Raw genomic sequence first — 56,278 nt, 5'->3', positions numbered from 1 at the left:
CGGATGGTCGCGGCGATCCGGGCGGGCGACGGCGAGGCCGCGGCCGCGGAGGCGGCAAGCTACCCGTTCATGTGCCTGCGGCGTCCCGCTGGGGCTGGTGGCTGACCCACACCGAGCTGATCTCCTTCCAGCAGCGGTCGGTGAGCTCGACGTACCCGGCGGGGGCGATGTCGACGGGCGCGCTGTCCACGTCGATGTCCCACCAGCGGGCGCACTCGATGTGCAGCTGGACGCGGTCGGTGGCGGGGTAGGGGTTGTGGCAGTAGGCGGTGGCCCGGGAGCCGTCGATGACCGTACGGCAGTCGGCTTCGAAGGCCTGCGGCTTGGGCTCGGGCTTCGGCTTGTCGCGGTGCTGCTGCGAGACGGCGAGCGGCGCCGTCCAGAGCGTGACCGTCACCGCGGCCAGTACGGAGGCATAACGCCAGGTCGGACGCACAAGCGGGACCTCCTCGGCCGTACTGCGGCCGGGTGGGCCGCGGCTGCACCACAAGGGGGATTGCCTCTCCAGCGTCGCCGCCCGCGCGCCGCGGCGCGCGCTTTGGCGGCCGAACGGGCGATGCCCCGTTCCCCGCGCGCTGCGGGGAACGGGGCATCGTTGACGTACGCCGCCTCGGGCCTTGGACACTGTCGCGGCCGCACCGGACTCGGCCCGGCCGCCTTACGGTGCCGACGCCGAAGGCGTCCTACGCACCCATCATGTGTACGCCGCCGTCGACGTGGACGATCTCGCCCGTGGTCCGCGGGAAGAAGTCCGAGAGCAGACCCACGACACCGCGGCCGGCCGGCTCCGGGTCGGCCAGGTCCCAGCCGATCGGGGCCCGGTGGTTCCAGACGTCCGCGAGCTCCTCGAAGCCCGGGATCGACTTCGCGGCAATCGACTTGATCGGGCCGGCCGCGATCAGGTTGCAGCGGATGTTCCTGGCGCCCAGGTCGCGGGCGAGGTAGCGGTTGGTGGACTCGAGCGCCGCCTTGGCCACGCCCATCCAGTCGTACTTCGGCCAAGCGATGGTGGCGTCGAAGGTGAGACCGACGACCGAGCCGCCCCGCTCCATCAGCGGCAGGCAGGCCATGGTCAGCGACTTGTAGGAGTACGCGGAGACCTGCACCGCGGTCGACACGTCCTCCCAGCCCGCCTCCAGGAAGTTGAAGGCGCCCTGCGGGCCGAAGGCGATCGAGTGCACGATGCCGTCGAGGCCCGAGTCGTCGCTGGAGTGCTCGCGGATCTTGTCCGCGAGGGAGTCCAGGTGCTCCTGGTTGGTGACATCGAGTTCGATGACCGGGGCGGGCTTGGGCAGCCGCTTGGCGATGCGCTCGACGAGGGTGAGCCGCCCGAAGCCGGTGAGGATGACCTCCGCGCCCTCCTCCTGCGCCACCTTGGCCGCGTGGAAGGCGATGGACCCCTCGGTGAGGACGCCCGTGACGAGAATGCGCTTGCCGGCGAGGATTCCACTCATGGTGATCAGTGACCCATGCCCAATCCGCCGTCAACGGGGATGACGGCTCCAGTGATGTACGAGGCGTCGTCGGAGGCGAGGAAGCGCACCGCTGCGGCAATCTCCTCCGGCTGCGCATAGCGGCCGAGCGGCACCTGCGAGACGATGCCCGCGCGCTGCTCGTCCGTGAGCGCCTGAGTCATGTCGGTGTCGACAAAGCCGGGTGCGACGACGTTGAACGTGATGTTCCGCGAGCCCAGCTCACGGGCGAGGGAGCGGGCGAAGCCCACGAGACCGGCCTTGGAGGCGGCGTAGTTGGCCTGCCCCGCCGAGCCCAGCAGCCCGACCACTGAGGAGATCAGCACGACACGGCCCTTCTTGGCGCGCAGCATGCCGCGGTTGGCGCGCTTGACGACCCGGAAGGTGCCGGTGAGGTTGGTGTCGATGACGGAGACGAAGTCCTCCTCGGACATCCGCATCAGCAGCTGGTCCTTGGTGACACCGGCGTTGGCCACCAGCACCTCCACCGGACCGTGCTTGTCCTCGATCTCCTTGTAGGCCTGCTCCACCTGCTCGGCGTCGGTGATGTCGCACTTGACGGCCAGGAAGCCGGCCGGCGGCTCGCCGGAGCGGTACGTGATCGCGACCTTGTCGCCGGCATCTGCGAACGCGCGGGCGATGGCGAGGCCGATGCCCCGGTTTCCTCCGGTGACGAGAACCGAGCGGCTCAACGGATCACCCTTTCGATAGCGGTCTGGTACCTCGGAAACCTATCGGTCCTGTCCCTCTCGCGGAGAATCGGGCCCTGACAGCGCCTTCATCCAGTCACTGTCGGGTCCCTACAGAATGGCGCTGGGCAACCAGCCCTCCGGCGCGACATGATCAGGGCGACCCGTCTCGACGACAGGAGACATCCGTGCCTCATTCCATCGACGAAGCCTTCACAGCGCTGCCGCTGCGGGCCCTCGCCGACGCGGCACTCGCCCGGGCGCGTGCGCTCGGCGCCGAGCATGCCGACTTCCGCTTCGAGCGCGTACGCAGCGCGGCATGGCGGCTGCGCGATGCCAAGCCCGCCGGTTCATCGGACACCACGGACCTCGGGTACGCGGTCCGGGTGGTGCACGGCGGCGCCTGGGGGTTCGCCTCCGGGGTCGACATGACCATGGACGCGGCGGCCAGGGTCGCGGGCCAGGCGATCGCGATGGCCAAGCTCTCGGCGAAGGTGATCGCCGCGGCGGGCTCCGACGAGCGGGTGGAGCTGGCGGACGAGCCGGTGCACGCCGACCGCACCTGGATCTCCTCGTACGAGATCAATCCGTTCGGGGTGCCGGACGAGGAGAAGACCGCGCTGCTGACGGAGTGGAGCGTGCGGCTGCTGCGGGCGGAGGGGGTGGCGCACGTGGACGCGGCGCTGCTCACCGTCCAGGAGAACAAGTTCTACGCGGACACCGCGGGCACCGTCACCACGCAGCAGCGGGTTCGGCTGCATCCCTCGCTCACGGCCGTCGCCGTCGACGAGACGACGGGCGAATTCGACTCGATGCGCACGATCGCGCCGCCGGTGGGGCGCGGCTGGGAGTATCTGACCGGCACGGGCTGGGACTGGGAGTCCGAGCTGGAGCAGATCCCGCCGCTGCTGGCCGAGAAGATGCGTGCGCCGAGCGTCGAGGCCGGGCGGTACGACCTGGTGGTCGACCCGTCGAATCTCTGGCTGACCATCCATGAGTCGATCGGCCACGCCACCGAACTGGACCGGGCGCTGGGGTACGAGGCGGCGTATGCCGGGACGTCCTTCGCGACCTTCGACAAGCTGGGGAAGCTGGCGTACGGCTCCTCGATCATGAATGTGACGGGCGACCGGACCGCCGAGCACGGGCTTGCCACGATCGGCTACGACGACGAGGGCGTCGCGGCGCAGTCGTGGGACCTCGTGAAGGACGGCACGCTGGTGGGCTACCAGCTGGACCGGCGGATCGCGAAGCTGACAGGCCTCGGCCGGTCCAACGGCTGCGCGTACGCGGATTCGCCCGGCCATGTGCCGGTGCAGCGGATGGCGAACGTATCGCTGCAGCCGGAACCCGGTGGTCTGTCGACGGAGGATCTGATCGGCGGGGTGGAGCGCGGGATCTATGTGGTCGGCGACCGCTCGTGGTCGATCGACATGCAGCGCTACAACTTCCAGTTCACCGGGCAGCGCTTCTTCCGCATCGAGAACGGCAGGCTGGCGGGTCAGCTGCGGGATGTGGCGTACCAGGCGACGACGACGGACTTCTGGGGCTCGATGGACAAGGTGGGCGGCCCGCAGACGTATGTGCTGGGCGGCGCGTTCAACTGCGGCAAGGCCCAGCCGGGCCAGGTCGCGGCGGTCTCGCACGGTTGCCCGTCCGCGCTGTTCCGCGGCGTGAACATTCTGAACACGACGCAGGAGGCGGGCCGGTGAGCGGGCACCACGCAATCTTCCGGGGGTCCGGGGGGCGCCCCCCGGGCAAGCACAGTCTCAACACGACGCAGGAGGCCGGTCGATGAGCCGCAACAGCAAGCCGCACGAGATCGTCGAGCGGGCCCTGGAGCTGTCCACCGCCGACGGTTGCGTCGTCGTCGCCGACGAGCACTCCTCCGCCAATCTGCGCTGGGCCGGCAACGCCCTGACCACCAACGGCGTCACCCGCGGCCGCACCCTCACCGTCATCGCGACCATCGACGGCGCCGAAGGCACCGCATCCGGTGTCGTGTCGCGCTCCGCCGTCACCGCGGACGACCTGGAGCCGCTGGTTCGGGCCGCGGAGGCCGCCGCCCGCGGGGCCGACCCCGCCGAGGACGCCCAGCCGCTTGTCGAGGGGGTCCCCTCCTCCCCCGACTTCACGGACGCGCCCGCCGAGACCTCCTCCGCCGTCTTCGCGGACTTCGCGCCCGCGCTGGGCGAGGCCTTCGCCCGCGCCCGGGCCGGTGAGCGCGAGCTGTACGGCTTCGCCAACCACGAGTTCACCTCCACCTATCTCGGTACGTCGACGGGGCTGCGGCTCCGTCATGACCAGCCCAACGGCACGCTGGAGCTCAACGCCAAGTCGCCGGACCGCTCGCGTTCCGCCTGGGCGGGCCGCGCCACGCGGGACTTCAAGGATGTCGACCCCGGCCTGCTCGACGCGGAGCTCGCACAGCGGCTCGGCTGGGCGGAACGCCGGATCGATCTGCCCGCGGGCCGGTACGAGACGCTGCTGCCGCCCACCGCGGTGGCGGATCTGCTGATCTACCAGATGTGGTCGTCAACGGCCCGGGACGCGGCCGAGGGCCGGACGGTGTTCTCCAAGCCGGGCGGCGGCACCCGCGTCGGCGAGACCCTTTCGCCGCTGCCGCTGACCCTGCGCAGCGACCCGAACGAGCCGGGACTGGAGTCCGCGCCGTTCGTGATCGCGCACTCCTCCGGCGACGACGCGTCGGTCTTCGACAACGGTCTGCCGCTGTCGGCGACGGACTGGGTGCGCGGCGGAAAGCTGGAGCACCTGATCACCACCCGGCACAGCGCCGGTCTGACCGGGCTGCCGGTCGCCCCCGGGATCGGCAATCTGATCCTGGACGGCGGCGGTGAGCGTTCACTGGACGAGATGGTCTCGGCGACCGCCCGCGGGCTGCTGCTGACCTGCCTCTGGTACATCCGCGAGGTCGACCCGGCGACGCTGCTGCTGACCGGGCTGACCCGGGACGGCGTCTACCTCGTGGAGAACGGCGAGGTGGTCGGCGAGGTGAACAACTTCCGCTTCAACGAGTCGCCCGTCGACCTGCTGTCCCGGGCCACGGAGGCCGGCCGCACCGAAAAGACGCTGCCGCGCGAGTGGGGCGACTGGTTCACGCGGGCCGCGATGCCCGCGCTCCGGGTCCCGGATTTCAATATGAGTTCGGTCAGCCAGGGCGTATAACCTCGTACACAGTCCATTGGCACAGCGAAGGAGACGCGAGAGACGTGACGGACATCGTCGACGAACTGCAGTGGCGGGGGCTGATCGCCCTCTCCACTGACGAGGACGCATTGCGCAAGGCGTTCGCGGACGGTCCCGTCACGTTCTATTGCGGCTTCGACCCGACGGCGCCCAGCCTGCACCTCGGCAATCTTGTCCAGATCCTGACCATGCGCCGGATCCAGCTGGCGGGCAATCGTCCGCTGGGCCTGGTCGGCGGCGCCACCGGTCTGATCGGCGACCCGAAGCCGAACTCCGAGCGCACGCTCAACGCGCCGGAGGTCGTCGCAGGCTGGGTGGACCGGCTGCGCGGCCAGATCGAGCGGTTCCTCGACTTCGAGGGTCCGCACGCCGCGATCATGGTCAACAACCTGGACTGGACGTCGGGTCTGTCGGCGATCGACTTCCTGCGCGACATCGGGAAGTACTTCCGGGTCAACAAGATGATCGCGAAGGAGGCGGTCTCCCGGCGGCTGAACTCCGACGCGGGCATCAGCTACACCGAGTTCAGCTACCAGATCCTGCAGGGCATGGACTTCTTGGAGCTGTACCGGCGGTACGGCTGCGTCCTGCAGACCGGCGGCAGCGACCAGTGGGGCAATCTCACCGCGGGCACCGACCTGATCCACCGGGTCGAGCCGGAGGCCGCGGTGCATGCGCTGGCCACCCCGCTGATCACCAAGGCCGACGGCACGAAGTTCGGCAAGACGGAGACCGGCACGGTCTGGCTGGACGCTGAGCGGACCACTCCGTACGCCTTCTACCAGTTCTGGCTGAACGCGGACGACCGGGACGTCTCCAAGTTCCTGCGGATCTTCAGCTTCAAGTCCCGCGAGGAGATCGCGGAGCTGGAGAGGCTCACCGAGGAGCGGCCGCAGGCGCGTGCCGCGCAGCGGGCGCTCGCGGAAGAGCTGACGACGCTCGTCCACGGCGCGGACCAGTGCGCGGCGGTCGTCGGCGCGTCGAAGGCGCTCTTCGGGCAGGGCGAGCTGGCCGAGCTCGACGAGCCGACGCTGCGCGCGGCACTCTCCGAACTGCCGCACGCCAGGGTCGCCGAGCCGGCTCCGGTCGTGGACCTGTTCGCCGAGGTGGGTCTGGTGGCCAGCAAGTCGGCGGCCCGCCGCACGGTGAAGGAGGGCGGGGCCTACGTGAACAACGTCAAGGTCACGGCCGAGGACGCGGTGGTGGCCCCGGAGGATCTGCTGCACGGCCGCTGGCTCGTACTGCGCCGGGGCAAGAAGAACCTCGCCGCGGTCGAGGTCACGGGTTAGGCAAAACAGCGCGGCGGCCGGGCGGGCATCGTGCCCGGCCGGCCGCCGCCGCTCTGCGCGCGGGCGCCCTCAGGCTCTGCTTCTGCGGCGGCGTGAGGAGTTGTAGACCTTGTCCCCGAAGAGGACGAGGAGGACAGCCGCACCGAGCTGAAGGGCATGACGGCCCCAGTCGATGCCCCTGGTCTCCTCGATGCCCAGCCCCGATGCCATCCAGTTGCCGAGCAAGGCCCCACCGATGCCCAAGATGGTGGTCAGCCAGAGGGGCAGGTGCTGCTTGCCCGGGATGAGCGCCTTGGCGATCAGCCCGAGTACGAATCCCACGATGATCGCCCACAACCAGCCCATGGCTGCCTCCTCGTACGGCTCTGCGTGAGCAGTTACGCCTCAGTCTCGGCTTGTCCGCCATACAGCGCATGTCGGGCGGCGCCATACGCGCGAAGACGCAGCCCGCGCCCGCAACCCGGGCCCGACCCCCTCTCGTAGGTGTCGGAGCTGCGGCGTACCGTGGAAGCCGTCAGGACCGGGGAGTGTCCGACATGGAAACCTGGTGGTGGAACGTGATGCGGAAGCACGGCAATGCGGAGGTCTTCCGGATCACGGGAGCCCGGCAGGGCCTCGCCGATGATGTGCGCGGCCGACAGCGCCGCTATGTGATCTCCATGTCGGTGCGGACCCTGTCGGTGATCCTCGCCGCTGTCCTGTGGAATGTGGAACGCCCTGTGGCGATCGTGGCGCTGGTGCTCGGCGGAATTCTCCCGTACATCGCCGTCGTGATCGCCAACGCGGGCCGGGAAAGCGCTCCTTCGCTGCCCTCGACGTTCGTCACCGTACCTACTCCGCCGATGATCGCCCCCGCCTCGACCGCCCCCGCCGCGGAACCCGAGCCGGAAGCCGACGCCGGCCGACAGGAGCGTCAGCAGCGGGAACAAAGCTGATTCCACCGCGCCTGGGAAGCTCAGGAAAAGCTCAGATCAATCATGAAGTTCCGGTGCACCGCACCCCGCATGCCGTGACATACTTCGAAGCGCGCTCCGCATCCCCCGTCGGAGCGACGGACCGACGCCGGGCAGCTCCCCCCGTGGCTGCTCGGCGTCGCCATGTGGTGGCCTTCTCCGTACGGACGTAAGAGTGAGTGACGAGACCCCCATCTGCTCCGCGAAGGGCTGCCGCGCCGACGCGGTCTGGGTGCTCGCGTGGAACAACCCGAAGCTGCACACCCCCGAGCGCCGCAAGACGTGGCTCGCCTGTGACGATCACCGCGAGCATCTCTCCAACTTCCTTGGCCTGCGCGGCTTTCTGAAGGATGTGGTGACGCTCGAGGAGTGGGAGCGGGGCCACGGCTCCGGCTCAGCCGCGGATCACTGACGCTGGTCCGATGACGGTCAGCCGCCGTACTGACGCTGGTCCGGCCGACGCTCAGCCGCCGATCGCCGACATCGGGCGGTCGGGCTGCAGGAACGACGGATCGTCGAGGCCCGAGCCCGCCTTCTTGCCCCACATCGCCAGCTTCCAGATACGGGCTATCTCCTCGTCCGGAGCCTCGGAGCGCAGCGCCGCGCGCAGATCCGTCTCCTCGCGGGCGAACAGACACGAACGCACCTGACCGTCGGCGGTGAGCCTGGTGCGGTCGCAGGCCGCGCAGAAGGGGCGGGTGACGGAGGCGATGACCCCGACGCGGTGCGGTCCGCCGTCCACGATCCAGCGCTCGGCCGGCGCGGAGCCGCGCTCCCCCTCGCCCTCGGCGGTGAGCGTGAAGCGCGTACGCAGCGAAGCGAGGATGTCGCCTGCGGTGATCATCCCGTCGCGCTTCCAGCCGTGCTGCGCGTCGAGCGGCATCTGCTCGATGAAGCGCAGCTCGTAGTCGTTGGCCACGGCCCAGGCAAGCAGCTCGGGGGCCTCGTCGTCATTGAGGCCGGGCATCAGGACCGTATTGACCTTGACCGGGGTGAGGCCCGCGGCGCGGGCGGCCTCCAGGCCGTCCAGCACATCGTGGTGGCGGTCGCGACGGGTCAGGGTCTTGAAGACGTCGGGCCGCAGGGTGTCCAGCGAGACATTGACCCGGTCCAGGCCGGCGGCCTGCAGGGCGCTCGCCGTGCGCTTCAGTCCGATGCCGTTGGTGGTCAGGGACATCCTGGGGCGGGGCTCGAGCGCGGCGCAGCGCTCGACGATTCCGACCAGGCCGGGGCGGAGCAGCGGCTCTCCGCCGGTGAAGCGGACCTCGGTGACACCGAGGTCGGTGACGGCTATGCGGATCAGCCGGACGATCTCGTCGTCACTGAGCAGATCGGGTTTGGCGAGCCACTGCAGGCCTTCCTCGGGCATGCAGTACGTACAGCGCAGATTGCACCGGTCGGTAAGCGAAACGCGCAGGTCAGTGGCCACACGGCCATAGGTGTCGATGAGCACAGTGGGCCCCCTCCCCGGTTCAGCGGATCTTATTGCCTCCGAGCCTACGCCAGAGGTCCGACAACGGAGGGGGCCGATTGTCACGAGGAGCGGCACGGCCGCGTCGTAGGACTCTACGACGCGGCCGTGCCAGGCATGCCTGCGATGCCCGGTCAGTGGGCGGTCGGATGCCCGGTCAGTGGGCTCCGATCCCGGTGAGGGACTTGACCTCGAGCTCCGCGTACTTGCCCTTGTCGGGCTCCTCCTTGGACAGCAGGGTGCCGAGCCAGCCCAGCAGGAAGCCCAGCGGGATCGAGATGATGCCCGGGTTCTCCAGCGGGAACCAGTAGAAGTCCGCCCCCTTGAACATGGAGGTGGGCTTGCCGGAGACGACCGGTGAGAAGAGCACCAGCACGACGGCCGCGGTCAGACCGCCGTAGATCGACCACAGAGCGCCCTGCGTGGTGAACCTCTTCCAGAACAGGCTGTAGAGGATCGTCGGCAGGTTCGCCGATGCGGCGACCGCGAAGGCCAGAGCGACCAGGCCGGCGACGTTCAGATCGCGGGCGAGCGCGCCGAGCCCGATGGATACGACGCCGATGGCGACGGTCGCCCAGCGGGCCGCGCGGACCTCTTCCTTCTCGGTGGCCTTGCCCCTGCGGATGACGTTCGCGTAGATGTCGTGGGCGAAGGAGGACGAGGAGGCCAGGGTCAGGCCCGCGACCACCGCGAGGATGGTGGCGAAGGCGACCGCTGAGATCACCGCCAGCAGAATGGAACCGCCGGTGGATCCCGAGCCTCCGCCGATCTCCAGGGCCGCCAGTGGCGCGGCCGTATTGCCCGCTTTGTTGGAGGCGATGATGTCGCCGGGCTTGAGCAGGGCCGCGGCTCCGAAGCCGAGCACGATCGTCATCAGATAGAAGGCGCCGATGATGCCGATCGCCCAGTTCACCGACTTACGGGCGGCCTTCGCGGTCGGCACGGTGTAGAAGCGGATCAGGATGTGCGGCAGGCCCGCGGTGCCGAGCACCAGCGCGATGCCGAGCGAGATGAAGTCCAGCTTCGATGTGCCGGTCTTGCCGTACTTGAGTCCCGGCTCCAGGAAGGACGCGCCCTTGCCGCTGTTCTCGGCCGCCTTGCCGAGCAGGTCGGAGAGGTTGAAGTTGAACTTCAGCAGGATCAGGAAGGTGATGAGCACGGTGCCCGCGATGAGCAGGACCGCCTTGACCATCTGCACCCAAGTGGTGCCCTTCATGCCACCGATGGTGACGTACACGATCATCAGTACGCCGACCAGGGCGACGATCGCGACCTTGCCCGCGTCGCTGGTGATGCCGAGCAGCAGCGAGACCAGCACGCCCGCGCCCGCCATCTGCGCCAGCAGATAGAAGATCGAGACGACGATGGTGGAGGTGCCTGCGGCGGTGCGGACCGGGCGCTGGCGCATGCGGTACGCAAGGACGTCACCCATCGTGTAGCGGCCGGAGTTGCGCAGCGGTTCGGCGACCAGCAGCAGCGCGACCAGCCAGGCGACCAGGAAGCCGATGGAGTAGAGGAAGCCGTCGTAGCCGAAGAGGGCGATGGCGCCGGCGATGCCGAGGAAGGACGCGGCGGACATGTAGTCGCCGGAGACCGCGAGCCCGTTCTGGAAGCCGGTGAACTGGCGGCCGCCCGCGTAGAAGTCGGCGGCGTTCCTGGTCTGGCGGCCGGCCCACACGGTGATGAACAGGGTGGCGACGACGAAACACGCGAAGAGCGTGATGATCAGCGGCCGGTGCTCGCTCGCCCCGTCGGCGGCCAGCTGGACGGTGGGATACGCGGCGTGCGCGGCGCTCATGCGTCGTCCTCCATGCGGGACTTGATCGCCTCGGCCTTCGGGTCGAGCTTCGCGGCTGCATGACGCGAGTAGAGCCAGGCGATGAGGAAGGTGGTGGCGAACTGGGCGAGTCCGAAGACGAGGGCGACGTTGATGTTGCCGAAAAGCTTGGTGCCCATGAAGCCGCCGGCGTAGTTGGACAGCAGGACGTAGAGCAGGTACCAGGCGATGAACGCGACGGTCAGGGGGAAGGCGAAGGAGCGGTATGTGCGGCGCAGTTCGCCGAATTCCGCACTCTCCTGCACCTCGATGAACTGCTCTGTCGTGGGCTGAGCTGCACTGGTGTCCGTACCGCCTGGGGGCGACGGTGCATCGGTAGCCACGGAATCTCCTCGCGACGCGGGTGCGGTGGGGGTGGACAAGGGGGCCTCACTGGGGGAGTGGTTTTGATGTTGCTCCACCCCCTGACAACGGCACGGAGAGCACACCGGACCGGTTCAACATCGGCCTTTTTCTTCCCGGTTTTCTTCGGGTTTCTTCTCGAACTGATTGATGGGCGGCCATGATCGGCGATAGCTTCGCTGGTCATGTACCCGCCCATTTCATAGGGGTCTGGGCGGGACACGGATGATGTGGAGAACCCATGGCTCATCTGGGATCCAGACGGCGGCGCGCACTCGCACTTCCCGCCGGTCTGGCGCTCACGGCCTCGCTCGGCTTCCTTCCCGCGGGAGCCGCCTCGGCAGCCCCGGCGGACGAAGTGCCCGCCGCGGTGGCGACCGACGGTCCGAAGCTGTCGTACGTGGTGAACGTCAAGGGCGGTCATGGCACCGCCAAGTCGGTGAAGAAGGCGATAGCCAAGGCCGGCGGTTCGGTGGTGATCGCGTATGACCAGATAGGCGTCATCGTCGTCCACTCGCAGAACCCCGACTTCGCCAAGACGATCCGTCAGGTCAGGGGCGTCCAGTCGGCCGGTGCGACGCGCACGGCGCCGATCGCTCCGGCGGCGGACACGGCGATCGGCTCCGAGCGCCCGCTGACCGCCCAGGAGGCGAAGACCGCGGCGGCGCAGGCCACCGCCGGCCAGGACCCGCTCGAGCCGCTTCAGTGGGACCTGCCCGCCATCAAGGCGGACAAGGCTCACGAGAAGACGCTGGGCAGCCGGAAGGTCACGGTCGCGGTCATCGACACGGGTGTTGACGACACCCACCCCGACCTCGCGCCCAACTTCGACGCCAAGGCGTCGGCCAACTGTGTGACCGGCAAGCCGGACACCACTCCCGGCTCCTGGCGGCCGGCCGCCAATGAGAGTGACCACGGCACGCATGTCGCGGGCACGATCGCCGCGGCCAAGAACGGCGTCGGCGTCACCGGTGTCGCCCCGGGCGTCAAGGTCTCCGGCATAAAGGTGGCGACCACGGACGGCTTCTTCTACACCGAGGCGGTCGTCTGCGGCTTCGTCTGGGCCGCCGAGCACGGCGTCGATGTGACCAACAACAGCTACTACACCGACCCGTGGCTGTTCAACTGCAAGAACGACCTCGACCAGGGGGCTCTGGTCGAGGCACACCGCCGGGCCATCGGGTACGCGGAGCGCAAGGGCGTCGTGAACGTCGCCGCGGCCGGCAACTCCAAGATGGACCTCGCCGCCGACGAACTCCCCGACGCGACGAGCCCGAACGACACCACCCCCGTCGAGCGGGTCATCAACCCCCGTGAGTGCCTGGACATTCCCACCCAGATTCCCGGGGTCGTCACCGTCTCCGCGCTGGGTGCGAAGAACCTGAAGTCCTCGTACTCCAACTACGGTCTCGGCGTCATCGACATCTCCGCCCCGGGCGGTGACTCGACCCTCTTCCAGCGGCCGGACGCGCCGGCCGTCGACGGCCGGATCCTGTCCACGCTGCCGGGCGGCAAGTACGGCTACAAGGCCGGCACGTCGATGGCCTCGCCGCATGTCGCGGGCGTCGTCGCGCTGATCAAGTCGAAGCACCCGCACGCCTCGGCGGCGCAGGTGAAGGCGCTGCTGTACGCGGAGGCGGACGACACGGCCTGCACCAACCCGTACGACATCGACGCCGACGGCAAGGTCGACGCGGTGTGCGAGGGCCCCAAGGGCAAGAACGCCTTCTACGGGACGGGTGTCGCGGACGCGCTGGACGCGGTTCGCCGGTAACAGCAGGCGGAACAGTGCTGTTCGGGGCCGGACGCGGCGTTTCGCGTCCGGCCCTGTGCTGGTTCTACGGCTTGATGAGGACCTTGAGCGCGGTGCGCTCGTCCATCGCCCGGTAGCCCGCGGGGACGCCGTCGAGGCCGACCGACAGGTCGAAGACGGGCGACGGGTCGATCGTGCCGTCCAGGACGTCGGGCAGCAGCTCCGGTATGTAAGCGCGCACGGGCGCGACGCCACCGCGCAGGGCGATGTTGCGGTCGAACATGACGGAGAGGTCCAGGCCGGTGCCGCTGCCGTGCGGCACGCCGACATAGCCGATCGCGCCGCCGTCGCGGGTGATCTCGACGGCCGTGCGCATCGACTGCTCGGTGCCGACGGCCTCGATCACGGCGTGTGCGCCCTGACCGCCGGTGAGCTCGCGGACGGCCGCGACGGCCGCGTCGCCGCGCTCGGCGACGACATCGGTGGCCCCGAAGGTCTTGGCGATGTCGGTACGCGCCTGGTGGCGGCCGAGCGCGATGATCCGCTCGGCGCCGAGCCGCTTGGCGGCCAGCACACCGCACAGCCCGACCGCGCCGTCACCGACGACCGCGACGGTGGAGCCCCGGGTGACGCCGGCGCCGATCGCCGCGTGGTGCCCGGTGCCCATGACGTCGGAGAGCGCGAGCAGCGCGGTCAGCAGCCGGTCGTCGGACACGGCTTCGGCCGGGAGCTTGACGAGGGTGCCGTCGGCGAAGGGCACGCGTACGGCCTCGCCCTGGCCGCCGTCGTAGCCGACCGAGCCCCAGAAGCCGCCTTGCGGGCAGGACGTCTGCAGGTCCTCCGAGCAGAAGTCGCAGGTCCCGTCGGACCAGACGAACGGCGCGACGACCAGGTCTCCGGGCCGGAAGCCGGTGACCTCGGAGCCCGCCTCCTCGACCACGCCGAGGAACTCGTGGCCGATGCGCTGGCCCGGCCGCCGGGCCGACTCGCCGCGGTACGCCCACAGGTCACTGCCGCAGATGCAGGCGCGCAGGACGCGCAGCACCGCATCGGTGGGTTGCTGGATCGCCGGGTCGGGCACCTCCTCCACGCGGATGTCGTGCGGAGCGTGGATGACGGTGGCGCGCATGCTGCGGGTCCTTGCTGATCAGACGGATGTGCAGCCCTCCACGGTACGCCTGTGGGGAAGCGGTCGGCACTCCGGTGGCCGGCAGCAGGGGCCGCGCAGCGGGTGAGCATGATCCAGAAGTCGGGCATGGGTTGCCCCGCCGCCGAGTCGGACCTCAGACGCCCGCCGCGCCGAGCAGCGAGCCCGCTCCGTAGGTCACCGCCATCGCCAGTGCTCCCCCGCCCACGTTCCGCAGCACCGCGGGCCTCAGCGCCGCGGCGCCCAGGCGGGCGCTCCACCAGCCCGTCAGGGCCAGCGCCGCGAGCACCGACAGGACCGTGACCAGCAGGCGCAGGGACGAGGGCGGCAGGACGATCGCCAGCAGTGGCAGCAGCGCCCCCACCGTGAAGGCCAGGAAGCTCGCGCCCGCCGCGTGCCACGGGTTGGCCAGCTGGTCCGGGTCGATGCCGAGCTCCACGCGCGCGTGGGCGCGCAGTGCGTCCCGTTCGGTGAGCTGTTGCGCCGCCTCGCGGGCCACTTCCCGGGACAGGCCGCGGTCCACCAACAGCCCGGTCAGCTCCGCCAGTTCCTCCTCCGGCTGCTCGCGGAGCTCGCGCCGCTCCAGCGCCAGGGCCGCCTTCTCGGAGTCCCGCTGGGTGGAGACGGAGACGTACTCACCGGCCGCCATGGACAGGGACCCGGCCAGCAGTCCGGCGAGACCGGCGGTGAGCAGAGCGGCGCGCGAATCGGTGGCGCCGGCGACGCCGACGACGAGGCCCGCGGTGGAGACGATGCCGTCGTTGGCGCCGAGGACCGCGGCCCGGAGCCAGTTGAGGCGCGTGCCGAGGGCCCCGTCGTGGGCCTCGTCGTGGCGGTCGTGGGCCTCGTCGTGCGTCGATGGCTCAGTCATCCCGGGAGGGTAACTCCCTCTGTCACCAGACGCGCACCGACCCGCCTTTGGCGAACGCAGGGCTCGTCGCCTCCGGCGGAACGTCCGTCAGCGGCTCGGCGATCTCCTCGACCGTCGGACCCACCCTCGCCGCGATCGGGTCGAGGAGGCCGAGGTCGAAACCGTAGACGCGGGCGGCGTTGCCGCCGGTCATCGCCGCGACCTCGTGCCTCGGCAGGCCCGCGTAGGCGATGCGGAGGCCTTCGCGGGAGTACGGGGTCGTGCCTTCGTCGTGCGGATAGTCGCTGCCCCACATGATCTTGTCGAGGCCGATCCGGTCGCGCAGCGGCACCTCGTGCGGGCGCATGAAGCTCGCGCCGACGAAGCAGTTGTCGCGCCAGACCTCACTGGGGCCGCTGCCCATCGAAGCGGCAAGCCCCGCACCGAACTTGGACTCCGCGGTGGCGGCCTCGGTCGCAGCGGCCACCAGCCGGGCATGGTAGTAGTCCAGCATGTCGAGCACGCCCGGGATCCAGCCCGAGCCCTGTTCGGTGAGGACCAGCTTCAGGTCCGGGTGGCGGCGGAAGGCGCCGCCGAAGATCAGATGCCACAGGGCCCGGTGCGAGAACCACGTCGTCTCCACCATGAACACCGCACGGGCCGCCGGTTCCTCGCCGAGCGGCGGGGACGCCGATCCACCGTGGTGGTTGACGGGTACGCCGAGTTCGTCGCAGACCGCCCAGATCGGGTCGTACGTCTGCGCGTACAGCTCGGGAAGGCCGGAGCCCGGTGGCGTACCGGGCAGCAGGATGCCGCCCGTCAGTCCCGCCGACGCCACCCGGCGGATCTCGCGAACCGCCTCGTCGACGTCGTTGAGCAGGATCTGCGCCACGCCTGCCCGACGCCCCGGTGCGGCGGCGCAGAAGTCGGCGAGCCAGCGGTTGTGGGCGCGCAGACCGGCCCAGCGCTGCTCGTACTCCTCCTTCGACGGCGCCGGGGCCATGAGTGAGGCGCTGGGGAAGAACGGCGGGATGGTGTTGGGGAAGACGACTTCGGCCACGATGCCGTCGGCCTCCAGCTCGGCAATGCGCCGGTCGGAGTTCCAGTTGCGGTCCGCCGTGTCGGCGAGGAGATCCTCGTACGGATTGACGTACGTGGCAGCCCAGGCGTCGAAGTCGTCGTGGTACGCCTTCTCCAAGTACGGCTTGTAGTCCAGGAGATCGGCCCCGGCGTGGCAGTCGGCGGAGATGACGGTGTAGCGGTCCGCTTGGTCGGTCATGACGCCCCCAGGACCGGGAAGTCGTGGTCCGTCAGCCAGTGCCGGCCCACCTCTCGCGACCTCGCCCAGGACGCCTCCACGGCCGACTGGTCCGCCGACTGGCCGAGTTCGGCCGGTGTCGGTCCGATGCGACGGGCGATCGGGGCCAGCTTGCGGGTGTCGAAGCCGAAGACCTCGGCCGCTGCCAGGCCCAGCATGCGGCGGGTCTCGGCGACCGGGATGTCATGGAAGGTTCTCGCCAGCCACGCGCGCGTGTCGGGCCAGGTGCCTTCAGGATGCGGGAAGTCGCTGCCCCAGAGGATGTTGTCGACCCCGATCTCGTACCGCTGGGCGAGTTCGCGCCGCTTGGTGTTGGTGGCGCAGATGAAGACCTGGCGGTCCAGATACTCGCTCGGCGGCCGTTTCAGCTCGGCGAACGGCGAGAGCTTCTTGCCGCCGTGCGCGCCGAAATAGAGCCGGTCCATGAACCAGAGCAGATTCGGCAGCCACCAGCACCCGGACTCGGCAACGCCGAACCTCAGACCGGGATGCCGCTCGAAGACACCGGACCATAGCAGGAACCACAGCGGGCGGGCCGGCCACCAGGTGACCTCGGAGACATAGATCCCCAGGTGGTCGCCGTACTCATGGCGCGGTGCCGCACCGGAGTGGGTGACCATGGGCATGCCGGTCTCGGCGGCCGCGGCCCAGATCGGGTCGTAACGCCGGTCGTGGTACGGCGCCTTGTCCACCCACATCGAGGGGATCATCAGCGCCCCGAGCCCGGACTCCTTGGCCCGGTGGATCTCGGCGACGACCCGCTCGACCTCGCCCGTGACGGGCAGCAGGGCCACCCCGCAGTGCCGTTCGGGGTTGGCCGAGACGAACTCGGCGAGCCAGCGGTTGTGCGCCTGTGCGCCCGCCATGCCGAGGTCGGGGTCCTGGTCGCCGGAGAGCCCGAGCCCCACGCCGAAGGGCGCGGCCGTCCGGCTGTCGACGGCGTCCGCGTCCGGGAAGACCACCTCGGCCGCCACTCCGTCGCCGTCGAGCTCCTTGAGCCGCTGGGCGGGGTCCCAACCGCCCTTCAGCCCTTCCTCGTTGTCGCTGAACCACTTGCCGGCGAAGGCCTCGTTGCGTACGCCGAGCCGGGTCATCTCCTCGCGGCGGCGGTCGCGCCCGGCGAGGAATTCGTCGAAGTCCCGGTGGAACCGGGCGTCCAGATAGGGCCGGTACTGCTCGGTCGGCAGTCCGGCGTGGCAGTCGGAGGAGATGATCAGGTACGGATCCCGCGGGTCCTGCTGTGCCGTCATCACATGTCCCTCATCAGTCCAGAATGAATTTCTCCAGGTACGACGGGTTGGCGCGGTCGAGCATCGACTGCGCCCGCGCGCGGATCTGCCGGTCGCTGTGCTCGCTCGCCGGCAGCAGCCAGAAGCGACCGGCGCGGATCCCGTCCACGACGAACGCGGCGACCTCCTCGACCGGTGTGAACGCCACCTCGTGCCCGGCGTCCTTCATCGCCGCCTCCCACTGGTCGAGGCTGCGGTAGGGAGTTCTGCGCGGCCGCTCCTTGGCGTACCGCTGCGGCCTGTTGCGGTGCGACTCCCACAGCCCGGTGCGCAGCATGTGCGGTCCGGGGAAGAGGACGGACGCGCCCACGCGCGCGTGTTCCGCCTTCAGATGCGCGTACAGCGACTCGGTCATCGTCACGACGGCGGCTTTGGTGACGGCGTACACCGATGCGGTGGGCAGCGGCGCGATCCCGCCGTCGCCCGACGAGGTGTTGACGACATGGCCGGGCTCACCGCTCGCGATCATGTGCGGCACAAAGGCCTGGATGCCGTGGAAGACACCCCAGACGTTGACGGCGAAGGCCCACTTCCAGTCGTTGGGCTCGTGCTCCCACATCCGGCCCTCGGCGCCGGAGCCGACCCCCGCGTTGTTGCACAGCACATGGACGGCGCCGAAGGTCTCGTACGCGGCGTCCGCGAGCTCCGACACGGAGTCGCGGTCGCCGACGTCGACGGTCTGCGCGAACACCCGGGCGCCGTCCTGGGCGAGCTGGTCCGCCGCCTTGTGCAGAGCCGCCTTCTCGACGTCCGCGAGGACGACTTTCAGCCCCTCGGCCGCGAACCGCCGCGCCATGGCGAGCCCGATGCCGCTCGCCGCGCCCGTGACGACGGCGACCTGTCCCTGGCTCAGCTGCATCACAGGCTCCCCGTGGGCGGTCCGTCGAAGATCTGCTGCGGGTCGTCGTAACGCTGGTGGATGTACGGCAGCAGCGCCTGCGCGCTCACCCGCTCGACCGCCTTCCCCCGCTGGTCGGTGGTCTTCTCGCCGATGGTGAGCTCGACGAGACGGCGTACGGGGAGGTCGGCTACGGGGTCGTAGGCCGACTCGCGCAGCACCACGTCGCCGCCGAGCTTCTCCAGCCTGCGGAACTTCTCGTTGCGGATGCAGTGCACGAGTACGGGGTCTGCGTCGAAGCCCCGACCGTCCACCGCGGGCAGGAACTTGAAGTAGAAGTCCAGCTTCTCGGCCGGCTCGGGCAGCGGCAGCGGTCCCTCCACCGCGCCGCGCACCTCGACGAAGGCGATGCCGTGCCGGGCGAGCACGGCCCGTACCAGCAGACCGTCGCGTTCGACAGCGACCTCGCCCAGCTTCTTCGGCTCGCCGAAGACTTCGCGTCCGCCGATCAGCGCGCGCTCATGGGTCATCGGCATGACGAGCGGGTACCAGCCCTCGCGCCCGTCGTGCAGCGCCGCGACGGCCACCGAGCCCGCGCCTGGGGGTACCTCCCGCGCCGAAGGCTGCGGGGGAGGACAGCCGGGCAGCTCGACCCTGCTGATGCCCGCTCGTACAAGGGGCCGCTCGGTGGGCTTGAGGGGTGGCGGGAGTACGGCCGCCACCGCGTCCGGGTCGCTCTCCCACACCGCCACGACGCCCGTGGACCAGATGTCGGGGAGCCGGGAACCGGCTGCGCGGGCCGCGGCGATCTCCGCCTCGCTGCGCGCGCCGTACCGTACACGTGCCATGACGTACCACCCTTCGCTTCGTCGGGTCGGTTCTGTAACACAGTTACACCGGCAGCGATGAAGGGTAAAGACCCGTGCAGGCAGATGAGTTGAGGAGCGAGATGCCACGCACCGCGCTGACCCGCGAAGAGGTGCTCCGGACGGCGGCGGCCCTCGTGAGGCAGCACGGACCCGAAGCGCTCACGATGCGCAAGCTCGCCGCCGAGCTCGGCACTGCGGTCACCTCGATCTACTGGCATGTCGGCAATCGCGAATCCCTGCTGGACGCACTGGTGGAGCGCACGGTCCAGGAGATGGGCGCGATCCGGCCGGTGGGGCGCACGCCCGCGCAGCGCGTCGTCTCGGTCGCCCGCCTGCTCCGCCGTGAGCTGCGCGAGCGGCCCCACCTGATTGCGATGGTCCACGAACGGGGGCTCACGGAACGGATGTTCCTGCCCGCGCAGCAGGCGCTCGTCCACGAGGTGCACGCCGCCGGGCTGCGCGGGGCGCGCGCCGCCGAGGCCGTGCGCGCCGTCCAGTTCCAGGTTGTCGGCTTCGTACTCGTCGAGCGCAACCGCGAGCGCTCACCGGTCCAGTCGCCCGGCGAGGGCGAGCTGTGGGACGCGAGGACGGCGGAACACGACCCGGCGCTGGCCCGCGCGCTGGCCAGGCCCGCGGACCCGGAGCGGCTCTTCACCGCGTCCGTACGGGCGTTGGTGAGCGCACTGCTGGGGGCGTGAAGGAGCATACGGACCAGGCGGATCCGGCGTTGTCAGTCCCGGCCCGTATTCTCTGTGACCATGCTCGACGACCGTACGACTGCAGCGACAGCGTGGCCGGCCGCGTATCCACAGGGGTACGCGGTCGTCGACGTGGAGACCACCGGACTCGCCCGTGACGACCGGATAATCTCCGCTGCCGTGTACCGACTCGACGCGCAGGGCGATGTCGAGGACCACTGGTACACCCTGGTCAACCCGGAGCGCGATCCTGGTCCGGTGTGGATCCACGGTCTGACGAGCGATGTGCTGGAGGGCGCACCGCTCTTCGGCGATATCGCCGCGGAGTTCTCACAGCGGCTGGACGGCCGCGTCCTCGTCGCGCACAACGCCATCTTCGACTGGTCGATGATCGCCCGGGAGTACGCACGCGCGCAGTGCACGGCCCCCACCCGGCAGCGGCTGTGCACCATCGCGCTCTCCAAGGAGCTCCGGCTGCCGCTGCCCAACCACAAGCTGGCGTCACTCGCCGCGCACTTCGGGGTGGTGCAGCAGCGGGCGCACCACGCGCTGGACGATGCGCGGGTGCTGGCGGAGGCGTTCCGGCCGAGTCTGCACACGGCGGCCCGCGACGGGGTGCGGCTGCCGCTGCACGAATGCCGCCCGCTGACCGAGTGGTCGGACTCCCCGGTGACCCCGCGCATCGGCTACCAGGCGTCGTACGGCCAGTCGTCCGGTCAGTCTTCGTCCGGGTCCTCCTACGGGCAGTCGGCCTACGGCCACGGCAGCTGGCGGCCCTCGCGCAAGCGCCCGCCCTGCCCCTACCCCAACCCCGGCCGGTACGAAGTGGGCAGAGCGCTTGTCCAGGGCATGCGGGTGGCCTTCTCCGGCGACACCTCCGTCGACCGGGAGCTGCTGGAGGACCGGGCGATCGAGGCGGGCCTGCATGTCGCGACCAGCGTCTCCCGGCTGACCAGCCTGCTGGTGACCAACGACCCCGACTCGTCCACCTCGAAGACCGTGAAGGCGAAGTCGTACGGCACACCGGTCATCGACGAGGCGGCCTTCACCCAGCTGTTGCGCGACGTGGCCCCTGCAGACGGGTGACGGCCGGGCGTGCCGCCCACACCTCGGGGACCGTGCCGCGCACCCTGTGGCGCATGGCACGTTGCGAGGTATGCGGAAACGACTACGGCATGTCCTTCGAGGTGCACGCGCAGGGCGCCGTGCACGTCTTCGACTGCTTCTCCTGCGCCATTCACCGCATGGCGCCCATCTGTGAGCACTGCCGGGTCCAGATCATCGGCCAGGGCGTCGAGGTCGACGGCCACTGGTACTGCGGCGGGCACTGCGCCCGCGCGGAGGGGAGGGCGGGCATCGTCGACAAGGTGTGACGGACGGGCGGGGCGCCCGGCCCGGACGGGACCCCCCGTCCGGGCCCGAGGCGGCAGCGGGTACGGTCGAAACCGTGTACCGCTTCCTGTTGTCCCGCCAGTGGGTGATCCTCACCCTCATCGGCCTCGTACTCATCCCCACGATGATCGAGCTGGGCTTCTGGCAGCTCCACCGGCACCAGCACCGCGTCGCGCAGAACACACTGATCGCCGAGAACCTGCGGGCGAAGCCCGTTCCGGTGACCGAGCTGACCTCCCCCGGGCACACCGTCCCACGCGCGGACTACTGGCGCCGGGTCACCGCGACGGGCACCTTCGACACCGCGCACGAAGTCGTCGTACGCCGCCGCACTTCCGCCGACGACCGGGTCGGCTTCCATGTGTTGACCCCGCTGGTCCTGGCCGACGGCCGCGCCGTCCTGATCAACCGCGGCTGGATCCCGACCGCCGCCGACCAGAAGGCCTTCCCCTCCGTGCCGCCCGCCCCCAAGGGCACGGTGACCGTGACCGGCCGGCTCAAGGCCGACGAGACGACCCGGGCCAGCGGCATCAAGGACCTGGCCGGTCTGCCGCCCCGCCAGGTCATGCTGATCAGCAGCGCACAGCAGGCCGAGTCGCTGGGCCGCACTGTGCTCGGCGGCTATCTGGAACAGACCGCTCCCGAGCCCGCGGGCAGCAGCCCGGAACTGATCCCGGACCCCGACCACGACTCCATCGGCCCCCATATGGCCTATGCCGTCCAGTGGTGGCTTTTCGCCGCGGGGGTACCCGTCGGCTGGGTGATTCTGGTACGCCGCGAGAAGCGCGATCGCGAGGCCGCCGCGGACCCCAGCACCCCGGAGCCCGCCCCCGCGAGCGTCTAGAGCCTGTCTTCCGGACTGCCGGGAGGGGCCCTGACCATCACCCTGCTTACGTCCGGCGGTCACCCGCAGGCCGGACCTCGACTGCTTAACCGCCGCACTGGGCGGGAACACGCCAAAGCGTGACGCTACGCATCGAGGACTACGCCCTCATCGGCGACCTGCAGACGGCCGGACTCGTCGGCAAAGACGGCTCCATCGACTGGCTGTGCCTGCCCCGCTTCGACTCGGCGGCCTGTTTCGCCGCGCTGCTCGGCAACAAGGAGAACGGCCACTGGACGATGGCTCCCAAGGGCGCGGGCCTGTGCACCCGGCGCGGCTATGTCGGCGAGTCGCTCGTCCTGGAGTCGGTGTGGGAGACCCGCACCGGCACGGTGAAGGTGACCGACTTCATGCCGCAGCGCGACGTGGCACCCGATGTCGTACGCATCGTGGAGGGCGTCAGCGGCTCGGTCGAGATGAGGGGCACGCTCCGGCTGCGCATGGACTACGGCTCCGTGGTGCCGTGGATGCGGCGGTCGGACGGGCATCGCGTTGCCGTTGCGGGCCCCGACTCCGTGTGGCTGCGCAGCGAGCCGGAGGTCAAGACATGGGGTCAGCAGTTCAGCACCGTCTCGTCGTTCACGGTCGGCCCCGGGGAGAAGGTGGCGTTCGTCCTCACCTGGCATCCCTCGCACCAGCCGCGGCCGACGCTCGTGGACCCGTACGAGGCGCTGGAGTGCAGCCTGGAGGACTGGACCGAGTGGTCCAGGAGCTGCTGCCGGACCGCGGGCCCCTATCAAGAGGCCGTCCTGCGCTCCCTGATCACGCTGAAAGCGCTCACGTACGCCCCGACCGGCGGAATCGTCGCCGCGCCCACCACGTCGCTGCCGGAGGAGCTCGGCGGGGTACGGAACTGGGACTACCGCTACTGCTGGCTGCGCGACTCCACCCTCACACTGGGCGCGCTGCTGGCGGCCGGCTATCACGAAGAGGCCGAGGCCTGGCGCGACTGGCTGCTGCGCGCGGTGGCCGGGGACCCGGCGGACCTCCAGATCATGTACGGGCTGGCGGGCGAGCGGCGGCTGCCCGAGATGGAGCTGCCGTGGCTGAGCGGCTACGCGGGCTCCGCGCCGGTCCGCACCGGCAACGAGGCCGTGACTCAGCTTCAGCTCGATGTGTACGGAGAGGTCATCGACTCCCTCCATGTGGCGCGGGAGGCAGGCCTGCCGGCGGAGAAGCACGCCTGGAACATCCAGTTGAGCCTGCTCGGCTTCCTCGAGTCGAAGTGGCGGGAGCCGGACGAGGGGTTGTGGGAAGTACGAGGTCCGCGCCGCCACTTCGTGCACTCCAAGGTCATGGCATGGGTGGCGGCGGACCGTGCCGTACGCACCCTGGAGGCGTGCCCCGAGCTGAGCGGCGACCCGGCGCGCTGGCGGGCGATGCGGGACGAGGTGCACCGGGAAGTGTGCGAGAAGGGGTACGACCCGGTACGGAACACCTTCACGCAGTCGTACGGCTCCGCCGAACTCGACGCGGCGACGCTGCTGATCCCGCGGTTCGGCTTTCTGCCGCCGGACGATCCGCGGGTGATCGGGACGGTGGACGCGGTGCAGCGGGAGCTCGGCACGGGCGGTCTCGTACGCCGCTACAGCACCGAGGGGATGCCGGTGGACGGGATGCCGGGGAGCGAAGGGGCGTTTCTGGCCTGCTCGTTCTGGCTGGCCGACGCGCTGCGGATGACGGGGCGGGCGAAGGAGGCGCGGGAACTCTTCGAGCGGCTGCTCGCGCTGCGCAACGATGTGGGGCTGCTGGCCGAGGAGTACGACCCGGTGGCTGGGCGGCAGCTCGGGAACTTCCCGCAGGCGTTCAGCCATATCGCTCTCGTGAACACGGCCCTCGCGCTGGGGCAGGAGGAGACGGCAGGATAGGCCCATGGATCTTGGACTGAAGGACCGTGTCTATGTCGTCACGGGTGCGTCGCGGGGGCTGGGCAACGCGACGGCGCGGGCGCTTGCCGCGGACGGCGCGAAGGTCGTCATCACCGGACGGGACGAGAAGACCGTCGCGGACGCCGCCGCCGAACTGGGGCCGAACGCCGTGGGCGTCGCCGCGGACAATGCCGACCCGGCGGGTGCGGAGCGCCTCGTCGCCGCGGCACGGGCGCACTTCGGCCGCTTCGACGGCATTCTGATCAGCGTGGGCGGCCCGGCGCCGGGCTTCGCGGCGGACAACACGGACGAGCAGTGGCAGGCGGCGTTCGACGCGGTGTTTTTGGGGGCGGTACGGCTGGCCCGCACTGCGGCGGCGGCGCTGGGCGAGGGCGGGGTCATCGGCTTCGTCCTGTCCGGCTCGGTCCATGAGCCGATCCCCGGCCTGACGATCTCCAACGGCCTCCGCCCGGGCCTGGCGGGCTTCGCGAAGTCCCTCTCGGACGAGCTGGGCCCCCAGGGCATCCGGGTCGTGGGCCTGCTTCCGGCCCGCATCGACACGGACCGCGTGCGTGAACTCGACGCGCTGTCGGGCGACGCGGAGGCGGCGCGCACGGCGAACGAGTCACGCATTCCGCTGCGGCGCTACGGGACGCCGGAGGAGTTCGGCAAGGCGGCGGCGTTCTTGCTGTCGCCGGCGGCGTCGTACCTGACGGGGGTCATGCTCCCGGTGGACGGGGGCGCACGCCACGGGTTCTGACACGGGGTGGGCCCTCGCGCCGCGCGCGGGGCTTCGCCCACCCACCCGCCCGATCACCGGGTCCGCCACTGGCGGGCGAGCAGCAGGCCCGGCGCTCCGCGCAGGCCCGACCACGGCGGCGCGAAGCCGCCGCTCACCCCGCGCGAGCGGGCGCGCCCCGTGACCCCGCGCCCTGAGGGTCCGGGGGGGAGCCCCGGTTCCGGAAGGCCGCGCAGCAGCCAACCCCGGCGCGAAGCCGCCACCGCGCGAGCGGGCGCCCCGCAACGTCGCGCCGCCCCAGGGGTCCGGGGCGAAGCCCCGGTTACGGGATGGAGGTACTCCCCCTCGCTGCGCCGGGGGCACCCCCACCCAGGCGAGCTCTGGGGGAGGGCGGGGTGGGGAAAGGCCCCGCGCAGCGGCCAACCGTTCCGCCCCGGCCAAACCGCGCCCCCTGAGGGTTCCGGGGCCAAGCCCCGGTTCGCGCGGAAGGACTCAACTCACCCTCTGCGCACCGTGCTTCGCCGCGCGGAGTCTGACCTCCGCCGGCAGCACCGCCAGCCCCGCCGAGTCACGCGCATGCCCCACCGCCTCCTCCGTCAGCCGCGTGAGCGCATCCCCGGGCGACGCGAACGGTTCCAGCAGCAGGTTCACCCGTGCCTCCGGGGCGCTGCGGCGGCCCGTCAGCATGACGTGGGCGCGGGCAACGCCCTCCAGGGATTCCGCCTCGCTCTCCAGGACGCCCTCCAGCGCGCGGCCCCGCAGCAACGCGCCCTCGCCGTCGCCGCTGTCGACCAGAACCTCCGCCAGCCGTGCCCGGCGGAACTGGGCGATCAGCCACCACAGCGCAAGCAGCACCACCACCGCCAGCACCGCGATGACCACCGGCCACCACCAGCCCTCGTCGCGCCAGCGATCCCGGGCCGCCTTGCTCAGCAGGACGTCGTCCGGGCCGTCCCAGGGCCACCAGGACGGCACCGGCCACCCGGCCCCCGCGGCGAGCACCGCGCCGCCCACGCACAGCAGCACCAGCCCGGCGAGGCCGAGCAGTACGCGATTGACCACCCGTAGCATTCGCGCCTCACCTCTTCTTCGCCGGTGGCCGGCCGACATGCACGGTCAGGGCGGGTGGCCTGGCAAGGCCGAGCTCCCCGATCGCCGCGGCCAGCGCGGCATCCAGATCCGCCCGTACGTCGTCGAGTTCGCGGAAGTGCGACTGCGCGCGCGCCGAGACCTTCGCCCGCCCCATCCGTACCCGGACCGACTGCACGCCGGAGACTTCCATCGCCCGGTCCCGCAGCACGAACGCCGCGGCCTCCCGGTCGATACCCGCGCGTACCGAGGCGACGTCGCGGCGCATCGGCAGCAGCGACCGCAGTCCGGGCGTGAGCGCGAGGACGATCAGGACGACGCCGATGAGCATCGCGACGGCCGCGGCCGCCAGCATCCCGGGTTCGTCGAGCCGCCACTTCGCGAGGTCTGCTGCGAGCGCCCGGCGCCAGTGCATGGCGGGTCGGCCGGCCCGTACCGCCGCGATGTCGTACAGCAACAGCCCCGAGCCGCCGAGCACCACCACGGCCACCAAGCCGGCCGACACGCGGCGCGCGGACCAGAAGCGGCCTGCCTTGCCGCCCTCGCCGTCCTCCGGCCCCCGCCCCGGGTGGTAGGCGGCAGCCGACGCCGACTGGTCGAGATCGAGTACGGGCCGTACGGGCTCGCTCATCGGATCCTCCCGTGTGCCGTGCGGCGCGAGTGGACCGAGTGCAGTCGTTCGACCTGCACGGCCACCTCGGGCACGTCCATCCCCGCCAACGCCTTTACCCGCTGGGCGACTTGGTGACGCACCGCACCGCACTGGCCGCCGATGTCGGAGGGATAGTCGAGCTCCAGGCTGACCCGCACCCGGGCGTGGTCATGGTGCACCGTGACCATGGCGCGGGGCGGCACGCCGCCCTCCGGCACGCCGGCCAGCGCTTCCCGCGCCGCCTGTGTGGCGATCTTCGCCACCACCCGGTCGGCGATCGTGGTCGCCCCGCGTTCGGCGGCCGGGACTCTCCCCCTACGTCCGGTGGAGGGACCCCCAGTGGCCACGGCGGGTCACCGCCGCCGGTCGCCGCGCTCGCGACCGCGGAAGAAGTCGCCCGGTTCGAGGTCGCCGTCGAGGAACCGGCCCGCCACGAAGCCGACCGCCCCCAACGCCGCGACCAGCAGAAAGGCACCGAATCCGCCGAAGTATCCGGCGAAGCCGAGCGCCATGCCGGCGATCAGGCCGGCCACAGCCATGCTCATCGTGGGCTCCTCCACTTCAGATGCCGAAGGCGCTACTGAAGACGTTGCTCCGACTCTTCTTCTTCCTCATCGGGCAGTTTCACATCGCTGACCGCGATATTGACCTCGACGACCTCGAGTCCTGTCATCCGTTCCACCGCGGAGATGACGTTCTCGCGCACCGCGCGGGCGACATCGGAAATGGAAACGCCGTAGTCGACGACGATCTCGAGGTCGAGGGCGGTCTGTACCTCGCCGACCTCGGCCTTCACACCGCGCGTGGCGGTTGACCTGCTGCTGCCCGGCACCCGGTCGCGGACCGCGCTGAAGGTGCGGGAGATCCCGCTGCCCATCGTGTGGACGCCGAGCACATCGCGGGCGGCGAGCCCGGCGATCTTCTCGACGACGCCGTCAGCGATGGTGGTACGGCCACGGGACGCGGGGTCGCCGCCGCCGCGCTTGGTCGTGGAGGTCTTCCTGGGCTCCTCGGCCGAGCCGAACGACTCGCTGCCGGGGTTCTCGGGCGGGCTCCGCAGAATAGGGTCGGTCATCGCCGTGTGTCCTTTCCCTGTCGAATCCGGGTCGGGGTCGGTCCACTCCTCCGGACGGGATCCACTCCGTTGCCCACACTAAGTGCGCTTGCCCGCTCTCGCGCCAGGGATGCGGCAGGCTGGAGCAATGACCACAGCTGATGCGGTGCGGCGACGGCTCGGACTCGGAAGGCTGCTTCCGCTGGGCGGCGCGGCGGACGGGGCCTGGCTGGCCGAACAGGCTGCCGAGGCGGTACTCCGGTCGGCGGCGGCACAGGTGCCCGGGGTGGCGCCCGGCCGGCTGAGGCTGGCGCTCGCAGACCCCGGCGCGGCGGCGACGCCCGCCGTCCCGCCCCCGCCGAGCGCGCTGCCGCCGGGCCCGCTGCGTATCGAGGCGGATTTCGGGGTGGGCTTCGCCGCGGTGGCGCAGGAGCCGCTGCCGGCCACGGCGTCCACGCTGCGTACGGCGCTGTTCGCGGCCGCGGCCCAGCTGCTGGATCTGGAGGTCGCCGAGGTGGATCTACGGGTGACGGAGCTGCTGGACGCGGCCCCGGAGACCGGGGCTCCCGCTCCGCCAACCGGGGTACGGGCCGTCGATCCGACGGATACGGCCGGCACGGCGGCGTCCCGCGCCCCGGGGGTGGCCCATCTGACGGCCACACTGGGCACGCCGGTGCATCTGGCACCGGACCATGTCCGCGTCGAGGTGGCGACGGCGAGCGGTCACCGCCCCCTGGAGGTGGTCCGGGCAGTCCGCGAGGCGGTGACGGCGGCGCTCGCGGACGACCGCCCGGTGGCCGTGCTGATCACCTCGGTGAATTGCTGATCAGTCGCCGTGCCCGCGAGGTCGCGGAGTCGCCGATCAGTCGCCGATGCCCGCGAGGTCGCGCAGCCGGCGCGCCTGCGCCGCCCGCTCCGCCGTGCGCTGCTCCTCGTACGAACGGCCCGTCACTCCCTGCAGCAGCGCCTTCGTCTCGATCACCGCGTCCCGCGGCGCCGCAAGCAGCGCCGAGGCCAGGTCCCGTACCGCGCCGTCGAGTTCGTCGCCGGGCACGACAAGGTTGGCCAGGCCGGTGCGCCCGGCCTCGTCCGCGTGGATGAAGCGGCCCGTCGCGCAGATCTCCAGCGCCCGGGCATAGCCGACGAGCGACACCAGCGGGTGCGTGCCGGTGAGGTCGGGGACGAGCCCGAGGCTGGTCTCACGCATGGCGAACTGCACGTCCTGCGCGACGACCCGCAGGTCGCAGGCGAGGGCGAGCTGGAAGCCTGCTCCGATCGCATGCCCCTGGACGGCCGCGATCGTGACGATGTCGCTGCGGCGCCACCAGGTGAACGCCTCCTGATACTCGGCAATGACCGCGTCGAGCTCCTTGTCGGAGCCGCGTGCGAGGTCGAGGAAGGACGGCTCGCCGTCGAAGCCCTCGGGTGTGAACGCCTGCCGGTCGAGGCCGGCGGAGAAGGACTTGCCCTCGCCGCGCAGCACCACGACCCGCACACTGCCCGGCAGTGACCGACCCGCCTGCGCCAACGCCCGCCACAGAGCGGGAGATTGGGCGTTGCGCTTGTCCGGGTTGGTCAGCGTGACCGTGGCAACCGCGTCCTCGACGGTGAGCCGTACGCCGTCCTTGTCGAGCACAGAGTCGAGCGAAGTCATGGGGCGCCTCCGGTTCGGGTGCAGTCGGTCCGTATCGGCGAAGTCGACACGGACGAAGTTAAGTGACTGCACAGTAACCATCCGGTCGATCGCATGACCGACCGGGTGGCCACCGTAGGAACCGGTGGACCGGAGGAGCCTCGATGTTCAGGCCGAAGCGGTCAGGCCGTGGCCTTCTTGCCTCGCGTCGCTCCGCCGCGTCCCCGCAGCGTGACTCCGGACTCGCTGAGCATCCGGTGTACGAATCCATAGGAGCGGCCGGTCTCTTCGGCCAGCGCCCGGATGCTCGCACCGGAGTCGTACTTCTTCTTCAGGTCTGCCGCGAGCTTGTCGCGCGCGGCGCCGGTAACCCGGCTGCCCTTCTTCAGAGTCTCGGCCACCCGTGCCTCCTCATGGGAAGTGCGCTCTGGACTTCTCATGATCACCCCTCGAGGGCTTCCTGGCCACCCATTCGGCAAGGTCCGTGCGACAAGCTTTGCCGTGCGCTGTGCGACCGACACGACCGGAATCGCTCATTCCGCACGTCTGTGTTCGCACGTCCGAACGGGTTCCCGGCAGAAATGCCAGGTCAGCGCCGCGCACGGGAGACGGGCGCGGCGCGGGACCGGACGGAGCGGATCCGCTCGGCGCCACGCCGCGGTACGAGACACACTCACTCAGATGATGGATCACCCGTAGGCCGAATGATCCATACGGAGTGGATCAGAGCCGGACGGGGACCCGGAAGCACCGGACCGGGCCCCCGAACCGCTGGACCTGGCCCCGCAGGCGCCGGCCCGGACCCCGGTGGAACCGGTCCGTGCCGGGTCAGGCGAGCGCCACCAGGTCCGCGTAGTCCGCGCCCCACAGGTCCTCGACGCCGTCCGGCAGCAGGATGATGCGCTCGGGCTCGAGCGCCTCGACCGCTCCCTCGTCGTGCGTGACGAGGATGACCGCGCCCTTGTAGGTGCGCAGGGCGCCGAGGATCTCCTCGCGGCTGGCCGGGTCGAGGTTGTTGGTGGGCTCGTCGAGCAGCAGGACGTTCGCGGACGAGACGACCAGGGTGGCCAGCGCGAGACGGGTCTTCTCGCCGCCGGAGAGGACTCCGGCCGGCTTGTCGACGTCGTCGCCGGAGAACAGGAAGGAGCCGAGCGTCTTGCGCACCTCGACGAGATCGAGATCGGGCGCGGAGGAACGCATGTTCTCCAGGACCGTGCGGTCCGGGTCGAGGGTCTCGTGCTCCTGGGCGTAGTAGCCGAGCTTGAGGCCGTGCCCCGGGGTGACCTCGCCGGTGTCCGGCCGCTCGACGCCGGCGAGCAGGCGCAGCAGCGTCGTCTTGCCCGCGCCGTTGAGGCCGAGGATGACGACCCGGGAGCCCTTGTCGATGGCGAGGTCCACATCCGTGAAGATTTCGAGGGAGCCGTACGACTTGGACAGGCCCTCGGCCGTCAGCGGGGTCTTGCCGCAGGGCGCGGGCTCCGGGAAGCGCAGCTTGGCGACCTTGTCGGAGACACGTACCGCTTCAAGGCCGGACAGCAGCCGCTCGGCGCGCTTGGCCATGTTCTGCGCGGCCACGGTCTTGGTGGCCTTGGCGCGCATCTTGTCGGCCTGGGAGTTGAGGGCCGCGGCCTTCTTCTCGGCGTTCTGGCGCTCGCGCTTGCGGCGCTTCTCATCGGCCTCGCGCTGCTGCTGGTAGAGCTTCCAGCCCATGTTGTAGACGTCGATGTTGGCGCGGTTGGCGTCCAGGTAGAAGACCTTGTTGACGACCGTCTCGACGAGATCGACATCGTGGGAGATCACGATGAAGCCGCCTCGGTAGGACTTCAGGTACTCACGGAGCCAGACGATCGAGTCGGCGTCGAGGTGGTTGGTGGGCTCGTCGAGCAGCAGGGTGTCGGCGTCCGAGAAGAGGATGCGCGCGAGCTCGACGCGTCGGCGCTGACCGCCGGAGAGCGTATGCAGGGGCTGGCCGAGCACCCGGTCGGGCAGGCCGAGCGCGGCGGCGATGGTGGCGGCCTCGGCCTCGGCGGAGTAACCGCCCTTGGTGAGGAACTCCGTCTCCAGGCGCTCGTACTTCTTCATCGCCTTCTCACGGGTGGCGCCCTTGCCGTTCGCCATCCGTTCCTCGTTCTCGCGCATCTTCTTCAGCACGGAGTCGAGGTCGCGGGCGGAGAGGATCCGGTCGCGGGCGAGAACGTCGAGGTCGCCGGTGCGCGGATCCTGCGGGAGGTAGCCGACCTCGCCGGAGCGGGTGATGTTGCCGGCGGCGGGGATGCCTTCGCCCGCGAGGCACTTGGTGAGGGTGGTCTTGCCCGCGCCGTTGCGGCCTACCAGGCCGATGCGGTCGCCTTTGGCGATACGGAAGGAAGCGGACTCGATGAGGATGCGTGCGCCGGCGCGCAGCTCGATGCCGGAAGCGGTGATCACGGAAAGACTCCAGGGCGGTATGGACGGCGGAAGGAATGGGCGTGGGAGCTTCGACGCCGTCTAATGCGCAAGGAGAATTGCCATACGACTCAGTCTAGCGGGGCCCTGCAAGTGGTTTTGCGCCAGCTTTCGCGGCGGTGGCCCGGGCTCGATCGGCGCTTGAGGGCTGGGCGTTGCCGGGGCCGCCCAGCGCCGCCAGCGGTTCTGCGCCGGCCGGCGCACCGGCGACATGGCGCAGCGCACCGCCTTCCGCCGACTGTCAGTGCCAACTGCCACACTGAGATGCAGATCACATTTCCATCGTCGAGTCTGAAGGAGTGATCGGGATGTCGCAGTCACCGAGCATCTGTCCGACGCTGGTGTACGCGGACGCCAAGGCCGCGATCAAACAGCTCACGGAAGCCTTCGGCTTCACCGAGCACGCGGTGTACGAGGACGAGACCGGCGCGGTCGCGCACGCCGAGCTGACGTACGGCAACGGCATGGTGATGCTCGGCAGCAAGGGCACCGGCAGCGAGTTCGACAAGCTGATGAAGGGCGGCGGGCCGACGGGCGTGTTCGTCCATGTCGACGACGTCGATGCCCATCACGCCGGCGCGCTGGAGCACGGCGCGGACATCGTGATGCCGCCGACCGACCAGGACTACGGCGCGCGTGACTACATGGCACGCGACATCGAGGGCAATGTGTGGAGCTTCGGCACCTACTCGCCGGGGGCGGCGGAGGCCTGAGGCCCCTCTCCGCCGCCCGCTCGTCGAGTCCCTGTCCGCCCCTGTCCGCCCCGGGTCAGACGCCTCCGGTGTGCACCTGGAACGCCGCCCTGCGTACGGCCTTGGCGAGGGCGGGGTCGGGGTGCGCTGCGGCCAGGGCCACCAGGACCTGCACGGTGCGGGGGTGGCCGCCGGCCCGCACCGCTTCGAGCAGAGCGGGGACCGTGCCCTGGACCGCGGAGTCGAGGTGGCGCAGCAGCAGCTGGGGCTCGCCGTGGTCGGCGACGGCCGCCGCGGTGTCCACCCAGAGCCAGGTCGCTTCCTCGCGGGTGAGGACCTCGGCCGCGTCCTCGGGGTCCGCGCCCTCGTACTCGGCGAGCCACAGCAGTGCGTAGGGGCGCAGCGAGGGCTCGACGGCGGCGGCGCGCACCTCGGCCTCGGCGGGGGCGCCGACGACGCGCAGCGCCTCGAAGGCGAGTCCGCGCAGCAGGGCGTCCTCGCCGCGGGCGACGGCGAGCAGCTCGGTGACCGCACTGGAGACGGTGCGGGCGGCGAGCCACGCGCGGTACTCGGCGCGGGCCGGGCCCGGGGTGAGGCGGGCGCAGCCGCGCAGCATGTCCTCGGCGGACTGCTCGATATTGCCTGCCGGGCTCTGTGCGGCAACGCAGATCTGCTCCAGCTTGACCCAGACCGCCCAGTTGCCGAGGGGCGTGAGGGTGGCGGAGCGGCCCATGTCGAGGGTCAGCGCGCCGACAGAGGACAGGCCCTGAAGCGCCCAGCCGAGAAGGAGCGAGACGGGTACGTCAGCACCCGAGTCGGCACCGGAGTCGGCACCGGACTGGGCGTCCGGCTGCGGGCCGTAGGGGACTTCGCAGCGCTCCTCGCGCAGTTCGGCGACACGCTGCTGGAGCAGGTCGAGCAGGACCGGCACGAGCACCGGGCCAGCCGAGAGCTGGAGGAGGGAGAGCACCTGGGGGACGGCCTCGACGACCTCGGCGACCGCGGTCGGCGCGACGTCGTCGGGCGCCGGGTGGGCCAGCGACCAGGCGTCGAAGAGGGCTACCCAGCCGCGCAGCACGGCCATGTCGTCGCGGTCCCAGGCGCGCAGCCGCCAGCCGGGGCGGGCGGTGTCACCGTGCAGCTCGACCAGGCCGGCAAGGCGGGCCCGGTCCCAGCCCGCGCGAACCTGGAGCGGGGTCAACTCCAGTGCGGCGGCGGCCCGTTCCTGGGTCCGATCGGTGAGCTGTGCGGTGCTGGGGTCCCTCTCGACGGCGGCCCAGCGGGCGATCCGTACGGCGTCGGCCAGCACCGTCCGCGCCTGGCGGGCCAGCTCCGAGGGGGCGGGTGTGCCTTCGGGCGGCCGGGGGGCCGGCCGGGTGCGCCGGGTCGTCACGGCCCGCCGTGCGGTGGCCAGGGATCGCGGGCGGACAAGACGAAGTCTGGTGTTGCGCGCCAATTGCTCATCAGGCTTTCGGGACGTCACGGGGAGCAGTCTTCCCGCTGACAGCCCGAAAGCCCAAACGGAACCTGCTCGGCCGCGCCCGGCGGCCCGGCGCGAGTGCTACATCAAGGGGGTGAGGAAGCGGCGGAGGGCCTCTTCGTAGCCTTCCGGATCGGCGTTCCACATGGCGGCGTGCGGGGCGTCCTTGACGGTGTGGAGGCTGACCAGGTCGGGTCGGCGGGCGGCAAGTTCGCGGGACGGCCCCCAGGGGGCGAGGGTGTCGTCCGGGCCGTGGAAGATGAGGGCCGGCACGCGCATCGCCTTGGGGTCGGCGGCTTCCTGCAGCCGGTCGCCGTGCAGTCCTGTCCTGCCCCTGGCCGCCCTGACGGCGAGCGGCAGCAGGAACGCCGGGGTCCGGCGGGCGGCGGCCAGAGCCCGCAGGGTGGCTTCCCAGTCGAGGACCGGTGAGTCGAGGACGAGGCCGCTGATCCGGTCGCGCAGCCCGGAGTTGACCGCGGCGTGCAGAGCCATCGAGGCGCCGGTGGACCAGCCGTGCAGGATGACCTTTTCGGCGCCGAAGCGGACGGCAAAGCGGATCGCGGCGTCCAGGTCACGCCATTCGGAGTCGCCGAGATGCCCGAGCCCGTCGTGGGGCTTGGGTGCGCCGGGGTCTCCGCGGTAGCCGAGGCCGAGCACCGGGAGGTGACGGGTATGCAGGAACGGCAGGAGATTCAGGGGGTGTTCCCGCGTGGTGCCCAGGCCGTGCACGGCGATCACCCAGGTGTTGCGGTGTCCTGGCACGAACCAGGCGGGCAGCGCGCCCAGTTCACCCGGTATGTCCACATCACTGTGATACATACCGAATGCGCTCGACGGATCGCCCGTGTGCACCTGCGGGGTGAGCCGCACCCGGCTGCCCGGCTCCAGGCTGCCGGGACCGACCCGCTCCAGACGGCGCACGACGGTGTCGACGGGGTGCGGCACCGCGTCGAGCACGGGTCCGACGACTGCATGGACGCCCTCGCCGTCGAGTCCGTATCTGCCGGGGCGCTGCGCGGCGAGGCTGCGGGTGAGGGTGACCTGGCCCGCGGCCGTGGCGTGCACGGTGAGCCTGGGGTCGCCGGGCAGTGGGCGCCCTTGCGGCAGCTTGAGCGCGGCGTCGCTGGCGTACCGGCCGGCCGCGACCGCGGCCGCGCCGAGTCCGATCAGGGTGGTGACGGCCGCTGCCGTCGCTGTTGCCGGGCGCACCCGTCCAGTGTCGGCACCCGCGCGCCAGGCTGCCAGTGGACGGCAGCCGCCGGTGTCAGCCCGGCTGGCCGTAGGTCCGGAACCTCTCGGCGGCTTCGCTCAGCTGGGAGCCGGAGAGGAGGCTGGGCGTGTATCCGGGCAGCGCCGACGCGGTCAGCCAGAGACGGCACATCCACTCCAGCTGGGCGGTGCGGTCGTAGGCCTGGTCGAGGCGTTCGCCGTACGCGACCGTGCCGTGGTTCTGCAGAAGGCAGGCGGTGCGGCCCGCCAGCGCGCTGAGCATGTTCTCGGCGAGCTCCTCGGTCCCGAACAGTGCGTACGGGGCGACGCGGACGGGGCCGCCGAGTGCCGCGGTCATGTAGTGGATGGGAGGGAGCACGGGGACGAGGGTGGAGACGGCGGTGGCGTGCACGGCGTGGGTGTGGACGACGGCGCCGGCGGAGGTGTTGCGGTAGACCTGCAGGTGCAGCGGCAGTTCGCTGGTGGGGGCGAGATCGCCGAGGAGCTGGTTGCCGTCGAGGTCGACGGCAACGGCGTCCTGGGGGGTGAGCCGGTCGTAGGGGACTCCGGTCGGGGTGATGAGGACGAGTCCGCCGACCCGCACCGAGACATTGCCCGATGTGCCCACCACCAGGCCCTCCGCCGCTGTCCTGCGGGCCGTGGCGACGAGGTCCAGCCATGCCCGTTCGATCGCGTCCTGCCGCACCTCATCGGTCATACGGTGATCCTGTCAGGCGGGGCCCGAGGACCCGTGGGCGGACGGTGACGGAGATCACGCGTATCGCCCAAAACCAGCTTTTCGCGGCGATATCCCTTCGATGCCGACCCAGCAGGGCAAGCGGAGCGAGGAATCCTCACGTGCAGACACCGCTACGCCTGTCACAGTTCATCTTCCGTTCACTCAGATTACCTACGTTCAACGGGCCAATGACGTCGAACGATTGCCTGGGTAAATGGAACACATCACCTTGCTGCTCGCGATTGTGATCGTGACAGCGCTCGTGTTCGATTTCACGAACGGTTTCCACGACACCGCCAACGCGATGGCCACGACCATCTCGACCGGCGCCCTGAAGCCCAAGACCGCGGTGGCCATGTCCGCCGCGCTCAACCTCGTCGGCGCGTTCCTGTCCGTCGAGGTCGCCAAGACAATCTCCAGCGGCATCGTCACCGAGGAAGGCATCACACCGGAGGTCATCTTCGCGGCGCTGGTCGGCGCCATCCTCTGGAACCTGATGACCTGGCTGATCGGCCTGCCGTCCAGCTCCTCGCACGCCCTGATGGGCGGACTGGTCGGCGCCACCATCGCCTCGGTCGGCGTCAGCGGCGTCAACGGCGGCACCGTCGTCACCAAGGTCCTGATCCCCGCGGTCGCCGCCCCGCTGGTGGCCGGCATCGCGGCCTTCCTCGCCTCCAGGCTGACGTACAAGATCGGCCGGAACGCCGACGAGAAGGCCACCGCGAAGGGCTACCGCGCCGGTTCCATCGCCTCAGCGGGCCTTGTCTCGCTGGCCCACGGCACCAACGACGCGCAGAAGACCATGGGCATCATCACGCTGGCGCTCATCGCCGGCGGCGTGCTCTCCCCCGGCTCCAACCCTCCGCTGTGGGTCATCGTCTCGGCCGGCAGCGCGATTGCGCTGGGCACCTCCCTCGGCGGCTGGCGCATCATCCGCACCATGGGCAAGGGACTCACCGACCTCCAGCCGCAGCAGGGCTTCGCCGCCCAGACCAGCGCGGCCAGCGTCATCCTCGCCTCCTCCAACCTCGGCTTCTCGCTGTCCACCACGCACTCCTGCTCCGGCGCCGTGATGGGCGCCGGCCTGGGGCGCAAGGGCGGCGTGGTCCGCTGGTCCACCGCCACCCGGATGTTCGTCGCCTGGGGTCTGACCCTGCCGGCCGCGGCCCTGGTCGCGGCGGGCTCGGAGTTCGTGGCCAGGCAGGGCGACTGGGGCGTCGCGGTGGTCGCGGCCTTCCTGATCGGCGCCTGCGCCGCGATCTGGTTCGTCTCACGCCGCCAGGTGGTCGACCACACCAACGTCAATGACGTGGACGGCGACGCCGAGCCCGCGGGCCTGGTGACCGCCGCCATCGCGGCCGTCGCCCCGCCGCCGGCCGGCACCCCCGCGCAGGACCTCAAGACGACCATCCAGGCTCCGGCGCCCGCCGCGGGCTCCGAGCCGGCGACCCGCCCGGCCGCGGTGTAAGGACAGATCAGCATGAAAATCGACTGGGCAGCTCTCGGCTCCGTCTTCGGCGTGAGCCTCGTGGCCACCGTCGCCCTGGTGGGTCTGTTCACCCTGGGCGTCGTGGGCCTGACCAAGCAGGAGTCTGCGGCGGGGGGCTCCGCGGTCCTGGCCCGCACCGGCGCGTACGCGTGCTTCGCCCTGTGCGCGGCGGCCGTGTCGTACGGGATCTATCTCATCGTCGCCTGAGCACAGACAAGAGCAGACGCCGTGTGGGCGGGACGGATGTCCCGCCCACACGGCGTTTTTCGACGGTCCGCACGTGGTGCCGGTGTGGGCCTTCGCACACTGTCCCGTCGCAGGTCAAGGGTGAGTTGACGGCCCTGACAGGGCCGTGGTGGACTGCCGGAGCCAGCTACGGCGGCAGCAGAGGAAGCCGGTGCGAATCCGGCGCGGTCCCGCCACTGTCACCGGGGAACACTCCCCCGGAAGCCAGGAACTCTCGCCGCCGATCTCGTCGAACCAGGGCGCGGACACCCTGAGTGAGGACATATCGCCATGCCCGGGTGCAGTTCACTTCCTGCTGTGAGTACGAGGGTCCGTCCAGGCGAAGCGCCGGCCTGAACCCATGCGTGCCGACCGGCAATTCATGTACGGCGCCACCGCCGGCCTCGTCGGCGACCTGCTGCTCGGCGATCCTCGCCGGGGGCATCCGGTCGCCGCGTTCGGGCGCGCGGCGGGCGCCGTCGAGCGCATGCTGTGGCGTGACCACCGCGGCTGGGGCGCGCTGCACACCACCGTGTGCGCCGGAGGCGCTGCCGCGGCCGCCGCGCTCCTCGCGCGCGGGGTACGGAGCCGCCCCGCCGCGTCTCTTGCGCTGACCGCCGCCGCCACCTGGGCGGTTGTCGGCGGCACTTCGCTGGGCCGCGAGGCGCGGGCCATCGGCGGCGCGCTCGCGGCCGGGGACGTCGAGGCGGCCCGGGAGCGGCTGCCGCATCTGTGCGGGCGCGACCCGCAGACCCTGGACGAGCAGCAGATCGCGCGTGCCGTCGTCGAGTCCGTCGCCGAGAACACCTCCGATGCGGTGGTGGGCGCGCTGGTCTGGGGAGCGCTGGCAGGTGTGCCGGGACTCGTCGCGTTCCGCGCGGTGAACACCCTCGACGCGATGGTGGGGCACAAATCGGCCAAGTACCGGCGATTCGGCTGGGCTTCGGCGCGCCTCGACGATGTGGCCGGGTGGCCGGGGGCCCGCCTCACCGCGGGACTCGCCGTGCTCGCGGGCCCGGATGCGCGCGGAGCCGTACGGGCGTGGCGCGCCGACGCGAAGAAGCATCCGAGCCCCAATGCGGGGCCCGTGGAAGCCTCGTTCGCGGGCGCTCTGGGTGTACGGCTGGGCGGGACGCTCTCGTACGGCGGCCGGGTCGAGCACCGGCCCGTACTGCATGGCACCGGACGCCCCGTGCAGTTCGGTGACGTCGAGCGTGCCGTACGGCTTTCGCGCCGTATCGGCTGGCTGACACTGGCGGCCTGCGCGGCGGGCCGCGCAACGGGGCAGGCGCTGCGCGCGCGGCGCGCGGGAAAGGGGCGGACATGACCGGTACCGGCCGCACCGGCGGCGGGCTGCTCGTCGCGGGCACCACCTCCGACGCCGGCAAGAGCGTCGTCACCGCCGGGATCTGCCGGTGGCTCGTACGGCAGGGAGTGAAGGTCGCGCCCTTCAAGGGGCAGAACATGTCCCTCAACTCCTTTGTGACGCGCGAGGGCGCCGAGATCGGACGTGCCCAGGCCATGCAGGCGCAGGCGGCCCGCGTGGAGCCCAGCGCGCTGATGAACCCCGTGCTGCTCAAGCCCGGCAGCGACCGGTCCAGCCAGGTCGTGCTGATGGGCAGACCGGTCGGGGAGCTCAGCGCACGCGGGTTCTTCGGGGGGTCTGGAGGGGCGTCCCCCGGGAAAACACTGCACGGTGGGCGGCAGGAAGCCCTGCTTTCCACCGTTCTGGAGTGCCTTGCGGAACTGCGGGGCACGTATGACGCCGTGATCTGCGAGGGGGCGGGCAGTCCGGCCGAGATCAATCTGCGGCGTACGGACATCGTGAACATGGGCATCGCGCGGGCCGCGCGGCTGCCGGTGCTCGTGGTCGGGGACATCGACCGCGGCGGTGTCTTCGCGTCCTTCTTCGGTACGACGGCGCTGCTCAGCGCGGCCGACCAGGAACTGATCGCGGGATATCTGGTCAACAAGTTCCGGGGCGACGTGACGCTGCTCGAACCGGGCCTCGAGATGCTGCACGGGCTGACCGGGCGGCGCACCTACGGCGTGCTGCCCTTCGCCCACGGCCTCGGCATCGACGAGGAGGACGGACTGAGGGTCTCACTGCGTGGTGCGGTGCGGGAGTCGGTCGTCGCGCCGCCGGTCGGCGAGGACGTGCTGCGGGTCGCCGTGTGCGCGGTGCCGCTGATGTCCAACTTCACGGACGTGGACGCGCTGGCCGCCGAACCGGGCGTCGTCGTGCGGTTCGTGGACCGCGCCGAGGAGCTCGTCGACGCCGACCTGGTCATCGTGCCGGGCACCCGCGGCACGGTGAAGGCCCTTGCCTGGCTGCGCGAGCGCGGTCTTGCCGACGCTCTGCTGCGACGGGCCGCCGAGGGGCGGCCGGTGCTCGGCATCTGTGGCGGCTTCCAGGCGCTGGGCGAGCGGATCGACGACGAGGTCGAGTCGCGGGCGGGCACCGTCGACGGGCTCGGGCTGCTGCCCGTACGGGTGCGGTTCGCGAAGGACAAGACCCTCGCGCGGCCCGTGGGCGAGGCGCTCGGCGAGCGGGTCGAGGGCTACGAGATCCATCACGGGGTCGCCGAAGTGCTCGGCGGGGAGACCTTCCTGGACGGCTGCCGGGTCGGCCCGGTGTGGGGCACGCACTGGCACGGGTCGCTGGAGAGCGACGGCTTCAGGCGCGCCTTTCTGCGCGAGGTGGCGGCGGCAGCCGGCCGACGCTTCGTACCGGCCCCGGACACCAGCTTCGGCGCGCTGCGCGAGGAGCAGCTGGACCGCCTGGGCGACCTGATCGAAGAACACGCGGACACGGACGCGCTGCTGCGGCTGATCGAGTCGGGCGCTCCGCCGGAACTGCCCTTCATTCCACCGGGAGCGCCATGAGCACCGTGCTGTTGCTGTCCACCGCCGACACCGATCTGCTGGCGGCCCGCGCGTCCGGCGCGCCGTACCGGATCGGCAACCCGACCCGGGTCGATGTCACCGGTGAACTGCCCGCGCTCATCGAGGGCTGTGACATCGCCGTCGTCAGGCTGCTGGGCGGGAAGCGAGCCTGGGAGGACGGGCTCGCCGCGCTGAAGTCGGCCCGGATTCCGACGGTGCTGCTCGGCGGCGAGACCGTACCGGACGCCGAGTTGATGGCCGAGTCGTCCGTGCCCGCCGGTGTGGTGGCGGAGGCCCTGCGGTATCTCGTCGAGGGCGGTCCCGGGAACCTCGTCGAGCTGGCCCGCTTCCTGTCGGACACCGTGCTGCTGACCGGGGTGGGCTTCGCCGAGCCGCAGAAGATGTCCGAGTACGGCGTCCACGGCACGCGCCCGCTCACGGAGGGCCGCCCGACCGTCGGCGTGCTCTTCTACCGGGCACACGAACTGTCCGGGAACACGGCCTTCATCGATGTGCTGTGCGACCGGATCGAGGAGCGCGGGGCCAACGCGCTTCCCGTGTACTGCGGTTCGCTGCGCGGCGCCGACGCCGGGCTGTACGAGCTGCTCGGCAGGGCCGACGCGCTGATCGCCACCGTGCTGGCGGCGGGCGGCACGCGCGCGAGCGACGCGAGCGCCGGCGGGGACGACGAGGCATGGGACATCGGGGCGCTCGCCGAGCTGAACGTACCCGTCCTGCAGGGCCTCTGCCTCACCTCCTCGCGCGCCGTGTGGGAGGCGTCGGACGCCGCCCTCTCCCCCATGGACGCTGCGATGCAGGTCGCGATCCCGGAGTTCGACGGACGGCTGGTCACGGTCCCGTTCTCCTTCAAGGAGCAGGGCCCCGACGACGTACCGGTCTATGTCGCGGACCCCGAGCGGGCCGGGCGCGTCGCCGGAATCGCCGTACGCCACGCCGAGTTGAAGCACAAGCCGAACGCGCAGAAGCGCCTCGCCCTGGTCTTCACGGCCTATCCGACGAAGCATTCGCGGGTCGGAAACGCCGTGGGCCTCGACACGCCCGCATCCGCGGTACGGGTCCTGGACGCCCTGCGCGATGCCGGGTACGGCGTCGACGGCCACCCGGCAGGCGGCGACGAGCTGATCCACCGCCTCATCAACGCAGGTGGGCACGATGTCGAGTGGCTGACCGAGGAGCAGCTGGCCGCCGCCCCCGCACGGGTGCCGCTCGCCGACTACCGCGCCTGGTTCGACACGCTGGACCCGCGGCTGCGCGAGGGAATGCTGGAGCACTGGGGCGAGCCCCCGGGCTCGCTCTATGTCGACGGGGACGACATCGTGCTCGCCTCCCTCCGGTTCGGGAACGTCGTGGTGATGATCCAGCCGCCGCGCGGCTTCGGTGAGAACCCGATCGCGATCTACCACGACCCCGACATGCCGCCCTCGCACCACTACATGGCGGCCTACCGCTGGCTGGAGGCCGCGGCGTCGGAGGGGGGCTTCGGCGCGGACGCGATCGTCCACATGGGCAAGCACGGCACCATGGAGTGGCTGCCGGGCAAGGGCCTTGGCCTGTCGGCGGGCTGCGGACCGGACGCGGTGCTCGGCGAACTGCCGCTGATCTACCCGTTCATCGTCAACGACCCGGGCGAGGGCACCCAGGCCAAGCGCCGCGGCCACGCCACGATCGTGGACCATCTGGTGCCGCCGATGGCGCGCGCGGACACCTACGGCGACCTGGCGAAGCTGGAGCAGCTGCTCGACGAGTACGCGCTCGTCAGCGATCTCGACCCGGGCAAGGCCCCGGCCGTTCGGGCGCAGATCTGGACGCTGGTGAAGGCCGCGGAGCTCCATCACGATCTGCATGTCGACGAACAGCCCGACGACGGCGACTTCGACGAGTTCGTGATGCACATCGACGGCTATCTCTGCGAGATCAAGGACGTCCAGATCAGGGACGGTCTGCACATCCTCGGCGGTGGTCCGCAGGCGGAGGCGCGGGTCAATCTCGTGCTCGCCGTACTGCGCGCCTCGCAGGTGTGGGGCGGCCAGGCCCATGCGCTGCCGGGGCTGCGGGCCTCGCTCGCCGAGCACTTCTCGCTTGCGGAGAAAGCCCTGTTGGGCGAGCCGGGCGCCGCGGTGAAGGTGCCGGCCGAGCTGACCGCGCTGGTCGAGGGTCCGGCCCGGACCGCCGCCGATGCGATCGATCTGCTCGAGCAGCTGTGCCGGCGGCTCGCCCTGGGCATGGAGGAGCGCGGCTGGGACGCGGCCGCGGTGCCCTCTCTCGTACGTGAGGTGGTGGGCGGCGAACTTCCGGACGCCGTCGCGGTGCTGGAGTTCGCCTGCCGGGAGGTCGTGCCGCGGCTGGCCCGTACGACCGACGAGATCGGCAACATCCTGCGGGCACTGGACGGCGGCTACGTCCCGGCCGGCCCCTCGGGCTCTCCGACGCGCGGCCTGGTCAATGTCCTGCCGACCGGGCGCAACTTCTACTCCGTCGACCCGAAGGCCATCCCCTCCCGGCTGTCGTGGGAGGTCGGCCAGGCGCTCGCCGACTCTCTGGTGGAGCGGTATCTGGCGGACACGGGCGCGTATCCGAAGTCCGTGGGTCTGACGGTGTGGGGCACCTCCGCGATGCGCACGCAGGGCGACGACATCGCCGAGATCCTGGCGCTGCTCGGCTGCCGCCCGGTCTGGGACGACGCATCGCGCCGCGTGACGGGCTTCGAGATCGTGCCGGCGCAGGAGCTGGGGCGGCCGCGCATCGACGTCACGGTCCGCATCTCCGGCTTCTTCCGGGACGCCTTCCCGCATGTGGTGGGCCTGCTCGACGACGCCGTACGGGCGGTGGCCGAGCTCGACGAGCCCGCGGAGGCCAACTATGTACGGGCGCACGCGGACGAGGACACGGCACAGCACGGCGACCGGCGGCGGGCCACGGCGCGGATCTTCGGCTCGAAGCCGGGGGCGTACGGAGCCGGTCTGCTGCCGCTGATCGACGCGCGGAACTGGCGCTCCGACGCGGACCTCGCGGAGGTGTACGCGGTGTGGGGCGGCTATGCGTACGGGCGTGGTCTTGACGGTCGGGCGGCGCGCGGGGACATGGAGACGGCGTTCCGGCGGATCGCGGTCGCCGCGAAGAACGTCGACACGCGGGAGCACGATCTCGTCGACGCGGACGACTACTTCCAGTACCACGGCGGGATGGTCGCCATGGTGCGGCATCTGACGGGTGAGTCGCCCGAGGCGTATGTGGGTGACTCCGCTGTTCCGGACCAGATCAGGACGCGCACGCTGGGCGAGGAGACGCATCGGGTCTTCCGGGCGCGGGTGGTCAATCCGCGCTGGATGGCGGCGATGCGGAGGCACGGCTACAAGGGTGCGTTCGAGATGGCCGCGACGGTGGACTACCTGTTCGGGTACGACGCGACGGCGGGCGTCGTGGACGACTGGATGTACGAGAAGCTCAGCGCTGAGTATGTCTTCGACCCCGAGAACCGCGACTTCATGAAGAAGTCCAACCCGTGGGCACTGCGGGGTATTTCAGAACGCCTGCTGGAAGCGGCCGATCGCGGGCTGTGGGCGGAGCCGGACGCGGAGACACTGGAGCGGCTCCGGGCGACCTACCTTGAGCTCGAGGGCGAGCTGGAGGGGGACGCGTGAAGGTCTTTCCTTGCTGGGGGCTCCGCCCCCATACCCCGCGCCTCAACCTCTCCCGAACTTCGTCCGGGGGGACCCCCACCACGGGGCTGGTTTTTACGATCGAGGAGTCCGCATGAGCACCCCCTACCCGTTCACCGCGATCGTCGGGCAGGAGGACCTGCGGCTCGCGCTGCTGCTCAACGCGGTCAGCCCGCAGGTCGGCGGCGTGCTCGTACGCGGCGAGAAGGGGACCGCCAAGTCCACCGCCGTACGTGCGCTTTCCGCATTGATCCCGGAGGTTCCAGTCGTCTCCGGGTGCCGGTTCTCGTGCGACCCCGCGGCGCCCGACCCGGCGTGTCCCGACGGTCCGCACGAGTTCGGCGGTGGTGTGTCGCGGCCCGCGCGGATGGTCGAGCTGCCCGTCGGCGCCTCCGAGGACCGGCTCGTCGGCGCGCTCGACATCGAGCGGGCGCTGGCGGAGGGCGTGAAGGCCTTCGAGCCCGGGCTGCTCGCCGACGCCCACCGCGGAATCCTCTACGTCGACGAAGTCAACCTCCTCCACGACCACTTGGTGGATCTGCTCCTGGACGCGGCCGCGATGGGCGCGTCGTATGTGGAGCGCGAGGGTGTGTCGGTGCGCCATGCCGCGCGTTTTCTGCTCGTCGGGACGATGAACCCCGAAGAGGGCGAGTTGCGGCCCCAGTTGCTGGACCGCTTCGGGCTCACCGTCGAGGTCGCGGCCTCGCGCGAGCCCGATCAGCGGGTCGAGGTGGTGCGGCGCCGGCTCGCGTACGACGACGATCCCGGTGGTTTCGCCGCTCGCTGGTCGGACGACGAGACCGCGCTGCGGGCGCGGATCGTGGCGGCACGGGCGCTGCTGCCCGACGTACGGCTCGGCGACGGCGCGCTCAGGCAGATCGCCGCGACCTGCGCGGCCTTCGAGGTGGACGGTATGCGCGCGGACATCGTGATGGCGCGGACGGCGACCGCGCTGGCCGCGTGGGCGGGGCGCAGCGACGTACTCGCGGAGGATGTGCGGCAGGCCGCTCTGCTGGCGCTCCCGCACCGGCGGCGGCGCAATCCCTTCGACGCTCCGGGCCTGGACGAGGACAAGCTCGACGAGACGCTGGAGGAGTTCGGCGAGGACGATCCGGATCCCGGTCCGGACGGGCCCGGCGGGGGCGGTGGGCAGCCGCCGCAGGACGGTCCGGACACATCGCCGCCCGGTGACGCGGGTGAGGCCGAGGCGCCCGCCGAGCCGCAGGAGGCCGAGGGCGGGCAGCCGCAGCCGTCGGGAGGCGGTGAGCAGCAGCCCGTACGGGCCGGGGAGCCCTTTCGTACGAAGGTGCTGAGCGTGCCCGGTCTGGGCGAGGGCGCGGCGGGACGCAGGTCCCGGGCGCGGACCGAGCACGGGCGGACGACAGGCGCGCGCAGGCCCCAGGGGGCGCTCACCAAGCTGCACTTGGCGGCGACCGTACTGGCCGCGGCCCCGCACCAGCGGGCGCGCGGGCGCAGCGGGCGCGGTCTGGTGGTCCGGCGTGACGATCTGCGGCAGGCGACCCGGGAGGGGCGCGAGGGCAATCTCGTGCTGTTCGTGGTCGACGCTTCGGGCTCGATGGCGGCCCGGCAGCGGATGAGTGCGGTCAAGGGTGCGGTGCTCTCGCTGCTCCTCGACGCCTACCAGCGGCGCGACAAGGTCGGTCTTGTCACCTTCCGCGGCAAGGACGCGGAGCTGGCGCTGCCGCCGACTTCTTCGGTGGACGCCGCCGCCGCCCGTCTCGAGACGCTGCCGACGGGCGGCCGCACGCCGCTGGCGGCGGGGCTGCTGCGGGCGCACGACGTGCTGCGGGTGGAGCGCATGCGTGATCCGTCGCGCCGCCCGCTGCTGGTCGTGGTGACGGACGGGCGTGCGACGGGCGGCGTGGACCCGGTCGCGCTCGCCTCACGGTCCGCGCGACTGCACGCCGCCGAGGGCACGGCCGCCGTCGTCGTGGACTGCGAGTCGGGGCCGGTGCGGCTCGGGCTCGCCGGAGACCTCGCCCGTGATCTGGGCGGCACCGCCGTCACCCTGGACGAGCTGCGCGCCGACAGCATCGCCGGGCTCGTCAGGGATGTACAAGCGACCAGGAGGGCCGCGTAATGCCGCAGGGACAACCGTCCGTCGTACCCGAGGACGGGCTCACCACCCGCCAGCGCCGCAACCGGCCGCTGGTGATGGTCCATACGGGCGTCGGCAAGGGCAAGTCGACCGCCGCCTTCGGGATGGCGCTGCGCGCCTGGAACCAGGGCTGGCCGGTCGGGGTGTTCCAGTTCGTCAAGTCCGCGAAGTGGAAGGTCGGCGAGGAGAATGCGCTGAAGGTGCTCGGCGCGAGCGGCGAGGGCGGCAAGGTCGACTGGCACAAGATGGGTGAGGGCTGGTCCTGGATCCAGCGGGCCCCCGCGGACGGCGAGCTGTCCAACGAGGAGAAGGCGCGCGAGGGCTGGGAACAGGTCAAGCGCGACCTGGCCGCTCAGTCGTACAAGTTCTATGTGCTGGACGAGTTCGCGTACCCGCTGCACTGGGGCTGGGTCGACACCGACGAGGTGATCCAGGTGCTGCGCGACCGCCCCGGCACCCAGCACGTGGTCATCACCGGCCGCAACGCCCCCGCCGAGCTGCTCGACTTCGCCGATCTGGTGACCGACATGTCGAAGGTGAAGCACCCGATGGACGCCGGTCAGAAGGGGCAGCGGGGCATCGAGTGGTAGCACGTCTCGTCATCGCCGCGCCGTCGTCCGGCAGCGGCAAGACCACCGTCGCGACGGGCCTGATGGCGGCCTTCGTCGCGGCGGGCCTCGCCGTGTCCCCGCACAAGGTCGGCCCCGACTACATCGACCCGGGCTACCACTCGCTCGCGACGGGGCGTCCGGGGCGGAACCTGGACTCGTTCCTGTGCGGTACGGAGCTGGTGGCGCCGCTGTTCGCGCACGGCGCGGCGGGATGCGACGTGGCCGTGGTCGAGGGCGTGATGGGCCTGTACGACGGCGCGGCCGGCGCGGGCGAACTGGCCTCCACGGCACAGGTCGCGAAGCTGCTGCGGGCGCCGGTGGTGCTGGTGGTGGACGCGTCGTCGCAGTCGCGGTCGGTGGCGGCGCTGGTGCATGGCTTCGCGTCGTGGGATCCGGAGGTGCGGATCGGCGGCGTGATCCTGAACAAGGTGGGGTCCGACCGGCACGAGGAGCTGCTGCGGGAGGCGCTGGAGGAGTCGGGAGTGCCGGTGCTGGGGGTGCTGCGGCGGGTGGCTCAGGTTGCCTCGCCGTCCCGGCACCTGGGTCTTGTGCCGGTCGCCGAGCGGCGGGCGGACGCGGTTGCCGCGGTGGCGGCGATGGCCGAACAGGTTCGGCGTGGCTGCGACTTGGAGGGGTTGCTGGGGTTGGCGCGGTCGGCTCCGCGGCTGGGTGCTGCGGCGTGGGACTCGGAGGCCGCCTGCGGCGAGCCAGTCGCCACCCCGCCCTCCCCCTACGGCCTGGCGGCCGTGGGAGGTACCCCCGTCCCGAAACTGGGGGCAAGCCCCCAGACCCCCGAACGCGCTTCGCGCGTGTCCTCAAACGCCGGACGGGCTGAAGTTCAGCCCCTTGGGGGTCCCCCCGGACGAAGTCTGGGGGAGTTTGAGGAGCGGGTCCTGGGCGGAGCCCCGGTTCGGGATGGGGGTCCCCCCACGCCCGCAGGGCGTAGGGGGAGGGCGGGGTGGGGAACAAGCCCCGCGCAGCGGCCCCTCGTCGCCATCGCGAGCGGACCCGCCTTCACCTTCTCCTACGCCGAGCACACCGAACTCCTCACCGCCTCCGGCGCCGACGTCGTCCCCTTCGACCCGCTCCGGGACGAGCAACTCCCCGACGGCACCTCCGGGCTGGTCATCGGCGGCGGATTCCCGGAGATGTACGCCACCGAGCTGTCCGCCAACGAGCCGCTGCGCAAGGCCGTCGCCGAGCTCGCGCACACCGGTGCGCCCGTCGCCGCCGAATGTGCCGGGCTGCTGTATCTCACCCGTTCCCTCGACGGGGAGCCCATGTGCGGCGTCCTGGACGCCGAGGCCCGGATGTCGCAGCGGCTCACCCTCGGCTACCGCGAGGCCGTCGCCGTGAGCGACAGCGTCCTCGCCGCGGCCGGGACCCGCCTGCGTGGGCACGAGTTCCACCGGACCGTCGTGGAGCCCGCCGCGGGTCCGGCTCCCGCCTGGGGCATGCACAGGCCCGAGCGACGCGTCGAGGGCTTCGTGCAACAGGGCGTGCACGCGAGCTATCTGCATACGCACTGGGCCGCCGAGCCCGGTGTGGCGCGCCGATTCGTTGAGAGGTGTACGCGATGAGCAGGCTGATCGGCGTCGGAGTGGGGCCCGGCGACCCGGAGTTGGTGACCGTGAGGGGCGTACGTGCGCTTCGGGAGGCCGACGTCGTCGTCGTACCGGTGATGGACACGCTGGAGCGCGGGCGCGCCGAGGCGACCGTGCTGCACTACGTGGGTGAGGAGAAGGTCGTACGGATCGTCTTCGCGCTCAACGAACGCACCGACCGCGCCCGCCGCGAGGCCGCCTGGGACGCCGCCGGTGAGCGCGTCGCCGAACTTCTGCGCAGCCACGGGACCGTCGCCTTCGCGACGATCGGCGACCCCAACGTGTACTCGACGTTCACCTATCTCGCGCAGACGATCGGCGAGGTGGTTCCGGGGACGGCCGTCGAGACCGTGCCCGGCATCACCGCGATGCAGGATCTCGCGGCCCGCAGCGGCGCGGTGCTCACCGAGGGCACCGAGCCGCTGACCCTGGTTCCGGTGACCGCCGGAGCCGCCGTGCTCAAGGACGCCCTGGAGGGTCCCGGCACGGTCGTGGCGTACAAGTTCGGGCGGCTGGCGGCCCAGGTGGCGACCGCGCTGCGGGAAACGGGGCGGACCGAGGGCGCGGTGTGGGGGTCGGCGCTCGGGCTGCCCGAGGAGTCGATCCGGTCGGCAGCGGAGCTGGGCGAGGGCCCGTTGCCGTATCTCTCGACACTGATCGCGCCCGCGCCGCGGGACGGCGGCCGCGGGGGCAAGCTGTGAGCCCGCCATCCGGGTCCTCACTCGGCGAGGCCCACCACCAGCCAGATGAAGCCCACTCCCCCGGCCGTGCACAGCAGGGTGGAGCGGGCGGGGTGGGCGTGGTGCGCCTCGGGCAGGATCTCGGCGGCGGCGAGGTAGAGCAGCGCGCCGCCGAAGAACCCGAGGTAGCTGCCGAGGAGTTCCACGGGAAGCGTGAACAGCACGGCGGACGCGGCGCCGACAAGGGGCGCGAGCGCGTCGGCGACGAGCATCGCGACCGCCTTGCCGTGGGTGTTCCCGTACAGGCTGGTGATCGTGTACGTGTTGAAGCCGTCGGCGAAGTCGTGGGTGATGACGGCGAGCGCCACGGTCGCGCCCATGCCGCCGCCCACCTGGAAGGCCGCGCCGATCGCGACGCCGTCCATCAGGCTGTGCCCGACCATGGCCGCGGCCGCCGTCAGTCCCACCTGCGGCATCCTCTCGTCCGCACCGTGTGCCGCCTTGCGGACGGCCAGCAGTCGTTCCACCAGGTGGGCCGTGAGAAAGCCGCCCACGAACAGCAGCAGTGCCTGCGGCACCCCGAACACCTTGTTGCCCGCCGCCTCAAGTGCCTCCGGCAGCAGGTCGAGGCCGACCACGCCGAGCATCAGACCGCCGGCCAGGCCGAGCACGAGGTGGCGGCGGTCGGTGACGCGCTGCGCCGTCCAGCCGCCGAACAGCGTCATCAGGAACGCGCCGAGCGCGACGAGCACCGCCATGCGCCCTTGCTAGCGGATTGACCCGCTTCCTGGCACATCCGAGCTGTCCAGATCCACCCGAATGACACGAATAACCCGAGAGGACCACCGCTCATGGCCGATGCCGCCACCCGTGGCAAGGTGACCTTCGTCGGCGCGGGCCCGGGCGCCGCCGATCTGCTGACGTTCCGGGCCGCACGGGCGATCGCCGATGCCGACATCGTCATCTGGGCGGCCAGCCTGGTACAGGCGGAGGTCCTGGAGCATGCCCGCGAGGGCGCCGAGATCCTCGATTCGGCGGCGATGTCGCTGGAGGACGTCGTCGCCGTGTACGAACGGGCGCGGGCGGACGACATGTTGGTCGCCCGCATCCACTCCGGCGACCCGGCGCTGTGGGGCGGCACTCAGGAGCAGCTCGACCGCTGTGTGGAGCTGGGCATCGACGTCGAGATCGTGCCGGGCGTCTCGTCGTTCTCGGCGGTCGCGGCGCTCGTGCAGCGCGAGCTGACGATCCCCGAGGTCGCGCAGTCCGTGATCCTGACCCGGCTCGGCGGCGGCAAGACGCCGATGCCGCCGGGCGAGGAGGTACGGGAGTTCGCGCGGCACGGCACGACGATGGCGCTCTTCCTGTCGGCTGCCCGCTCGGGGCAGTTGACGCAGGAGTTGCTTGAGGGCGGCTACCCGACGAATACGCCGGTGGTGATCGCGTACCAGGCGACCTGGCCGGAGGAGCTGATCCTGCGCTGCACGATCGGCACGCTGGAGGAGACCGTCAAGGAGCACAAGCTCTGGAAGCACACGCTGTTCCTGGTGGGGCCCGCGCTGGCGGCTTCGGGGACGCGCTCGCACCTCTATCACCCGGGCCACTTCCATGGCTTCCGGAAAGCCGATCCGGCCGCCCGCAGGGCCCTGCGCACCAAGGGAGCGAATCAGTGATCGGCCTGATCTCCGCCACGGCGGCGGGCGCTGCCGCCCGCGACCGGCTGGCCGCCGCCTGGCCCGAACGGACCCGGATCTACGAGGGCCCCGTACGCCGCTCCGTGGAGCGGGCATTCGCGGAGTGCGAGCAGCTGGTGTGTTTCCTGGCGACGGGCGCGGTGGTGCGGCTGATCGCCCCGCTGCTGGCGGGCAAGTCGGCGGACCCCGGCGTGGTGTGCGTGGACGAGGGGCAGCGGTATGCGGTGTCCCTGCTGGGCGGCCACGGCGGTGGTGCGAACGAACTGGCGGCGCAGGTCGCGGACGTGCTGGGCTGTGCCCCGGTGGTGACGACGGCGACGGACGCGGCGGACATTCCCGGCCTGGACACCCTGGGCTGGCCGGTCGAGGGCGCGGTCGCGTCCGTGACGAGGGCGGTCCTCGACGGCGAACCGGTGGCGCTGCGGGCGGACGCGGTGTGGCCGCTCCCGCCGCTGCCGGCCAATGTGACGCCGGAGGACGCCACACCGGAGGACAGCACACCGCAGGACAGCGCGCCGCTGGAGACCGTGGCGCGGCAGGACGCCCGCGCCGTTCTCCATGTCACCGACCGTTCCTTCGTCGCCGGATCGAACGACGCCGTGCTGCGACCGCCGTCGCTCGTCGTCGGCGTCGGGGCCTCCAAGGGCGTCGCCGTCGACGAGGTCGTCGGCCTCGTCGAGCAGACCCTGCGCGAGGCGGGGCTCTCGGCGCTGAGTGTGGCCGAGCTGGCGACCGTCGACGCAAAGGCCGACGAGCCGGGGATCGTCGGGGCCGCCGGGCGCCTTGGCGTGCCCCTGGTGACGTACGCCGCCGAGCGGCTCGCCGAGATCGCCGTGCCGAACCCGTCAGGCGCGCCCCTCGCGGCAGTCGGAACGCCCTCCGTCGCCGAGGCCGCGGCGCTCGCGGGCGGCGGCGAACTCCTCGTCCCGAAGCGGAAGTCGAACCCTGCCGGCCGGGCCGCGATGGCGACCTGCGCGGTCGTGCGCAGAGCGCCGCGCGGTCGGCTCGCCGTGGTCGGGCTCGGGCCCGGGGCCCGCGATCTGCTCACCCCCCGCGCGACGGAGGAGCTGCGCCGCGCCTCCGTACTGGTCGGGCTCGATCAGTACGTGGACCAGATCCGTGACCTGCTCAGGCCCGGCACCCGGGTCGTCGAGTCCGGCCTCGGCGCGGAGGAGGAGCGGGCCCGTACGGCGGTGGCCGAGGCCCGCGCCGGACATGCGGTCGCGCTCATCGGCAGCGGCGACGCGGGTGTGTACGCGATGGCATCCCCCGCGCTCGCCGAGGCGTCCGACGACATCGACGTGGTGGGCGTACCGGGAGTGACTGCGGCGCTGGCCGCCGCCGCGATCCTGGGTGCGCCGCTCGGGCACGACCATGTCTCGATCAGTCTCTCCGATCTGCACACCCCGTGGGAGGTCATCGAGCGCCGGGTGCGGGCCGCGGCGGAGGCGGACATCATCGTGACCTTCTACAACCCGCGCAGCCGCGCCCGCGATTGGCAGCTCCCGAAGGCGCTGTCGATCCTCGCCGAACACCGCGAGCCGGGCACGCCGGTGGGCGTCGTACGCAATGCGTCCCGGGCGGACGAATCGAGCCGCCTGACGACACTCGCGGGACTGGATCCGGCAACGGTGGACATGATGACGGTCGTGACGGTCGGCAATACGGCCACGCGCGAGATCGCCGGCCGCATGGTGACACCGCGCGGCTACCGATGGCAGTCATGAAGGACCGGAAATCCTCCTGTGACTGCCGCGCCCTCGCCCCGGGCGGCGTCGCGCGCAATGCTCTGCCGTACCACCCCCACATCAAGGAGAACGCGTGACCACCCCGCCCGCACTGCTGATCGCCGGTCACGGCACCCGTGACGAAGCCGGGGCCGAGGCCTTCCGGGACTTCGTACGGGAGCTGGGGCGGCGCCATCCCGAACTCCCCGTCGGGGGCGGCTTCATCGAGCTGTCCCCGCCGCCCCTCGGCGAAGCCGTCACCGAACTGGTCGAGCGGGGCGTGACGCGCTTCGCCGCGGTTCCGCTGATGCTGGTGTCCGCCGGGCACGCCAAGGGCGACATCCCGGCCGCTCTTGCCCGTGAGCGGGAGCGGCACCCGGAGATCTCGTACGCCTACGGCCGTCCGCTCGGCCCGCACCCCGCGCTGCTGCGCGTTCTGGAGCGGCGGCTGAACGAGGCGCTGGGCTCCGGGCCGCGCACGCCCGCGGACCGCGCCGATGTGACGGTGCTGCTGGTGGGCCGCGGTTCGACGGACCCGGACGCCAATGCCGAGGTGCACAAGGCGGCCAGGCTGCTCTGGGAGGGACGGGGGTACGCGGGGGTGGAGACGGCGTTCGTGTCGCTCGCCGCGCCCGATGTGCCGAGCGGGCTCGACCGGTGCGTGAAGCTGGGGGCCCGCCGGATCGTGGTGCTGCCGTACTTCCTGTTCACCGGCATCCTGCCGGACCGGGTGCGGCAGCAGACGGAGGGCTGGGCGGAGGCGCACCCGGGCGTCGAGGTGCGCTGCGCCGACGTCATCGGCCCGGAGCCGGAGCTGCTCGACCTGGTGATGGAGCGCTACCGGGAGGCCGTCGCGGGCGACATCCGGATGAACTGCGACTCGTGCGTCTACCGGATCGCGCTGCCGGGCTTCGAGGAGAAGGTGGGCTCTGCGCAGCAGCCGCACTTCCACCCGGACGACGACGGGCACCATCACGACGGACACCACCACGACGGAACCCACCATGGCCGCGGCCATCAACATCACGGCAGCCATGCGCACTCCCGTTGACGCACACGACCTGCGGCACCACGGTGACGCGGAGGTACGGGACGCCGGTCTGACGGATCTCGCCGTCAATGTCCGCTGCGGGACTCCCCCGGAGTGGCTGCGTGAGCGCATCACAAGCTCGCTGACCGCTCTCGCCGCCTATCCGGACGGGCGGGCGGCACGGGCCGCGGTCGCGCAACGGCACGGGGTGCCGGTGGAGCGGGTGCTGCTGACGGCGGGGGCGGCGGAGGCGTTCGTACTGCTGGCTCGCGCTCTGACGGTACGTCACCCTCTCGTGGTGCACCCGCAGTTCACGGAGCCCGAGGCCGCACTGCGGGACGCGGGGCACCAAGTGGCCAGGCTGCTGCTGAAGGAGGAGGACGGCTTCCGGCTCGACCCGGCGGCCGTGCCCGAGGCGGCGGACCTCGTGATGATCGGGAATCCGACCAACCCCACATCCGTACTGCATCCGGCCGCCGACATCGCGGAACTGGCCCGTCCAGGACGGCTGTTGGTGGTGGACGAGGCCTTCATGGACGCGGTGCCCGGCGAGCCCGAGGCGCTGGCGGGACGGACCGACATCCCCGGCCTGGTGGTGCTGCGCAGCCTCACCAAGACCTGGGGGCTCGCGGGCCTGCGCATCGGCTATGTGCTCGCCGAGCCCGGGACCATCGCGGCGCTGGAGCAGGCTCAGCCGCTGTGGCCGGTCTCGACGCCCGCGCTGGCCGCCGCGGAGGCGTGCATGGGGCCCGGCGCGCTCAAGGAGGCCGAGCAGGCGGCGCAGGTGATCGCGACGGAGCGGGCCCATCTGCTGGCGGGCCTTGCGGAGTTCGACGAGGTACGAGTGGTGGCGGCGGCCGAGGCCCCGTTCGTACTCGTCCACGTCCGGCGTGGGGCCGAGGTGCGGGAGCGGCTGCGCGCGCTGGGTTTCGCGGCCCGCCGGGGCGACACCTTTCCGGGGCTCGGTCCCGGCTGGCTGCGGTTGGCGGTGCGCGACCGGGTGACGACCAATCGCTTTCTGCAGGCGCTCGACCAGGCGCTCACGATGGTCGGGGACTGACGCGCCCCGGCCGACGTCGCGCACGGACGTCGGCCGGGGCGGCAGCGCCCGGCACCCACGATCGATCCCTTGTCGGCCCGCGGTCGGCGGCGGGCATGAGCGCCGCGATCAACAGCGGGCGCGGGCGCCGCCTGTCAGCAGCGTCCGGGCGCCGTGGTCAGCGGCGGGCGCGGGCGCGGGCCAGCACCATGACGCTGCCGCCGAGGGCCAGCAGCAGGGCCGCGCCTCCGGCGATGTACGAGGTCGCGGCGCTGCCGCCGGTCTCGGCGAGGTCGTCCTGGGCCGGATCGGCGCCGGACTGTGCCTTGACACCGGTGCCCGGCTTGCCGGTCGGGTCCTGCGCGGCGGTCGGGTCCTGCGCGGCAGCCGGGTCCTGCGCGGCCGCGGGCTTGGACTCGTCGTGCGCCGTGCCGGGCGACTCGCACGTGGCCTCGGCGAGGGTGACCGAGCCGGTCACCTCGGCGACGTTCAGCCTGGCCGGGTTGACGGAGACCCTGAGCTCCAGCGCCGTGGCCGCGGCCGTACGGGACGTGGTGTGCGTCTTGGACAGATCGAGCGTCACCTCACCGACGCCCGGCACCTCGACCCGGGTGGTGCCAGCGGTGGAGAGCGTGGTCCGCTTGCCGAGCACGGTGACCCGGCCGAGCAGATTCGACTCCGCGACCGGCTGCCTGCCCGCCTCGCAGACGGCCTTCGACGTGACCTTCTCGACCTCGACGACCGAGAGCAGCGGCAGTCCCGGCACATGCACCCGGGCCCGGACGAGGTTGCTGTACGCCTCCGTCCGGTGCCGGTCGGCGCTCGCCTTCGCGGTGGCCACGTCGGCGCGCAGCAGCTGGACGGGCCTGCCCCGGTCGACGCCGTCCACCTGCACGCTCAGTGTGGTCTTCTCGGCGCTCGCGGGCGCCTGCACCTCGTTGAGCGCGGCGTTGACCGGGACATCGACGGACTTGTTGAGCAGGGACACATCGAGCCCGGTACGGAGTACGACCGCACTGGCCCGGCCCTCGCCGCCGCCCCCTGTGGCGTACGCCGGCCCGGCGACCACGACGGGTCCGGCGACCAGCGCGGCTGCTGCCGTCACGGCGGCGCAGCGGCGTGCGGGCATGCGGAAGGTGTTGCTGTTCAAGGTGGTGGAACCCCCACAAGAGACACGGCGTCGCCGCCGCCCCACGGGGACACGTGGGGCGGCGGCGACTGAACACGGGAAGTTTCACGGCGCTGAGAGTGAACTGACAGTTGCCTGGCGCGAGTTCACCCCAAAGTGGGGTTTCCGTCACCGCTTTCGAATCTCTCGGTACGCCTGTTCCCGTGACTCACCCGTGTCGCGTATCCCAAGGGCGCACAGGGGGGCGCTTGCGCGGGAGCGCGCCAGAAGTGGTCGAACGAGGAATGCGGGCCGGGGGTAACGCACTGTCAACCCTGCAATGGGGACAGCGGGGACAGCGGGGCCGGGATATCAGCCGATCACACGGCCGTTGAGGATCACCCGGCTCGGCGCCGCCAGCGCCCTGACGTCCGCCCGCGGATCCTCGTCGTACACCACGAGATCCGCCGGCGCGCCCTCTTCGAGCGC

Annotated in this window: 55 protein-coding genes and 1 riboswitch (2 of these 56 cut by a window edge); of the genes, 28 read left to right on the top strand and 27 right to left on the bottom strand. The window is 71.4% G+C overall.

Annotated elements, in window-relative coordinates:
• Positions 1 to 105, top strand: the final stretch of a protein-coding gene (locus tag ACI2LP_RS22075; protein WP_404726185.1) for a FadR/GntR family transcriptional regulator. Its footprint begins 582 nt before the window's first position; 105 of the gene's 687 nt are visible here — the last part of the coding sequence; the start codon falls outside the window, past its left edge; it ends in the stop codon at positions 103 to 105.
• Here the strand turns inward: ACI2LP_RS22075 and ACI2LP_RS22070 are convergent.
• From ACI2LP_RS22070 to fabG, 3 genes are all read right to left on the bottom strand, one after another.
• Positions 68 to 436, bottom strand: a complete 369-nt coding sequence (locus tag ACI2LP_RS22070) for a hypothetical protein (protein ID WP_404726184.1) — start codon at positions 434 to 436, stop codon at positions 68 to 70. The genes ACI2LP_RS22075 and ACI2LP_RS22070 overlap by 38 nt on opposite strands.
• Positions 437 to 683: 247 nt before the next feature.
• Complete coding sequence (gene fabI, locus ACI2LP_RS22065) at positions 684 to 1,454, bottom strand: enoyl-ACP reductase FabI (RefSeq protein ID WP_404726183.1); 771 nt, start codon at positions 1,452 to 1,454, stop codon at positions 684 to 686.
• A gap of 5 nt (positions 1,455 to 1,459) precedes the next feature.
• The gene (gene fabG / locus ACI2LP_RS22060; RefSeq protein ID WP_404726182.1) at positions 1,460 to 2,164 is read right to left on the bottom strand and encodes a 3-oxoacyl-[acyl-carrier-protein] reductase; all 705 of its coding nucleotides are present in this window, start codon (positions 2,162 to 2,164) and stop codon (positions 1,460 to 1,462) included.
• 185 nt (positions 2,165 to 2,349) lie between these two features.
• Between fabG and ACI2LP_RS22055 the strand changes: the two genes are divergently transcribed.
• The 3 genes from ACI2LP_RS22055 (at position 2,350) to tyrS (ending at position 6,657) form a co-directional block, all read left to right on the top strand.
• Positions 2,350 to 3,873, top strand: a complete 1,524-nt coding sequence (locus tag ACI2LP_RS22055; protein ID WP_404726181.1) for a TldD/PmbA family protein — start codon at positions 2,350 to 2,352, stop codon at positions 3,871 to 3,873.
• An 82-nt stretch (positions 3,874 to 3,955) separates the two neighbouring features.
• Positions 3,956 to 5,347: a metallopeptidase TldD-related protein gene (locus ACI2LP_RS22050; protein ID WP_404726180.1), complete on the top strand. Its 1,392-nt coding sequence runs from the start codon at positions 3,956 to 3,958 to the stop codon at positions 5,345 to 5,347.
• 44 nt (positions 5,348 to 5,391) lie between these two features.
• A complete protein-coding gene (gene tyrS / locus ACI2LP_RS22045) occupies positions 5,392 to 6,657 on the top strand; it encodes a tyrosine--tRNA ligase (protein WP_404726179.1) in 1,266 nt (421 codons plus the stop codon).
• A 69-nt stretch (positions 6,658 to 6,726) separates the two neighbouring features.
• On the opposite strand, the gene ACI2LP_RS22040 is transcribed toward tyrS, so the two are convergent.
• A complete protein-coding gene (locus ACI2LP_RS22040; RefSeq protein ID WP_404726178.1) occupies positions 6,727 to 7,002 on the bottom strand; it encodes a GlsB/YeaQ/YmgE family stress response membrane protein in 276 nt (91 codons plus the stop codon).
• Positions 7,003 to 7,193: 191 nt separating this feature from the next.
• Here ACI2LP_RS22040 and ACI2LP_RS22035 point away from each other — a divergent pair, with 191 nt between their 5' ends.
• Positions 7,194 to 7,592, top strand: coding sequence for a DUF3099 domain-containing protein (locus tag ACI2LP_RS22035; protein WP_404726226.1), 399 nt, complete (start codon positions 7,194 to 7,196; stop codon positions 7,590 to 7,592).
• 193 nt (positions 7,593 to 7,785) lie between these two features.
• Entirely contained in the window at positions 7,786 to 8,022 is a 237-nt protein-coding gene (locus tag ACI2LP_RS22030; protein WP_404726177.1) for a hypothetical protein, read from the top strand.
• A 51-nt stretch (positions 8,023 to 8,073) separates the two neighbouring features.
• Here the strand turns inward: ACI2LP_RS22030 and moaA are convergent, their stop codons facing one another.
• The 3 genes from moaA to ACI2LP_RS22015 form a co-directional block, all read right to left on the bottom strand.
• Positions 8,074 to 9,063: a GTP 3',8-cyclase MoaA gene (gene moaA, locus ACI2LP_RS22025; protein ID WP_404726176.1), complete on the bottom strand. Its 990-nt coding sequence runs from the start codon at positions 9,061 to 9,063 to the stop codon at positions 8,074 to 8,076.
• Between the two features lie 175 nt (positions 9,064 to 9,238).
• Positions 9,239 to 10,879, bottom strand: coding sequence for a cation acetate symporter (locus ACI2LP_RS22020; protein ID WP_404726175.1), 1,641 nt, complete (start codon positions 10,877 to 10,879; stop codon positions 9,239 to 9,241).
• Entirely contained in the window at positions 10,876 to 11,241 is a 366-nt protein-coding gene (locus ACI2LP_RS22015) for a DUF485 domain-containing protein (protein WP_404726174.1), read from the bottom strand. The genes ACI2LP_RS22020 and ACI2LP_RS22015 overlap by 4 nt, the downstream gene beginning before the upstream one ends.
• A gap of 260 nt (positions 11,242 to 11,501) precedes the next feature.
• Between ACI2LP_RS22015 and ACI2LP_RS22010 the strand changes: the two genes are divergently transcribed.
• Entirely contained in the window at positions 11,502 to 13,034 is a 1,533-nt protein-coding gene (locus tag ACI2LP_RS22010; RefSeq protein ID WP_404726173.1) for a S8 family peptidase, read from the top strand.
• Positions 13,035 to 13,098: 64 nt separating this feature from the next.
• Here the strand turns inward: ACI2LP_RS22010 and ACI2LP_RS22005 are convergent, their stop codons facing one another.
• The 6 genes from ACI2LP_RS22005 to ACI2LP_RS21980 form a co-directional block, all read right to left on the bottom strand.
• A complete protein-coding gene (locus ACI2LP_RS22005; protein ID WP_404726172.1) occupies positions 13,099 to 14,142 on the bottom strand; it encodes a zinc-dependent alcohol dehydrogenase family protein in 1,044 nt (347 codons plus the stop codon).
• Between the two features lie 154 nt (positions 14,143 to 14,296).
• Positions 14,297 to 15,031 (bottom strand): VIT family protein, encoded by a 735-nt coding sequence (locus tag ACI2LP_RS22000; RefSeq protein ID WP_404726171.1) that lies wholly within the window; start codon positions 15,029 to 15,031, stop codon positions 14,297 to 14,299.
• 22 nt (positions 15,032 to 15,053) lie between these two features.
• A complete protein-coding gene (locus ACI2LP_RS21995; protein ID WP_404726170.1) occupies positions 15,054 to 16,289 on the bottom strand; it encodes an amidohydrolase family protein in 1,236 nt (411 codons plus the stop codon).
• The gene (locus tag ACI2LP_RS21990) at positions 16,286 to 17,578 is read right to left on the bottom strand and encodes an amidohydrolase family protein (protein WP_404726169.1); all 1,293 of its coding nucleotides are present in this window, start codon (positions 17,576 to 17,578) and stop codon (positions 16,286 to 16,288) included. Before ACI2LP_RS21990 ends, ACI2LP_RS21995 begins: the two co-directional genes overlap by 4 nt.
• Positions 17,579 to 17,591: 13 nt before the next feature.
• The gene (locus tag ACI2LP_RS21985) at positions 17,592 to 18,476 is read right to left on the bottom strand and encodes an SDR family NAD(P)-dependent oxidoreductase (RefSeq protein WP_404726168.1); all 885 of its coding nucleotides are present in this window, start codon (positions 18,474 to 18,476) and stop codon (positions 17,592 to 17,594) included.
• A complete protein-coding gene (locus tag ACI2LP_RS21980) occupies positions 18,476 to 19,303 on the bottom strand; it encodes an acetoacetate decarboxylase family protein (RefSeq protein WP_404726167.1) in 828 nt (275 codons plus the stop codon). Before ACI2LP_RS21980 ends, ACI2LP_RS21985 begins: the two co-directional genes overlap by 1 nt.
• A gap of 101 nt (positions 19,304 to 19,404) precedes the next feature.
• On the opposite strand from ACI2LP_RS21980, the gene ACI2LP_RS21975 reads away from it, so the two are divergent.
• From ACI2LP_RS21975 to ACI2LP_RS21950, 6 genes are all read left to right on the top strand, one after another.
• Positions 19,405 to 20,022: a TetR/AcrR family transcriptional regulator gene (locus ACI2LP_RS21975; RefSeq protein ID WP_404726166.1), complete on the top strand. Its 618-nt coding sequence runs from the start codon at positions 19,405 to 19,407 to the stop codon at positions 20,020 to 20,022.
• 60 nt (positions 20,023 to 20,082) lie between these two features.
• A complete protein-coding gene (locus ACI2LP_RS21970) occupies positions 20,083 to 21,108 on the top strand; it encodes a DEDDh family exonuclease (RefSeq protein WP_404726165.1) in 1,026 nt (341 codons plus the stop codon).
• A gap of 53 nt (positions 21,109 to 21,161) precedes the next feature.
• Positions 21,162 to 21,395 (top strand): hypothetical protein, encoded by a 234-nt coding sequence (locus tag ACI2LP_RS21965; protein ID WP_307664289.1) that lies wholly within the window; start codon positions 21,162 to 21,164, stop codon positions 21,393 to 21,395.
• A gap of 74 nt (positions 21,396 to 21,469) precedes the next feature.
• Positions 21,470 to 22,258, top strand: a complete 789-nt coding sequence (locus ACI2LP_RS21960) for an SURF1 family protein (RefSeq protein ID WP_404726164.1) — start codon at positions 21,470 to 21,472, stop codon at positions 22,256 to 22,258.
• 119 nt (positions 22,259 to 22,377) lie between these two features.
• The gene (locus ACI2LP_RS21955) at positions 22,378 to 24,165 is read left to right on the top strand and encodes a glycoside hydrolase family 15 protein (RefSeq protein WP_404726163.1); all 1,788 of its coding nucleotides are present in this window, start codon (positions 22,378 to 22,380) and stop codon (positions 24,163 to 24,165) included.
• 4 nt (positions 24,166 to 24,169) lie between these two features.
• Positions 24,170 to 24,925 (top strand): SDR family oxidoreductase, encoded by a 756-nt coding sequence (locus ACI2LP_RS21950; protein ID WP_404726162.1) that lies wholly within the window; start codon positions 24,170 to 24,172, stop codon positions 24,923 to 24,925.
• 471 nt (positions 24,926 to 25,396) lie between these two features.
• Here the strand turns inward: ACI2LP_RS21950 and amaP are convergent, their stop codons facing one another.
• The 5 genes from amaP to ACI2LP_RS21925 are packed head-to-tail and all read right to left on the bottom strand — an operon-like array spanning position 25,397 to position 27,720.
• Positions 25,397 to 25,975 (bottom strand): alkaline shock response membrane anchor protein AmaP, encoded by a 579-nt coding sequence (gene amaP, locus ACI2LP_RS21945; RefSeq protein WP_404726161.1) that lies wholly within the window; start codon positions 25,973 to 25,975, stop codon positions 25,397 to 25,399.
• Positions 25,976 to 25,982: 7 nt separating this feature from the next.
• A complete protein-coding gene (locus ACI2LP_RS21940) occupies positions 25,983 to 26,624 on the bottom strand; it encodes a DUF6286 domain-containing protein (protein WP_404726160.1) in 642 nt (213 codons plus the stop codon).
• Entirely contained in the window at positions 26,621 to 26,992 is a 372-nt protein-coding gene (locus ACI2LP_RS21935; protein ID WP_404726159.1) for a hypothetical protein, read from the bottom strand. Before ACI2LP_RS21935 ends, ACI2LP_RS21940 begins: the two co-directional genes overlap by 4 nt.
• Before the next feature lie 6 nt (positions 26,993 to 26,998).
• Positions 26,999 to 27,190 (bottom strand): hypothetical protein, encoded by a 192-nt coding sequence (locus ACI2LP_RS21930; RefSeq protein WP_404726158.1) that lies wholly within the window; start codon positions 27,188 to 27,190, stop codon positions 26,999 to 27,001.
• Between the two features lie 32 nt (positions 27,191 to 27,222).
• The gene (locus ACI2LP_RS21925; protein ID WP_404726157.1) at positions 27,223 to 27,720 is read right to left on the bottom strand and encodes an Asp23/Gls24 family envelope stress response protein; all 498 of its coding nucleotides are present in this window, start codon (positions 27,718 to 27,720) and stop codon (positions 27,223 to 27,225) included.
• A gap of 127 nt (positions 27,721 to 27,847) precedes the next feature.
• Here ACI2LP_RS21925 and ACI2LP_RS21920 point away from each other — a divergent pair, with 127 nt between their 5' ends.
• Entirely contained in the window at positions 27,848 to 28,525 is a 678-nt protein-coding gene (locus ACI2LP_RS21920) for a hypothetical protein (RefSeq protein WP_404726156.1), read from the top strand.
• 36 nt (positions 28,526 to 28,561) lie between these two features.
• Here the strand turns inward: ACI2LP_RS21920 and ACI2LP_RS21915 are convergent, their stop codons facing one another.
• The 3 genes from ACI2LP_RS21915 to ACI2LP_RS21905 form a co-directional block, all read right to left on the bottom strand.
• Complete coding sequence (locus ACI2LP_RS21915; protein WP_404726155.1) at positions 28,562 to 29,353, bottom strand: enoyl-CoA hydratase/isomerase family protein; 792 nt, start codon at positions 29,351 to 29,353, stop codon at positions 28,562 to 28,564.
• 161 nt (positions 29,354 to 29,514) lie between these two features.
• Positions 29,515 to 29,733: a helix-turn-helix domain-containing protein gene (locus ACI2LP_RS21910; protein WP_185035675.1), complete on the bottom strand. Its 219-nt coding sequence runs from the start codon at positions 29,731 to 29,733 to the stop codon at positions 29,515 to 29,517.
• A 427-nt stretch (positions 29,734 to 30,160) separates the two neighbouring features.
• Entirely contained in the window at positions 30,161 to 31,759 is a 1,599-nt protein-coding gene (locus ACI2LP_RS21905) for an ABC-F family ATP-binding cassette domain-containing protein (protein ID WP_404726154.1), read from the bottom strand.
• 326 nt (positions 31,760 to 32,085) lie between these two features.
• Between ACI2LP_RS21905 and ACI2LP_RS21900 the strand changes: the two genes are divergently transcribed.
• On the top strand, positions 32,086 to 32,490 hold the full coding sequence (locus ACI2LP_RS21900; RefSeq protein ID WP_404726153.1) for a VOC family protein: 405 nt from the start codon (positions 32,086 to 32,088) through the stop codon (positions 32,488 to 32,490).
• A gap of 55 nt (positions 32,491 to 32,545) precedes the next feature.
• Here ACI2LP_RS21900 and ACI2LP_RS21895 read toward each other — a convergent pair whose 3' ends face one another.
• From ACI2LP_RS21895 to ACI2LP_RS21885, 3 genes are all read right to left on the bottom strand, one after another.
• Positions 32,546 to 33,952, bottom strand: coding sequence for a hypothetical protein (locus ACI2LP_RS21895; protein WP_404726152.1), 1,407 nt, complete (start codon positions 33,950 to 33,952; stop codon positions 32,546 to 32,548).
• 78 nt (positions 33,953 to 34,030) lie between these two features.
• Positions 34,031 to 35,158: an alpha/beta hydrolase gene (locus ACI2LP_RS21890; RefSeq protein ID WP_404726151.1), complete on the bottom strand. Its 1,128-nt coding sequence runs from the start codon at positions 35,156 to 35,158 to the stop codon at positions 34,031 to 34,033.
• Between the two features lie 55 nt (positions 35,159 to 35,213).
• Entirely contained in the window at positions 35,214 to 35,876 is a 663-nt protein-coding gene (locus ACI2LP_RS21885) for a class II aldolase/adducin family protein (RefSeq protein ID WP_404726150.1), read from the bottom strand.
• Positions 35,877 to 36,111: 235 nt separating this feature from the next.
• Between ACI2LP_RS21885 and ACI2LP_RS21880 the strand changes: the two genes are divergently transcribed.
• The 9 genes from ACI2LP_RS21880 (at position 36,112) to cobI (ending at position 49,212) form a co-directional block, all read left to right on the top strand.
• A complete protein-coding gene (locus ACI2LP_RS21880) occupies positions 36,112 to 37,365 on the top strand; it encodes an anion permease (protein ID WP_404726149.1) in 1,254 nt (417 codons plus the stop codon).
• Positions 37,366 to 37,377: 12 nt separating this feature from the next.
• Entirely contained in the window at positions 37,378 to 37,593 is a 216-nt protein-coding gene (locus tag ACI2LP_RS21875) for a hypothetical protein (RefSeq protein ID WP_360879452.1), read from the top strand.
• 179 nt (positions 37,594 to 37,772) lie between these two features.
• Positions 37,773 to 37,846, top strand: a riboswitch (cobalamin riboswitch).
• Between the two features lie 126 nt (positions 37,847 to 37,972).
• Entirely contained in the window at positions 37,973 to 38,938 is a 966-nt protein-coding gene (locus ACI2LP_RS21870) for a cobalamin biosynthesis protein (protein WP_404726148.1), read from the top strand.
• Positions 38,935 to 40,497: a cobyric acid synthase gene (locus ACI2LP_RS21865; RefSeq protein ID WP_404726147.1), complete on the top strand. Its 1,563-nt coding sequence runs from the start codon at positions 38,935 to 38,937 to the stop codon at positions 40,495 to 40,497. Before ACI2LP_RS21870 ends, ACI2LP_RS21865 begins: the two co-directional genes overlap by 4 nt.
• Positions 40,494 to 44,159 (top strand): cobaltochelatase subunit CobN, encoded by a 3,666-nt coding sequence (gene cobN, locus ACI2LP_RS21860; RefSeq protein WP_404726146.1) that lies wholly within the window; start codon positions 40,494 to 40,496, stop codon positions 44,157 to 44,159. The genes ACI2LP_RS21865 and cobN overlap by 4 nt, the downstream gene beginning before the upstream one ends.
• 112 nt (positions 44,160 to 44,271) lie before the next feature.
• On the top strand, positions 44,272 to 46,278 hold the full coding sequence (locus ACI2LP_RS21855) for a putative cobaltochelatase (RefSeq protein WP_404726145.1): 2,007 nt from the start codon (positions 44,272 to 44,274) through the stop codon (positions 46,276 to 46,278).
• Complete coding sequence (gene cobO / locus ACI2LP_RS21850; RefSeq protein WP_404726144.1) at positions 46,278 to 46,886, top strand: cob(I)yrinic acid a,c-diamide adenosyltransferase; 609 nt, start codon at positions 46,278 to 46,280, stop codon at positions 46,884 to 46,886. Before ACI2LP_RS21855 ends, cobO begins: the two co-directional genes overlap by 1 nt.
• Positions 46,880 to 48,487, top strand: coding sequence for a cobyrinate a,c-diamide synthase (locus ACI2LP_RS21845; protein WP_404726143.1), 1,608 nt, complete (start codon positions 46,880 to 46,882; stop codon positions 48,485 to 48,487). Before cobO ends, ACI2LP_RS21845 begins: the two co-directional genes overlap by 7 nt.
• Positions 48,484 to 49,212, top strand: coding sequence for a precorrin-2 C(20)-methyltransferase (gene cobI / locus ACI2LP_RS21840; RefSeq protein WP_404726142.1), 729 nt, complete (start codon positions 48,484 to 48,486; stop codon positions 49,210 to 49,212). Before ACI2LP_RS21845 ends, cobI begins: the two co-directional genes overlap by 4 nt.
• A 17-nt stretch (positions 49,213 to 49,229) precedes the next feature.
• Here cobI and ACI2LP_RS21835 read toward each other — a convergent pair whose 3' ends face one another.
• Positions 49,230 to 49,949, bottom strand: coding sequence for a permease (locus ACI2LP_RS21835; protein ID WP_360879428.1), 720 nt, complete (start codon positions 49,947 to 49,949; stop codon positions 49,230 to 49,232).
• A 93-nt stretch (positions 49,950 to 50,042) separates the two neighbouring features.
• Here ACI2LP_RS21835 and cobM point away from each other — a divergent pair, with 93 nt between their 5' ends.
• The 4 genes from cobM to cobC all read left to right on the top strand — a co-directional run bounded on the left by cobM (position 50,043) and on the right by cobC (position 54,702).
• Positions 50,043 to 50,864, top strand: a complete 822-nt coding sequence (gene cobM, locus ACI2LP_RS21830) for a precorrin-4 C(11)-methyltransferase (protein WP_404726141.1) — start codon at positions 50,043 to 50,045, stop codon at positions 50,862 to 50,864.
• Entirely contained in the window at positions 50,861 to 52,612 is a 1,752-nt protein-coding gene (cobJ, locus tag ACI2LP_RS21825) for a precorrin-3B C(17)-methyltransferase (protein WP_404726140.1), read from the top strand. The genes cobM and cobJ overlap by 4 nt, the downstream gene beginning before the upstream one ends.
• A gap of 94 nt (positions 52,613 to 52,706) precedes the next feature.
• The gene (locus tag ACI2LP_RS21820) at positions 52,707 to 53,663 is read left to right on the top strand and encodes a sirohydrochlorin chelatase (RefSeq protein WP_404726139.1); all 957 of its coding nucleotides are present in this window, start codon (positions 52,707 to 52,709) and stop codon (positions 53,661 to 53,663) included.
• Complete coding sequence (cobC, locus tag ACI2LP_RS21815; protein WP_404726138.1) at positions 53,617 to 54,702, top strand: Rv2231c family pyridoxal phosphate-dependent protein CobC; 1,086 nt, start codon at positions 53,617 to 53,619, stop codon at positions 54,700 to 54,702. Before ACI2LP_RS21820 ends, cobC begins: the two co-directional genes overlap by 47 nt.
• A 157-nt stretch (positions 54,703 to 54,859) precedes the next feature.
• Here the strand turns inward: cobC and ACI2LP_RS21810 are convergent, their stop codons facing one another.
• Entirely contained in the window at positions 54,860 to 55,831 is a 972-nt protein-coding gene (locus tag ACI2LP_RS21810) for an SCO1860 family LAETG-anchored protein (RefSeq protein ID WP_404726137.1), read from the bottom strand.
• A gap of 330 nt (positions 55,832 to 56,161) precedes the next feature.
• A protein-coding gene (locus tag ACI2LP_RS21805; protein ID WP_404726136.1) for an amidohydrolase family protein crosses the window boundary here: on the bottom strand, positions 56,162 to 56,278 show its final stretch. 969 nt of this gene lie beyond the right edge of the window; the window shows 117 of its 1,086 coding nt (coding positions 970-1,086); its start codon lies beyond the right edge, outside the window — the gene reads right to left on this strand; the stop codon is at positions 56,162 to 56,164.

It is taken from the genome of Streptomyces sp. NPDC019890, assembly GCF_044903445.1.
Taxonomy (GTDB): Bacteria; Actinomycetota; Actinomycetes; order Streptomycetales; family Streptomycetaceae; genus Streptomyces.
The sequence above is the reverse complement of the archived record's forward strand: the minus strand, read 5'-3'. Positions and strand labels throughout refer to the sequence as shown.

Coding starts and splice junctions, on each gene's coding strand:
- fabI (WP_404726183.1), bottom strand. CDS start 1,454: ATGAGTGGAATCCTCGCCGGCAAGCGCATTCTCGTCACGGGCGTCCTC.
- ACI2LP_RS22050 (WP_404726180.1), top strand. CDS start 3,956: ATGAGCCGCAACAGCAAGCCGCACGAGATCGTCGAGCGGGCCCTGGAG.
- ACI2LP_RS22040 (WP_404726178.1), bottom strand. CDS start 7,002: ATGGGCTGGTTGTGGGCGATCATCGTGGGATTCGTACTCGGGCTGATC.
- ACI2LP_RS22035 (WP_404726226.1), top strand. CDS start 7,194: ATGGAAACCTGGTGGTGGAACGTGATGCGGAAGCACGGCAATGCGGAG.
- ACI2LP_RS22020 (WP_404726175.1), bottom strand. CDS start 10,879: ATGAGCGCCGCGCACGCCGCGTATCCCACCGTCCAGCTGGCCGCCGAC.
- ACI2LP_RS22010 (WP_404726173.1), top strand. CDS start 11,502: ATGGCTCATCTGGGATCCAGACGGCGGCGCGCACTCGCACTTCCCGCC.
- ACI2LP_RS22005 (WP_404726172.1), bottom strand. CDS start 14,142: ATGCGCGCCACCGTCATCCACGCTCCGCACGACATCCGCGTGGAGGAG.
- ACI2LP_RS22000 (WP_404726171.1), bottom strand. CDS start 15,031: ATGACTGAGCCATCGACGCACGACGAGGCCCACGACCGCCACGACGAG.
- ACI2LP_RS21995 (WP_404726170.1), bottom strand. CDS start 16,289: ATGACCGACCAAGCGGACCGCTACACCGTCATCTCCGCCGACTGCCAC.
- ACI2LP_RS21990 (WP_404726169.1), bottom strand. CDS start 17,578: ATGACGGCACAGCAGGACCCGCGGGATCCGTACCTGATCATCTCCTCC.
- ACI2LP_RS21985 (WP_404726168.1), bottom strand. CDS start 18,476: ATGCAGCTGAGCCAGGGACAGGTCGCCGTCGTCACGGGCGCGGCGAGC.
- ACI2LP_RS21980 (WP_404726167.1), bottom strand. CDS start 19,303: ATGGCACGTGTACGGTACGGCGCGCGCAGCGAGGCGGAGATCGCCGCG.
- ACI2LP_RS21975 (WP_404726166.1), top strand. CDS start 19,405: ATGCCACGCACCGCGCTGACCCGCGAAGAGGTGCTCCGGACGGCGGCG.
- ACI2LP_RS21970 (WP_404726165.1), top strand. CDS start 20,083: ATGCTCGACGACCGTACGACTGCAGCGACAGCGTGGCCGGCCGCGTAT.
- ACI2LP_RS21965 (WP_307664289.1), top strand. CDS start 21,162: ATGGCACGTTGCGAGGTATGCGGAAACGACTACGGCATGTCCTTCGAG.
- ACI2LP_RS21950 (WP_404726162.1), top strand. CDS start 24,170: ATGGATCTTGGACTGAAGGACCGTGTCTATGTCGTCACGGGTGCGTCG.
- amaP (WP_404726161.1), bottom strand. CDS start 25,975: ATGCTACGGGTGGTCAATCGCGTACTGCTCGGCCTCGCCGGGCTGGTG.
- ACI2LP_RS21940 (WP_404726160.1), bottom strand. CDS start 26,624: ATGAGCGAGCCCGTACGGCCCGTACTCGATCTCGACCAGTCGGCGTCG.
- ACI2LP_RS21930 (WP_404726158.1), bottom strand. CDS start 27,190: ATGAGCATGGCTGTGGCCGGCCTGATCGCCGGCATGGCGCTCGGCTTC.
- ACI2LP_RS21925 (WP_404726157.1), bottom strand. CDS start 27,720: ATGACCGACCCTATTCTGCGGAGCCCGCCCGAGAACCCCGGCAGCGAG.
- ACI2LP_RS21920 (WP_404726156.1), top strand. CDS start 27,848: ATGACCACAGCTGATGCGGTGCGGCGACGGCTCGGACTCGGAAGGCTG.
- ACI2LP_RS21915 (WP_404726155.1), bottom strand. CDS start 29,353: ATGACTTCGCTCGACTCTGTGCTCGACAAGGACGGCGTACGGCTCACC.
- ACI2LP_RS21900 (WP_404726153.1), top strand. CDS start 32,086: ATGTCGCAGTCACCGAGCATCTGTCCGACGCTGGTGTACGCGGACGCC.
- ACI2LP_RS21885 (WP_404726150.1), bottom strand. CDS start 35,876: ATGACCGATGAGGTGCGGCAGGACGCGATCGAACGGGCATGGCTGGAC.
- ACI2LP_RS21880 (WP_404726149.1), top strand. CDS start 36,112: ATGGAACACATCACCTTGCTGCTCGCGATTGTGATCGTGACAGCGCTC.
- ACI2LP_RS21875 (WP_360879452.1), top strand. CDS start 37,378: ATGAAAATCGACTGGGCAGCTCTCGGCTCCGTCTTCGGCGTGAGCCTC.
- ACI2LP_RS21870 (WP_404726148.1), top strand. CDS start 37,973: ATGCGTGCCGACCGGCAATTCATGTACGGCGCCACCGCCGGCCTCGTC.
- ACI2LP_RS21865 (WP_404726147.1), top strand. CDS start 38,935: ATGACCGGTACCGGCCGCACCGGCGGCGGGCTGCTCGTCGCGGGCACC.
- cobN (WP_404726146.1), top strand. CDS start 40,494: ATGAGCACCGTGCTGTTGCTGTCCACCGCCGACACCGATCTGCTGGCG.
- ACI2LP_RS21855 (WP_404726145.1), top strand. CDS start 44,272: ATGAGCACCCCCTACCCGTTCACCGCGATCGTCGGGCAGGAGGACCTG.
- cobO (WP_404726144.1), top strand. CDS start 46,278: ATGCCGCAGGGACAACCGTCCGTCGTACCCGAGGACGGGCTCACCACC.
- cobI (WP_404726142.1), top strand. CDS start 48,484: ATGAGCAGGCTGATCGGCGTCGGAGTGGGGCCCGGCGACCCGGAGTTG.
- ACI2LP_RS21835 (WP_360879428.1), bottom strand. CDS start 49,949: ATGGCGGTGCTCGTCGCGCTCGGCGCGTTCCTGATGACGCTGTTCGGC.
- cobM (WP_404726141.1), top strand. CDS start 50,043: ATGGCCGATGCCGCCACCCGTGGCAAGGTGACCTTCGTCGGCGCGGGC.
- cobC (WP_404726138.1), top strand. CDS start 53,617: ATGGCCGCGGCCATCAACATCACGGCAGCCATGCGCACTCCCGTTGAC.